The organism is Streptomyces colonosanans (genome assembly GCF_001866645.1).
In the GTDB taxonomy this organism is placed as follows: domain Bacteria; phylum Actinomycetota; class Actinomycetes; order Streptomycetales; family Streptomycetaceae; genus Streptomyces; species Streptomyces colonosanans.
The window spans coordinates 1-55,154 of the sequence record NZ_MLYP01000092.1 but is presented as its reverse complement, the minus strand read 5'-3'; the positions used below and the strand labels follow the sequence as shown (position 1 = coordinate 55,154).

Genomic DNA, 55,154 nt, shown 5'->3' with positions numbered 1-55,154 from the left:
GGCGATGAACAACGTCTTCTACCGCACGCGCCACCTGCTGTCGGACCACGAGTACGGCACCCTGCGCGCGGGTCTGCGGATGAACGTCATCGGCAACCCCGGCGTCGAGAAGGTCGACTTCGAGCTGTGGTCGTTCGCGGTGTCGGCGATCAACGGCTGCGGCATGTGCCTGGACTCGCACGAGCAGGTGCTGGTCAAGGCGGGCATGTCCCGTGAGACCGTCCAGGAGGCCTTCAAGATCGCTTCGGTGATCCAGGCCGTCGGCGTGACGCTGGACGCGGAGGCGGTCCTCGCGGAGTAGTCCGCGACCGCAACCCATCGGCCCCCGTCCACCTCAGGGTGGACGGGGGCCGATGCCGTTCCGGGGCGAGGATTCGCTACGCCGGGCTGTTGGACGACGCAGCAGCCGCGGGCTCGGGCGCCGCGGGTTCCGGGGCCGCCGCCTGGGGTGCCTGGACGGCTGGCACCACGGGCGAGTACGTGCGCAGGTAGCCCACCACGGTGTTCGCCACCGCCACCAGGGGCACCGCGACCACCGCGCCGCCGATGCCCGCGACCATGCCTCCGGCCGCCACCGACAGGACCACCGCCAGCGGATGCACCCGCACCGCCCGGCCCAGGATGAACGGCTGCAGGACGTGCCCCTCGATCTGCTGGACGGCGAGGACCACGACCAGGGTCATGACGCCGGTGAAGACGCCCTGGGTGACCAGCGCCACCACCACCGCCAGCGCGCCCGACGCGACCGCGCCCACCAGCGGGATGAAGGAGAACAGGAAGATGAAGACGGCGAGCGGCACGGCCATCGGGACGTCCAGGAAGTAGATCCCCAGACCGATGAAGATCGCGTCGATCATGGCCACGATCACCGTGCCGCGGACGTAGGCCGTCAGCGTGCGCCACGCCCGCGGGCCCGCGCCGGCCACGCCCGGGCGCGCCGCCGCCGGCACCAGCTTCAGCGTCCACTCCCAGATGCGCCGGCCGTCGTACAGCAGGAAGAGGGTGGAGAACATCGTCAGGAGGATGGTCGTCATCGACTCCACGACGACCGTGACGCCCTCCAGACCCGCCGACGTGATCTGGTCGGTGTTCGCGCCGACCGCGTTCCGCAGGTTCTTCGCGATCTCGTTGATCTGCTTGTCGGTGACATGGAAGGGGCCGTTCAGCGCCCACTTGCGCAGCTCGTCGATGCCGTTCTGGATCTGGCTGGACAGCGAGTCGATGTTCTCCATCACCTGCCAGGTCACGAACCACCCGATCAGGCCCATGACGACGAAGCCGAGGACCGCGGTCATCGCCGTCGCCAGCCCCCGCGGGACTCCGTAGCGGGTCAGTCGCGCCACGGCCGGCTGCAGCAGCGCCGTGATGAGCAGCGCGGCCACGAAAGCCAGCACCACCAGCCGTACGGAGCTGATGACCCGCATCAGCATCCAGACCGTGCCCGCGAGGACCAGGAGCCGCCAGCCCGCCTCGGCCGCCACCCTTACGCCCCAGGGCACCGCCTCGACGGGGTGCGGGCGCGCCTGCGGCGGTACATCGGGGGCGTATGCCGGGGGTGGCGGGACATGGTCCACCACCGGGGGTGGGTCGCCTTCGGTGTGCTCCTTCTCGACCTCGGCGCGGCGTTCGTCCAGCCGCTCACCCATCTGGGTAAGACCGGTGCCGATCCGCCCGAGCCACCCTGGCACTTGTGACATGAACCGTCCTCTTCCCCCGTGTACCCGGGTGCTTCTCACCACTCCCCCCTGGAGTCGTCCGTTCCGACGGTACATGGAGAGGGCCTACGAGCGTGAACAACCGAAGCCCCTCACCGTTAGACGGTGAGGGGCTTCGTGAGGTTGAGCGACCGCGCGCGGGCGGGGGGCTCCCGGCTCAGTACCAGTGGTTGGCCTGCCAGAACGACCAGGCCTGGCAGGGGCTGCCGTAACGGCCGTTCATGTAGTTGAGGCCCCACTTGATCTGCGTGGCGGGGTTGGTCTGCCAGTCGGCACCGGCGGAGACGTACTTGCCGGCCGGGAGCGCCTGGAAGAGACCGTACGCACCGGAGGAGGCGTTGACGGCGTGGTAGTTCCAGCTCGACTCGTGGTCCACGATGTTGCTGAAGCACTGGAACTGGCCGGCCGGCACCATCTGGCGCGCCATCGCCTGGATCTGCGCGACGGTGTACGAGCTCTGGACGGGGAAGCTGGAAGCGCTGGCACTGGCGCTGGCGGTGGTGGCCTCGGCCTTGGCGCGCGCGGCGGCGCGGCTGGCCTTCTCCGCCGCCTCCTTGCGTGCCTTGGCGTCCTCCTCGGCCTTCTTGGCGGCCTGCTGCTTCGCGATCGCGTCGGCAGCCGCCTGCTTGCGGGCCGTCGCCTCGGCGTCCTTCTTGGCGCTCGCGTCCGCGGCGATGGCTTGGACGTCGGCCTGCTGCGTCAGGGACGCGGTCTGTACCTGGGCCTGCTCTCCGGCGGGGATGTCCGCGAGGAGGAGCGTCGAGTCGTTTGCCGTCGCCTCGGCGTCGTTGGGCTGGGCCATGCTGCCCGAGGCGACTCCGACGACGCTTCCGACAGCGGTGACCGCCGTGGCCGAGACCACTGCGAATCCCCGGACCGAAATGCGGCTCACACGGTTTCCTTCCAGCATCGCCCGCTTCGGTGACCCTGGCGGACGCAATCGTGCCCTTGACACTGGCCTCCCAACAGCGGGGTCACGGGAGGCACGGGCCCGGTGGGCAACTCCCCTCAAGGAAGCGCAGCGTGAAGCTCGGGCGGCATACGACGGCTCTATGGAGTTGGTGCTTTGGTTGCGCGCTACCGCTGGGGGTACCGCTGTGCCGTATGCGGGGCCTGACAGGAACGAGACTCTGCCGCAACCCGACACCGGGTGGCAATTCCGCGTTGCGTGTGAAAGCTCACATCCCCTTGGTCCGGGGGATTCCCGGAATCCGCCACACGCGAAGGCGCCGCCCGGCTAGGCTTTCCATTTTTGCCGAACGGCGCCAACTGGCAAGTAGCTACCACGTATTGGGTGATCAGGTCACATCGGTACGTCTTCCAGCATTTCGGTCACAAGCGCGGCAATCCTGGACCTCTCGGACCGGGTGAGGGTGACATGCGCGAAGAGCGGATGCCCCTTCAACTTCTCCACGACGGCGACGACTCCGTCGTACCGGCCGACCCGCAGGTTGTCCCGCTGGGCCACGTCATGGGTCAGAACGACCCGTGAGTTCGGTCCGATCCGGGACAGAACGGTCAGCAGGACGTTCCGTTCGAGCGACTGGGCCTCGTCCACGATCACGAAGGCGTCGTGGAGCGAGCGGCCGCGGATGTGGGTGAGCGGAAGGACCTCCAGCATGCCGCGGGCGGTGACCTCTTCGATGACCTCGCGGCTGGTGACCGCGGACAGCGTGTCGAAGACCGCCTGTGCCCAGGGGCTCATCTTCTCGGCCTCGGTGCCCGGCAGATAGCCGAGTTCCTGCCCGCCCACCGCGTACAGCGGCCGGAAGACCATCACCTTCCGGTGCTGCCTGCGCTCCAGCACCGCCTCCAGGCCCGCGCACAGCGCCAGCGCCGACTTGCCGGTGCCGGCCCGGCCGCCCATCGACACGATCCCGACGTCCGGGTCGAGCAGCAGGTCGAGGGCGATCCGCTGCTCGGCGCTGCGGCCCTTGATGCCGAACACCTCCCGGTCCCCGCGCACCAGGCGGACCATGCCCTCGGGCGTCACCCGCCCCAGCGCCTTCCCCCGCTCCGACCGGATCCGCAGGCCGGTGTGCACGGGGAGGCCGGCGGCCTCGGGGACGTGCACGTGCCCTTCCTCGAAGAGGATGTCGACCTGCTCACCGGGCAGCGTCAGCTCGGACATCCCGGTCCAGCCGGAGGAGTCCGTGATGGCCAGCTCCGCCCGGTACTCCTCGGCGATGAGGCCGACGGAGGACGCCTTGATCCTGAGCGGGAGGTCCTTCGACACGACGGTGACGTCGAACCCCTCGGCCTGCAGGTTGCGGGCGACCGCGAGGATGCGGGAGTCGTTGTCCCCCAGGCGGTAGCCGGTGGGCAGGACACCGGGGTCCGAATGGTTGAGCTCGACCCGGAGGGTCCCGCCGAGGTCACCGATCGGGATGGGGGCGTCGAGGCGGCCGTGACTCACGCGGTAGTCGTCCAGCAGGCGCAGGGCCTGCCGGGCGAAGTAGCCGAGTTCGGGATGGTGCCGCTTGGCCTCCAGCTCCGTGACCACGACGATCGGGAGCACGACCTCGTGCTCCTCGAAGCGGCTCATGGCGTTCGGGTCGGCCAGCAGGACGCTGGTGTCGAGAACATAGGTGCGCCGGTCTGGCTTGGGGCGCTTTGCGCTGGTCACCACGGAAGGACGTACCCCCTCGGATGAGGTCGGGGAGCGACGAGTAGGACCTGGACCGGTTGCCGGCCGCGATGCGCGGGCCGGGAACCGGCCCTCCGCCGCTTCCTCCGTGCGGTGACCACACGGTCGGGCTGGGTGCAAAGGGCCTCCCGGGTGGACGGCCCTGTGCCGTCCACTGAGATACGACACCCGTGGTTCGGGTGTCGACCTGCTTCCCTTATGCCCTCGAACATGCGCCGCCATGCCACGGCGTGCGCTGGCGCCTCGGTGAACTCATCGGGGACGTCTGCCCCCTGAACGGGTGAAGAACGTTCCGGAGTGTGCGGGGTGCCCGGCCGCGGTGACGGGAATGCCCGGACCGCCCTGACTCGTGCCCGGCCCGCCCTGACTCGTGCCCGGACCGCCGTGGCGAGGGGTGCCCGGCGGGCCGTGGCGGGGAGTGATCAGCCGCCGAAGCGGCGGTGTCGCGCAGCGTAGTCACGCAGCGCGCGCAGGAAGTCGACCTTGCGGAAGGCCGGCCAGTAGACCTCGCAGAAGTAGTACTCCGAGTGGGCGGTCTGCCAGAGCATGAAGCCGGACAGGCGCTGCTCGCCACTGGTACGGATCACCAGCTCGGGGTCGGGCTGGTCGCTGGTGTAGAGGTGCTTGCCGATCATGTCGATGTCGACGGACTCGGCGAGGTCCTCCATCGAGGTGCCCTTGTCCTTGGCGTCGAGCATCATGGAGCGCACGGCGTCGGCGATCTCCTGGCGTCCGCCGTAGGCGATGGCGACGTTGACGAGTATCCCGTCGACGTGGGCGGTGGACTCCTCGGCTTCCTTGAGGGCGTTCTGCATCGGCGAGGGGAGCAGGTCGCGCGCGCCCACGTGGTGCACGCGCCAGCGGCCGTCGGCGGCGAGGGAGCGGACGACGTCCTCGATGATGCCGAGGAGCGGGCCCAGTTCCTCGGCAGGCCTGTCGAAGTTGTCCGTCGACAGCAGCCACAGCGTGACCACCTCGACGTCCGTCTCGGCACACCAGCCGAGGAACTCCTCGATCTTGTCGGCCCCGGCCCGGTGGCCCTGCGCGGTGGTCGAGCCCGCCGCCTTCGCCCAGCGACGGTTGCCGTCCATGATGACGCCGATGTGCTTGGGCACCTGAGCGTGGTCCAGGTGGCCTTCCACCCGGCGTGCGTACAGCCTGACCAGCAGACCGCGCAGCTTGTCGCGCAGGTTCACGTGATTGTCAGCCCCTCCGTGCAGATCAGATCAGGTACGGGCGTGCGCGATCCCCGTCAGATGGCGGTCCCCGTCGGATGGCGGTCCCCGGAGCCGAAGCCTACCTCCGGAGAACGCGGGCCTCTCGCCAAAGGCGTCGGGGGTCCGTCCTGATTTCGCAGGCGGAAACGGCGGTTTCCCGTCCGGTTCCGGACGGGGATACGGGGAACCTTCGTCCGGGAGTGAGGGTGCCGGACGTGGTGTGGCGGGCGGCCGGGCGGGCCGTACGGAGGACGCGCGAAGGGCGGTCTGGCGGGCCAGAGGGAGGGGCGCGCGAGGGGGGCGCGAATGAGGGGAAAGAAAACGGGCCGGTCCGTGGGGGGGAGACGGACCGGCCCGAGGGGGGGTTCCCACCATAACCCTTCGTGAGTGATGCTGCGTCCATCGGCGCGCCACAACTACTCTCCGAAATCGTGCGGCGACGTGGCGGTGGCCACGGAGGCGCTCGTTCAGCGCGTCATCTTGGCCGATTCACAGCGCATGCCCGGGTGATCCGGCCGGATCCCGAGGTGTTCGCGTGGCTTCCGCGTGCCGGTGAGACAGTCGTCACCTTGTCGCCCCATACCCCGGGTGGGTGACCCGCGGCAGGAACGCGCGCTTGACCCCGCCGCGGTGCGGTACCGCCCGCGTGGTTTTGCTCACGCGCATCAGCGCTTGCGGGCCTCGATCAGGAAGCGGGTGCTGTGGGCGACGAAGGGCCCCTCGGTCTCGATCCGCTCGTGCAGGGACCGGAGCCGGGGCTCGTACTGCTCCACGGTGAATCCCGGGACCATCCAGATCACCTTGCGCAGGAAGTGGACGACGGCGCCGATGTCGTGGAACTCCATGCGCAGCCGTGCCTCTTGGAGGTCGGTCACCTCGAGGCCCGCCGCCTCGGCCTCGGCCTGCGCGCGCCGCGGGTCGCGGCCGGTGCGGACCTCCTCGGGCTGCGGCCCCAGGAAGTACTCGACGACCTCGAAGGCGCTGGCCGGGCCGATCTGCTGGGAGAAGTACGTGCCGCCCGGGCACAGGACGCGGGCGATCTCGTGCCAGTACGTGCGGACCGGGTGCCGGCTGGTGACGAGGTCGAAGGCGGCGTCCGCGAACGGCAGCGGCGCGTCCTCCGGTGAGGCCACGACCACGGCGCCGCGCGGGTGCAGCAGGGCGGTCGCCCTGGCGACGTTCGGCGGCCAGCCCTCGGTGGCGACGGTGAGCGGCGGCAGCGTCGGGGCGCAGGAGAGGACCTCTCCTCCCCCGGTCTGGATGTCGAGCGCGGCGGACGCGTGCGCGAGCCGGTCCGCCATCGACCGCGCGTACCCCCATGGGGGCCGCTCCTCCGTGGCCCGGCCCTCGAACCAGGAGAAGTCCCAGCCGTCGACGGAGGCGTCGACGGCTTCGCGCACGAGGTCTTCGAAGGTACGGCCGGAGGTCATGCCGCGATCCTTCCAGGGGGTCGGGAGGAGCCGCGACGGATTTTCCGCGGTACCGGCCCCGACCCGGCGGGTGTGGCGACGCTCGGGTGTCTACCGGGTGGTGACCGTCGCGGCGTGCTCGTAGTGAAGGAGCACGACGCCGTTGCCGAACCGGTGGGAGTGCATCAGCCGCAGGGATGTCAGGGTGTGGGCGTCGGCTTCGGGGAAGAGTCGTTTGCCGCGGCCGACGAGGACGGGGTGGACGTAGATCCGGAACTCGTCGATGAGGTCGTTCCGCAGGAACTCGGCGGCGAGGTCGGCGCCGCCGAGTGCGAGGTCGCCGCCGTCCTGCTCCTTGAGCACGCGGATGTCCTCGGCGACGACGTCCCGCACGATGGTGGTGTGCCAGTCGGCGTGCTGGAGGGTCCGGGAGAACACGACCTTCGGCATGTTCCGCCAGATCCGGGCGTATTCGACCACGGGTGCGGATGCGGCCGGGTCGCGGTCGGCGCCCGGCCAGTAGTCGGCCATGAGCTGGTAGGTGACGCGTCCGTTGAGGAAGGCGCCCATGTTCTTCAGGACGTCGTTGAAGTGCTGGTGCAGTTCGTCGTCGACCACGTGCCAGTCGATCTCACGGTCCGGACCTTCGATGTACCCGTCCAGGGACATGGACATCATCAGGATGATCTTTCTCATCGCACACCTCGCCGACCTCGGTCCCGGGCTCGGGGCCCACGGTACTCAGAGGGGGCGGCGCGGGGCCTGGTTGCCACGCGCTTCGGTACGGAAGGCTGCCGCCGCCTCGCCGCTCGATCCGCTCCGGCTACGCCGCGTGCGTACCGAAGGTGACCTGAGTACGAGTACTGATGTGCCGCCCCGCCTGCTTCCGGTTGGGTGGGGCGCATGTTGGACAACACACCGAGGAACCGGGTGCAGGGTGCGTGGGTCGCTCCCCTGGTCGGGACCGTTCTCACGCTCCCTGTCGGCCTCATCGCTCTCGCCGTAGGCGGGCTCAGCCCCATGGCCTGCGACTCCTGCAATGACGCGGACGCCAAGCGGTTCGACATGAGCTTCGACACCGCCTTCACGGTGCTTCAGGTGGGCCTTGCCGCTTCTCTGGCCCTGCTGATCGTCAGCTGGTGTCTGGTCAGTGACGAGAGGGCCGAACGCCGCTGGCTCTTCGCCCTTCTGCCGATCGGCACCGTGCTGATCTCCCTGATCCTCTTCCTGTCACTGGTGGACTGGCCGAGCTGACCCAGGAGGGGGATGTTCAGGCTGCCAGGGCCCCGAGAAGCAGGCCTGCCGTGGCGCCGCAGATCATGAACGGGCCGAACGGGATCGCGCTCTTGCGGCCCGCCCGGCGCAGGACCAGGAGGCCGAGTCCGTACACGGCGCCGAGCAGGAAGCCGGCGAAGGCACCGAGGAACAGCACTTCCCACCCGTACCAGCCGAGTGCGACCCCGAGCGGCACGGCCAGTTTGACGTCGCCGAAGCCGAGGCCGTTGGGGTTGATCAGGAACAGTACGAGGTAGGCGCAGCCCAGGGTGAGTCCGCCGAGCAGCGCGATCGGCCAGGAGCCGCCGTGCCCGGGCAGCAGGGCCATGATGCCGAGCAGCAGCGGTGTGATGACAGCGAGCGGGAGCGTCAGCTGGTCGGGGAGCCGGTGGACCCGTATGTCCACGGTCGCCAGCAGCACCAGCAGCGGCGCCAGCAGCAGCCACACGGCGAGTTCCGGCCGTACGCCCGCCGCCCAGGCGAGCGCCGTGCAGCCGAGGCCGGTGACGAGCGGGGCGGTCCAGACGCGGCCGGGCGCCGGTACGCAGGAGGCGCAGTGGGCGGGGCCGAGCCATCCGCGCGGTCCCGGTCCGAAGGCGTGGCCCGAGGGGCAGTCCTGGCGCCATGGCTCTTCCGGCTCGACGGACAGCCGGTGGGCGGCCCGCAGGACGAGCAGTCCGGTGGCGGCTCCCCACAGGGCGGCGGTGATCAGCAGGGCGTACACCTGGCAGACCTTATGGGGCGTGAGCCCGGCGGTCATGGGCCCGTGGGCCCAACGCGGCGCCCGGCGGGCCCAGAACCGGCCCTCACCCGTACGCCCTAGAGTGCGGGCCATGACAACACGGCAGAAGTGGCGGAACGGTACGGGGACCCTCACCACGCCCCAGACGCCAAAGGTCCCGTTGGAGATCGCCGCCAGCTACGCGAAGCGTGCTCGCGGGCTCCTCGGCCGGGACGGCGTCAAGGGGGCGCTGCTCATCACTCCGTGCGCGAGCGTGCACACCTTCAGGATGCGGTTCACCATCGATGTGGCCTACGTCGACCGGGACTTGAACGTGCTGGCGGTGCGCACGATGAAGCCCGGCCGGCTCGGCCTGCCCCGGCTGCGCGCCCGTTCGGTGCTGGAGGCGGAGGCGGGGGCGATGGAGCGGTGGGGCGTACGCCCCGGGGTGCGGCTGTCGGTAGATTCCTGACGTACCGTCAACACTGGGGCGTGGCGGGTCAGCCGGTCTCCTCCTCCAGTTCTTCGATCTCCCGGTCGCTCACGACGGCCATCAGGACCAGCGGGGCGTCGCCGTCGCAGTGGCCGACCGAGATCCCCACCCAGCGGTCCGCCCCGTCCGGCCCCGCCGGCACGGGGCCCCACACGGTCAGGTCACCGTAGTTGTCCGCGTCGCACAGGGCCTGGTGCACCGGCGGCATGGGCTCGTCCGCCTGGTCGCGGAACATCGCCACGTGCATCGGCACCTTCCGGGGCGTTCCCCACCGGCCCGTCAGTTCCGCCGCGACGTCCAGGGCCTTCAGCTCGGCGCCTGCCACCTGCTCGCCCCACTCCTCGCCGTAGACGCCGAGGAGATCCCTGCTCTCCCAGAGGGGGGCCAGTACGAAGCCCTCGCCGATGTCCTGACCCCATTCCTCGGTGGACGGGTCGTCCTCTCTTAGCGTCGGACCCGTTGTCGGCAGGGGTGTCGCGAGCAGCGCCTCGATGCCGGCCACGGCCCGGCCGCGGTCGAAGGCGTCACCGTACTGACGGGTCACAGCAGTGCCTCCGCAGCCTCTCGTGCGGGTCAGAGCGTGCTTCGGTCCATCGGGGTGGGCAACGGTTCAAGGGCTCCGGCGTCACGCAGTCGTACGTTCGCCCGGACCACCGCGCCGACACCGTCGGACGGCGAGGCCACGTCGAGCAGGACGCCCCCGCCGGGCAGCTCCTTGCGGGCGACGGCCAGGTCGTCCGGTACGAGCGCCGCCCGGTTCGGGGACAGGTAGCCGAGCCGGCCGACGGACGGTTCACCCATACCGATGTCGGTTTCGTCCTCGAGGGCGTCGAGTACGTCGTCGTCGGTCACGTCGCCGACGTCGGGGGCCCATGTCTCCGCGAGGAGTGCGAGCAGCTCCGCGGACGGGAGCTGGGTACCGTCCGGCGCGCTGATCTCGATGCCCAGGCTCTGGTACACGAACTCGGAGGTTCCTCCGGCGCTGCCCATGATCTCGATCTTCCAGTCCGGCTTGCGCTCGATCACGAGCGTGAGGCCGACACCCGTACGGTCGGACCAGCCGTCCGCGGCCTGCTGCGCGCGCAGGGCCGCCAGGACCGACGCTTCGTCCGCACGCAGATCGGTGGTCGGTCCGGACTCGCGGAACCACCGCCACGTCCACGACTCACCCGTGTCGGGGCCGACGGCCGGGAGCAGGGTGGACAGTCCGCCCAAGGTCCGCATCCAGTGGCCCGTCAGCGCCTCGGGCGACTCCTCACGAGGGCCCCAGAGCACCCGTACCGTTTGCCTCATGCTGTGCCTCCGCGGCCTCTCGCTCTCCGGTCCTGCCCGGTCACTTCCGCTTCCGCCACGCTAGTCGAACTGGGCGGGGTTCCTGGGACCCGCTTCCTTCGCCTTGGTGTACACGACCTTGATGCTGCCCAGGCCAGGCGTCTTGCGGAACGCCGCACGGGTGGCCTTGGCCACCTTCTCGTCCGAGAAGTGCCATTCGATGGGGCGTCCGCCGGCCGCGTCCACCTGCCGTTTCGCCTCCGCGACGAACTTGTTCTTCTGACTGGTCTTCAACTCACCGTCCTTGGTGAGCTGTTTCGAGTAGCCCTTCTTGGCCTCCAGGAACGTCCCCTTCGGCCCCCGGCTGGAGTCCCAGCCGTCGAACTCCACGTCCGGAACCTTGTCGTTGGAGTGCGGAACGACATACTCCTTGCCGCGTTTCACACCGGTGACCTGCTCCTGGTAGCGGATCCAGCCCTCGTTCTTCCAGTTGGGCGGAGGGTTGCGGTAGCGGCTGGCCCAGAAGCCCTCGGCCTTGTCGGCGTCCCCGAGCTTGGGGTCGTTCAGCTTCTTGGCCCAGTCCGGGGGCAGGTAGTTGCGCGGGTCGGAAGTGTCGTTGCGCTTGGGGTCCGGATACGGCTTCCGCTTCGCGATGGCTTCCTTCGCCCGCTGCGGCTCCTCGGCGCGCTTCTTCGCGAGGTACGCCTCGCGCTCCTTCTCGCGGGCCTCCTTCGCCTTGGCCTTGGCCTCCTCGTCACAGCCGTCGGAGGCGAGGATCACCCGGGCGGGGGCGCCGCCCGCGAGGACGACCGTGCCGGAGCCGGCACCGCCGGTGAGACCCGGGGGCGCGGGGGTGCGTGTCGGGGGCCCGAGCGCGATGGAGCAGCCGGTCTTGCGTGCCTGCTCCTCGGCCGCGTCCGCCGCCTCGTCGGCCTCCTTCGCCGCCTTGCGGGCCTCCTTGACGTCGCCGACCTCGGCGGCCTTGCGGGCCCGCTTCGCGGCGTCCTTGGCCTTGTCGGCGGCCTCCGCGACCTTCTCGGCGACCTTGCCCAGCTTGCCGAGTTTGCCGACCTTCCCGACGACCTTCGCGACGTCGTACCCGGGGATGAAGAGGGACCCGACGTTCCAGACGACATCGGTGACGGCGCGGGTCTTCTGGCCGTGGTTCCAGCGCTCGCGGACCTCGTCGCCGACGAACATGTCGTCGCCGACCTTGACGACGGTGTTGACCGACGCTCCGCCCCAGTCCCAGACCGCGCCCAGGTAGTCGCCCTTGGACCACTTGTCCCGGGCGCTCTTGGAGTCGTCCATCCACTGGGAGCCGAGCTGCTTGCCGTAGTCGGCCATGCCGGACCAGGTGTCGCCGTCGAAGAGTGCGCCGATGCCCTTGAGGTCGCCCCACACTCCGTCGACGCCGAGGCCCTTGCCGACCTGGCTGATCTTGTCCCAGCTGCAGCCCAAGAAGCCGCTGCAGTCGTTGTTGTCTCCCCCGCCGTCGCTGTCGTCCCCGGAGTCCCCGGAGTCGGCGTCGGACACCGGGGTGTCGTATGTCTCTTCGGGCTCGTCGTGGGTCTCGGGGTAGGTGTCCTTGGAGCCGTCGGATCCGCCGTCCGGCCGGTCTGTGGTGCCGCCGGAGTCGGACGTACCGCCGGGACCCCCCGTACCTCCGTCGCCGCCCGAGCCGCCCGAGCCACCTGAACCGCCGGAACTGCCGGAGTCAGTGCCGCCGCTGCCGCCGGATCCGCCCGACGAACCCGAACCGCCCGACGCGCCTGTGGTGTCCGAACCGCCGGATTCCCCCGATCCGTTCGGCGACGTCCCGTCCTGCCGCTTACCGGCCTCGGTCTGCGTACCGTCACCACCGCCGCCGCAGTCGCCGTCACTGACGACCCGGCACACCTGCCGGGTCATCGTGGACGCGATGTCGCTGCTGACGCCGGTGGCGACGAGGCCGATGATGATCGCGGCGACCAGGACGATCAGCCCGACGTACTCGAGGGTCGACTGGCCCCGGTCGCGGCGCCAGGTCATCATGTGCGGCAGCGAGAACGGCGGCTTGTCCTCCCGGTCCCGTTCGGCGAGCCGGAACCAGTCGCGGCTCTCCCTGCGGGTGAGGAACCAGATCACCAGTACCGGCAGGAACAGTTGGGTGAACCCGCGCGGCGACCCGTCGCCGATGTTGCCGAGGCCGCCGAGGATGAACCACCCCTGTGTGGCGATCAGCCCCAGCCACAGCTTCGTTCCGCCGGTCCAGGACCGCCGCGAGAGCAGCCACGCCACCACGCCCGGCGCGGCCGCGTACAGGACGATGCCGAACAGTCGGGCGCCCGCCGCGTCCGCCGCGAGCGCCGAGCCGAGCAGCCCGAGGCCACCCAACACCGAGGCGGCGAAGAGGACATGGATCAGCACCCGGGCCAGGCGCACCGCACGTGGCAGTGGTTGCCCTCCCCGGTCGGGGATCACCCCGATGCCACCGAAACCGGATACACCACCGTACGAAGACACTCCGCCTCCCCCAACGACGGTCGCACTCACGCAAGTTGATCATCCGTAAGGCTAGTGGCGTCACACGCGTCACGTCGTGGGTCCCTGGGCCCAACGATGGGCCCAAATCGAAGCAAAACCGTCAACCGTCGGGAAGGCGGACAAGCGGACAAGAGGGCGACCGCCGGACGTCGGCGATCGCCCTCTCATCTGCCGCCTGAAGGCGTCGGGTCGTTCAGTTCTGCGCGCCACTCTCGCCGCTGACTTCGGCACCGTCTACCACTACAGCGCCACCCATGACCTGACCGCCGCCCGCACCCACGGCATCATCGATGCCCTGGCCGAGGCCGACCTGGCCTGCTGGGCAGACGAGTGCTACCAAGGCGCCGGCGGCACCAAGCTGCAACACCGCGGCAAACACCGCAATCCGCGAAGCAACTGGTATTACTGGTGCATGCAGGAAGAGACCGCGCGGTCCGCGATCGACACGTTCATCTCCGCATTCAACGCCTCGGACGACAGCTATGTGACTGCGCTGCTCTCCCAGGCCCTGACATCGGACGTGGTCTTCTGGGGCCCGTTGGGCCGCAGTGAAGGGATCGAGGCGGTCGAGCGGTTCGTGCTGGACATCCGGCGCCACCCGGCGGGGACCGGCACGATGGTGCGCTGCTCGGCAGTGGACATGCCTGACGAGTGGGCCCGGTACCAGTGGGTCTTCACCACGCCGGATGGAGGCCCCCGCCTGGCGGGAACGGACGTCGTCCATCTGCGGCGGAGCCTCATCGACCAGGTCATCGTCTTCGCGGGGGAGATCGAGTCCACCTCCTGAGTCATCCTTCTCGGGCGCCGCCCTTCTCCGGAACCGGCCCGCTTCGACGCTCCGGGGCTGCCCAGCCGTATGTCCCCGGGCACCCACCGCGCGTGTCACCTACGCCTCGTCGACCCGCCATCCGGCGCCGTGACACGGCCGGTTTCCTCACACCGCGAGTTCTTCACATGCCGGTTCTTCTGCGGTCCTCCTCGGTCGGGCTGTTCGTGCGCGGTAACTGCTCGGTGCGGCCTTGGGTTTCGGAGGTGGTCGACGGGTCGTTCCGGGCTCCGGCGATCACCTCACGCTCGCGGCAGCGGGGGCAGCGGCAGGGCGGCCACCACAGGGTTTTCGGCACGGCGGCCGGGGCGGCGCCGGCGTGGACGCGGACCCGGTCCGGGCCGACGCGCCGCCCGTCCCGGTCCACGCGGTAGGTACGCAACTCGATGCGGGAGGCGCCCGGTTCGGGCGGCGTTCCGGCGTTCACGACTCACCCTCCCCTGACGGGCGATGGCAGTCGCAGCCGCAACGGCGCACCAGCAGCAGGCGGGTGCTGTGCGGCAGCGGCACGTCCCGCAGTTGACGGCACGCGCCGTGCAGGTCCTCGTACCCGGCCCGCTGCGCCACGGTGCACTCGGCCGACAGCGTCCTCGCCGTCGCCGTGCCGCGCGCGCTCATGCTTCACCGCCGGGGTGGATGGGCACGTCCGGCGGCGGGAAGTGCGGGGCGCACGCCGGGCAGGCGTACACGGTGAGGCCGGGGCCCGAGTTCTGGTGCACCGTGCCCACCACGACGGGGTTCTCGGTGGTCGTGTGGCAGCGCACGCACATGGGGGCTTGATCGCCGGGCGGCCGTCCGGGCCGGTTGCTCCGCGTCCCCATCACGCCGCCGCTCGGCGGGCGGGGAACGGTACGGCGGGGGGCGGGCCCGCCCGGTGGGTGCCGGTACCGGGTACGAAGACGTCCAGGACCCAGCGGGCCATCGCGTGGATAATGCTCACTGTCTTCAACCTCCACAGGGTTGGTGACCATGCCCCCGGACGGCCTCCACCGTCGCGGGGGTCTTTTGTTGGCACCGACTGTACGCCAACTTGGTACGTCCTGGTATTCCTTCGTACGTACTAGGCCGTTCTACCGTGCGCTGAGCTGACCTTTTACGCTCCGAGGCATGATAGAGATCGACCGGGAGAGCATCATCCCGATGTACGTGCAACTGGCATCCGTCTTGCGTGAGCGGATCCGGCGCGGCGAGATCCCGGTCGGCCGACGCATTCCCTCTCAACATGAACTGGAACAGGAGACGGGCGGAACGGTCAGTCGCCGGACCATCAAGTCCGCCATCGAGCTACTCCAGGCAGAGGGAACCGTCCGAGGAGTCCAAGGCAAGGGTGTGTTCGTCATCGCCATGCCCGCCGACGAGTCCGAGGGTGACCGGGCCGACGGCTGACGGTCCGCATACGACGACCGGGGCCCGCCCCTCGCCTCTGACGGCGTGGGACGGGCCCCGATGGGTTCCCGTGTAGCTGGCACCGCCACTGTGGCGACACTTCGGGACGGTGGCGGAGCTGGTGCACGAGCGTGGGGAACAGGTAGCGCACCGACTGGCACCGCCTGAAAGGCCCCGTGGCTGTGGGAGCCACCGACCCCGGCCGCGAGGGCCCGTTCGGGCGCTGGGACAACAACAGCTGGCTGGCCGAGGACGCCGCGGTCGATGAGCCGGTGACGTAAGTGCCCCGGAGCCGGCGTAGAGCCGGTAGGTTCCCCGTCCGGCTCCGGGACAGCAGTTAGAGCTCGACGGCGAGGCCGGTGGTCGCGACGGCCACCGGCCCGTCGTATGCCTTCCCCGCCACCCCGGTCGCGGCGTCGGCGTCGGTGCCGGGCCACAGATGGGTGAGCAGCAGCCGTCCGGCGGCGGCCGCGGCGGCGTACTGTCCGGCGCCGCGCGCGGTGAGCAGGTACGGGGCATCGCCCGGGCCGGGCACTTCGTACAGATACGTGGCCTCGGACAGGAAGAGGTCGGCGCCGCGGGCGAGCCGGACGATCTCGGGGCTCGGCCCGGTGTCGCCGGTGTACGCGAGGGTGGTGCCGTCGACGGTCAGCCGCAGGCCCGCGTTGGGCACGAAGTGCGGCAGCTCCCAGGTATCGACGGCGAACGGGCCAATCCCGAACTTCTCCCCCGGCCAGAACGGGCACAGTGTGTATGCGGCGGCCAGCATGCTCGGCTTGTCCAACGCCAGCACGGCGTCGAGCGCCCCGTGCGGGGCATGCAGCGGCAGCGCGGGCGGCGGAGTGTCGCTCAGGCCACGGGCCCGCAGCAGCGGGTTGAGGTCGGCGCAGTGGTCGGGGTGGCCATGGCTGACGAGCACGGCGTCGACCCCGTCAGGGGTGACGTAGTCGAGGAGCCGGGGGAAGGTCGCGTACCCCGGGTCGATCAGTAGCCGGAAGCCGTCGTGGTCAAGGAGATAGCCGCTGCAGGCCTGTTGTGCGGTCGGCCAGGCTCCGCAGCCGCCGAGGACGGTGAGTCGCATACGGCGACCTTACTTAACTGCCCCTGAATCATGGGTGGTTGAGTTTCTCGGTCAGGCGGATTCCCGGCACTCCGGGGCCCAGCCGTCGAGGTTCTTCGCGATGTCCCGCGGCGTACGAGCGGGCGCAGCGGTTGTGGCAGCGAATTCCCCCACCGCACACCCCCAGCCACACATCAACTTCCTATGTGCAGCCAAGGTGCCAGCGCAGAGAACGCGGGTGGGACGGATCACTGTTCTCGCCACCCGAATAGGTGACGCCCCGACCTGCGAGTCTCACGGCGGCGGCATAAGTGCCGCCGCCGTGCAATTCTCGCTGAGATTGTGCAGCGAGTTTTGAGACCCTACAACGTGTCGTACAGACCAGGTCAGTTGCCGCTCCCGGGGCGTGCGAAGGAGACCTCCACGCGCCGGTTCTTCTTGCGGCCTTCCTCGGTCGAGTTGCTGGCGATCGGGAACTGCTCGGCGTAGCCCCGGATCTCGAACTCGATCGACGAGTCGTTCAACTGCCCTTCGAGCACCTTCTGTACGGCTTCGGCGCGCTGCTTGGACAGCACCATGCCGTGAGAGTGGCTCCCGAGGTTGTCGGTGAAGCCGAAGACGCGGACCTGCTTCGAGTTCTGCTTCTTGATCTCGTTGGCGATCTCCGTGATACGGGACTTCGCCGAGCCGTTGAGCTTCGCACTGTCCTTGCCGAAGAGGACCTCGGCCTGGAGCGCGAACTTCACGTCCGCGTTGGTGTCCTCCCGGCGCTCCTCACCCCCGAGGTCCTCGACGACGGACTTGATGTCCAGCACCTTGGGCGGGGCGAGCGTGGCGCCCGCGGGGAGCTTGAGGCCGGGGGCCTGCGGGTCCACCTTGACCGGCGGCTGGGCCGACGCCGACGGGTAGGGGTTGTCGGCCGCGAGGGCGTGCGGGGCGACCGAAAGACCAAGAGCGATTGCTCCCGCAAGTACGGCCGCCGCCGAACGCGCGCGTGCCCGCGGGGTACGGGATGCGGTGGCGCCGCTCATCAGGAGATCTCAATCGGGGCGTTGGGGAAGCCGGGGAACTGGAGGTCGACCTTGGTCGTGCCCTCCGGAGGGGCGGGGAACTGGGCGAAGAAGGGCAGCGACTCATCGGCCTGGAGGCTGGAGTCGTACTTGCTTGTGGTCAGCGGCCGATCATCCGTGTCCCGCAGCACGTAGTAGCGCTTCTTCTCCTTGGAGTCCACCAGCGTCATCGCCGCGAACGACCGGCCCGCACCCGCGACAGCCTGCTCCTGGCCGCTCCACTGAATCGGAGTGGTGTAGCGCTTGCCAGACGCGTTCTTGATCTCGCCGCTCACCGTCACGAAGCCGCCCTCGTCACGGGTCACCGAGTGCAGCACCATCTCGATGCCGGCGTCGCTGCCCTTGAGGGTGGCGATGACCTTGCTGGTGTCCGGCAGGGTCTTGCCGCCGTCGCCCTTGTCGTTGTTCCCGGCAGGGCTCTCGGACGCGGCCTTCGCCGGCTTCTTGGCGTCGCTGTCGCTGTTGCAGGCGGTCACCGAGACGGCCAGTGCGGCGGCCAGAACGGCTGCCGCCCCGGCCCGGCGCAGCTTCCCTACGTGCCGAATCATCATGAGTCGCTTGTCCTTCGTGTTCGCTCGCGGTCAGTGCTCGGCCAGCCGGACGCGGAAGAGGTCCGACAGGTCTGGCAGGAGGTCCTGGTGCTCGGGATCGATGATCCACTTCTTGCCGCCATCGCACTGGATCGTGCCGGGGGACGGCTTCTTGTCTCCCTCGCCGGACCCTTCGCCGCCGCCCTGAGGAGCCTCCACGTCCTCGTTGGGCTTCAAGCCGCAGAGGGGTTCGACGATGGCCGTGGCGTGGGCCTTGGCACGCTTGTTCTCCGTACCGGGAAGCGCGCTCTTGCCCACCGTCTTCTGGGACTGCAATTCGACGGTGAAGCCCCAGCGGCCGTCGACGAGTTTGACGCAGGAGAAGGTGTCATCGGTCAGCGCGTTGTTCCGCGCGGCGAAGCGGCGGGCTTCGTCGCAACCGTTCGCCGTCCTCACCGGATCGCCCTTGAGGAGGTCGTTTAGGTAGTCAGCGTCGAGGATGTGGTCCAGGAAGTCGCCCTTGAGTGCGTCCCTGGACTCCATCGCCGCCGCCAGTGCCGCGGAGTCGGCTGCCGTCTGGGCCTCGTTGCGCCGGATGTCGGCCTTGCCGAACACGAAGTAGAGCAACGCAAGGAAGAGCAGACCGACCACCGCTGTGATGTACAGCGGTGCGGCCTGCCCTTCCTCCCCGCGAGCCGATCGACTCACTTGTCGAGGACCTCGTTGATCTTGTCGGTGAACTTGTTGGCGATGGTCTCGCCCATGTCCGTGTTCAGCAGCGCCACGATGATCGCCACGACCAGGATCGTGATGCCGACGTACTCGATCGCGCCCTGACCCTGGTCCCGGCGCGCCTTCATCTTCTCGACGCGGGTGTTGGCCCAGGTGCCGATGTAGACCTTGGTGTTGGTGGCGGCCTTGAGAGCGGCGTTCTTCATCATGGTGTTCCCCTCCAGGTTCGGCCGACCGTGTGCCGGCCGACTCTGTCACGTACGAAGTCTGTGTGTCGCTCGCGCTTCCGGCTTCCTCCTGGCCGGTCTCGCTGGCGACACCAGAAACGTACGTCGGGGAACCTCCCTCCCACATGGGCCCCAGGACCCAACGCCGGGCCCAACCTCGGAGTTGGGCCTCGGCGTCGCCCCGGTGGGACCGCGGGCCCAGAGATGCACCCGGGCCTCGAGACGTGTGGTCAGCCATGGCCGTGACCCCCTCGCTTCGCTCCGTTCCAGACGGCGATGGCCTCACCACGGCTCTGGGCGTTCAGCTTGGCGAAGATGCGGTTGATGTGGTTCTTCACGGTCTTCTGGCTGATGAAGCAGGTGGCGGCGATCTGCTGGTTGGTCATGCCCGACGCGATCAGATCCATCACCTCCACCTCCCGCTGACTCAGCTCTCCGAGCACTCCTCCGGCCCCGGCGGATGCCATGGGACCCGGAGAAGAATGTGCCACATCCGCTTGCTCATGCGACGGCATGGCGGCAAATTGGCGCGCCCTCAACTCTGACGCCACAGCCCCCGTTGGAGTGCTCTGCGCCTGCTCCGGCCCTGGACCATATGCGGTCGCAGACGTCGGCATGGGCGGATAGGGCGCCGTGTGGCCCGTGGCCTGAACCGTCGGTTGCGGCGCGGGGGCCGCCTGATAGCCGGGGCCGGTGAAGGCCGTACCCAGCCCTTCGGGGAGCGGTCTGCCTCCGCCGGGGGCGCCACCGCGCAGGCTGTCGAGCAGGGCGCTGGAGGCCGTGGGCGTGAAGTGGGCCCGTCCCGACTTGATGTCCCGTACCGCCGCGACCAGTTGGTCGGCGGTGAACTCGCCGTGCACCAGATAGCCGCCCGCTCCGAGGCGCAGGGCCTCGCGCACGATCTCGGCCTCCCTGCTGTAGGTCATCATCAGCACGGGCGCGATACGCACGAGATGCGGCAGGGCGGAGATGCCGTCCACGCCGGGCATGCGCACATCCAGCAGGACGACGTCCGGGCGGTGCCGGGCCGCGAATTCGTACGCCTGGCGGCCGTCGGCGGCCTCGGCCACGACCTCCAGGTCCTGGCGGCCGGAGAGCAGCGCGGTCAGTCCGGCGCGGACGACCGGGTTGTCGTCGGCGACGACCACCCGTAGCGGCGGGGCGGGCGGCGCCTCGGTGAAAACCGGGAACGCGGGGATGTCCTGGGCCGGTGCGCCGGAGGGCCCGGCTGGTGCCGCCGCCGGCGGGGGAAGCGGCCAGGGATCGGGGAACGTGTCGTCCGGCATGTGCGGCCTCCTCTCAGAAAGGTCACTTGGGTGGGAGTGATGCGTTGCCCCGGTCCGAGCGGCGGAACGGGGCCGGGATGGCCGGGAGTGGGCCGTGTGGCTGCGGTGGTGGGTCCTGGGGCTGGTCGGTCGGTGACACGGCCGGTGGCTGGGTGCCCAGGGCGGCGAGGGGCAGGTCCACCCGGACTTCGGTGCCCCGGGCCGCCCTGCCGCGCCCGATGCGGATACGGGCGCCGATGCCCGCCGCCCGCTCGACCATGCCGACCAGTCCGAAGTGACCGGCCTTCCTCAGGTCGTCCAGGGTGGTGCCCGCCGGAAGGCCGTCGCCGTCGTCATAGACGCTGACGCGCAGCAGGTCCCCGACGACCCCGGCGGAGACCTCCACATGGGTCGGCCGGGCATGCCGGTGGGCGTTCTCCATCGCCTCCGAGGCGACAAAGAGCAACTGGCGTGCGGCGGCGTGCGGCACCGGGGGCAGCGGGGTGTCGCCCAGGGGGCGGTATGTGGCCCGAAGGCCCTTGCGGCGTTCGAAGTCGGCGGTGCGCGCGGCAAGTTCGGAGGTGATGTCCACGCCGCCTTCGAGGCCGGACTCGCGGCGCAGGTCGGCGAGGAGTTCGCGGGACTCGGCGGCTGCCCGGCGGGCCGAGCGGGCGACCAGCTCGGCCTGCTGCTTGACGGTTTCGGGGTCCACCTTGTCGGCCGAGTGGGCCAGACCGTCGGCCGCGAGCGCGACACCGTGCAGGGTCTTGGCGACCGAGTCGTGCATCTCCCGGGCGAGGCGGGCCCGTTCACTCTCCACGGCCTCGTTGACGGCGAGGCGGGCCCGGGTCTCGGTCAGGGCGTGGGTGGCCGCGCCAAAGCCGAGGAGAAGGCCGCGCAGGCTGCTGCCGACCGCGCCGGCCAGCACGCACAGCCCGACGACGAGCAGCGCCGTCGGGTCCTGGTGCACCCGGTTGTCCACCGCGTACGCGAGACCGACCAGCAGCGACTGGAGCGGCGCGAACACGGCGGCACCCCGCCAGCCGTACACCAGCCCCGCCAACAGCGGGGTGCAGATGGTGACGTAGGCGAGGGTGGAGGTGGGCGTGGCGCTGAACAGCAGCAGCGCGCCGAACAGCATGTCGGCGCCGAGCAGCGACGGGTGGCGCAGCAGCACGGGCCCGAACCGCTCCCAGTCGCGCAGCAGCGCGTACGACACCATGACGGTGACAAGGACGGCGGAACCGATGAGCCAGCCCGAAAGGTCGCCGTGCACGCGGTGCAGCGCGAACGGTGTGGCCAGAGCGGTCATCGCCAGGCGCAGGCCGTACAGCTGGCGGCAGAGCGCCGAGAGGGCGTTGACCTGGATGGGCAGCGCCGGTGCTGCCGCGCCCTGGCCGGGGACAGCGGACAGGTCGGTGTCCGCGCCGCCGATCAATGAACGGAAGTTTCGCCCCCGTGGCATCAGTCCGTTCACCTCCCCGTCGTCGTCCGTGTCCGTCGTCGTGCCGTGAGCCGCATGTCAGCTCCCGAGCATGTCGTTGAAGTTGATGCCGGAGGCGTAGTAGAAGCCGACGCCGATGAGGATCATCGTGCCCGGCAGCATGAAGCTGGTGACGATCAACGTGGACTTGGGAACGGCCTTGGCGGCCCTGCGGCGGGCGTTCTGCGCGTCGGTGCGCCGCATGTCGTTGGCGATCTGGATGAGCGTGTCCACAATGGGCGCGCCGAGCTCCTCGCCCTGCTGGAGGGCGGAGACGAACATCGAGACCTGCTCCGAGTCGTTGCGCTTGCGGAGCTGGTCGAACGCCTCCCGGCGGCTGACACCCATGTCCATCTGGCGGAGCGTGATGCGCAGTTCGTCTGCCCAGGGGCCCTCGTACTTCTCGGCGACGCGTTCGAGGGCCTGGCGGAAGCCGAGGCCCGCGGAGACGACGACGGCGAGGACGTCCAGGAAGTCCGGGAGGGTGCGGTCGATGTCGTCCTTGCGGCGGCTCACGGCGGACCTGATGGTGACGTCCGTCCAGAAGATGCCGTACACGAAGAACAGGATCGCCAGCATCAACTGACCGTTCATCAGCATGGCGAGGGCGGTGAGGGTGCCGAGGCCGCCGTACACGGCGAGGCGGGCGGCGTAACGGTCGACCGTCATACCGTTGGGGTTACCGGCCATATTGAGCTTGCGGCGCACCTTGTCGACGCGCTTGGGGCCCATGAGGCGCAGCACGCGCGGCGCGTACTTCATGCCGAGCCGGTCGATGGCGGAGCCGGTGGCCGAGGTGCGGCTGGAGCCGACCTCCAGGGCGACGGCGAGGTCATCGGGCAGCTTGGCCTCGCCCCGGTAGAGGCGGATGCCGTGGAAGACACCGTAGACGGCGAGACCGATGATGGCGGCGAGCAGCAGATCCATGCGTGTTCTCCTCCTTTCGTGGGGGCGAGGGCGGCGTCAGATACGGACGCGGGTGAGCCGGTTGATGAGGAAGAAGCCGAGGCCGTAGAGACCGGAGGCGATGATGACGGCGATCTTGCCCGCGGTGGCGCCCGTCATGTCGTCGAGCGACCCGCTGCGCATGCTGTTGAGGATCAGCAGGAAGCCGAAGCCGAGCAGGGGGACGGCGACGGCCGTCACCTTCACCTGGGACAGCAGCGTGCCGACCTCGCGGCGGGTCTCCTTGCGTTCCTCCAGGGTCTGGGTGAGGTTGCGCAGAGAGGACACGATGGTGCCACCAGCCCGGTTGGACAGGACCAGCGTGGAGATGAGCACCTTCAGCTCGCGGGACGGCAGGCGCTCGCCGAGTTCGGCCAGGGCGTGTTCCAGAGAGTGTCCGACGGCGAGCTGGTCGGCGACCCTCCGGAACTCCTCGCTCGCCGGGTCGTCGAGCTCGTCGGCGGCCATGGCGATGGCGGTGCGCAGCGCGAGGCCGGCCTGAGTGGCGTTGGCGAGGACACGGGTCAGCTCGGGGAGCTGGTTGATGAAGGCCTCGGTGCGCCTGGTGATCTGGTAGTTGAGGAAGAAGTTGCCGCCCCACAGGCCGAGCAGCGCGGCGAGCAGTCCGAAGAACGAGGCGAAGAGCGAGCCGATCACGAAGTAGATACCGAGGACACCGGCGACGACGTAGATGGCGTACTCACCGGGGGTGACGTCCAGGCCGGTGGTGTTGAGCTTGCGCTCGATGCGCTTGCCGAGCTTGGTGCGGCGCAGCCGCCGGTCCACTCCCCTGAACCGCCGCCGCCGGCCGACGGAGGGCATCTCACCGGTCTGCGCCATCCGCTCGTACAGCAGGTGCTGCTGTGCCTTGCCTGAGGAATACGTGTGCACACCGATGACGGCGATCACACAGGCGAGCAGTGTGACGCCGGTGGCCAGAAAAGGGAGGTTGTCCATGGCGGGCGGGCCTTCTCGGGAAGCGTTGGGCGGGGAGCGAGCGGTCGGGCGGCGGTGGGGGCGCGCGGGAGGCAGTGGGTCAGCCGGCGGCCTTCCGGGTGGCCAGCTGGTCGTCCGACTGGGCGACGCCGAAGGCCTGGGGGATGGGCTCGCCCCGCATGTAGAGCCGTTCGGCGACCCTGCGGGGCAGGGGGTAGTACTCGAACCGGCCGTGCACCATGCCGTCGGACGACATCGGCTGCGCCGCGAACCGGCCCACCGAGACGATCTTGTAGTCCTCACGGCCGTGCGAGTCGACGACGGCGATCTCGGTGATCCGGCGGGAGCCGTCGGCGTGCCGGGTGAGCTGCACGATGATGTCGACGGCGCTGTTGATCTGGTCTTTGATCGCGACGAACGGAATCTCGACCTCCGACATCGACGCCAGCGTCTGCAGACGCATCAGCGCGTCCTCGGCGGAGTTGGCGTGGACGGTGGCGAGCGAGCCGTCGTGACCGGTGGACATGGCCTGGAGCATGTCGAGGGTCTCACCGCCACGGACCTCACCGACGATGATGCGGTCGGGACGCATACGCAGCGAGTTGCGGACCAGGTCGCGAATGGTGATCTGGCCCTTGCCCTCGACGTTGGAGGGCCTGCTCTCCAGCGTGATGACGTGGGACTGCTGGAGCCGGAGTTCGGCGGAGTCCTCGATGGTGACGATGCGCTCGCCCTCGGGGATGAGCCCGGACAGCGCGTTGAGCAGCGTGGTCTTTCCGGTGCCGGTGGCGCCGGAGACGATGACGTTGAACTTGGCGCGCACCAGGCCCGCCAGCAGCAGGGTCATCTGCTCGTCCAGGGAGCCGAGGCCGATCAGCTCCTGGAGGGTGTACGCCCGGGGGAAGCGCCGGATGGTGAGGATCGGCCCGGTCAGGGAGAGCGGCGGGATGATGACGTTGACACGCTCACCGGACGGCAGACGGGCGTCGACCATCGGATTCGCCTCGTCCACACGGCGGTTGACGGTCGACACGATGCGCTCGATGGTCTGCATCAGCTGCTCGGAGGAGGCGAACCGCATGGGCAGCAGCTCCAGTCGGCCGCCGCGCTCCACGAAGACCTGGTCGGGACCGTTGACCATGATCTCGCTGACGGAGGCGTCCTCGAGGAGCGGTTCGAGGATGCCGAGACCCAGGGCCTCGTCGACGACCCGGCGGATCAGCTGGGCGCGTTCGGCCGTGGACAGGACCGGGCCTTCGCGGCTGATGATGTGGCCGAGGACCCGCTCAAGACGGATACGGCGTTCGGACGCCTGGAGCGAGGACATCTCCGCGAGGTCGATCTCCTCGAGGAGTTTGGCACGGTAGACGGAGACGAGACGGCTTTCCTCCGTCAGCCCTTTCGCGGGCTGCTCGGAACCGTTGAGGCGCGCCCGCAGACTCATGTCGTCAACTCCCTGTGCTGCTGGTGTAGGTGGTGCGGTGCCGGGCGGGGGACGGTGACGCCCCGGCCGTCATCAGCGGTCGATGCGGTCGATCGGCATGGTGGCCCTGCGTTTGGCCTCGAATCCGTCCAGCAGGCCGGGGATCAGCGAAGGGATCGGGACCTTGGCGGTGACCGTGACCTCGTCGCTTCCGCGTTGGCAATCGAAACTGGCGCGGCCGGACAGCGAGGAACTCAGGGCGTCATGGCCGGCCTGCTGGCAGGTGCGGTCCGGGTTGTCGTACGAGGCCATGCGCGCGGCGGCGCGGGAGGCCGTACCGGCCTGCTGGACGGCGAAGGCGGCGAGGCCGAGCTGGACGACGAGGAGGCCGATGACGATCAGCATCGGCACGACGCCGACGTACTCGAGGACGGTCTGGCCCCGGTCGTCGGACTTCTTGCACTTCTCGCGGCTTCTGTGGGTGGCGGGCATGGTCAGCTCTCCTTCGCGGCGGCGGACTTGCTCGTGATCCGCAGCGGGAAGTCCACTCCGCCCGGGAACAGCACCGGCACATAGACGCTGACAGTGGCCTTCACCATGTCGCCTTCGGCATGGCAGCTGATGTCCGCGTTCCAGCCGCCCGGCAGGTCCTCCCGCCCGGCCCGGTCGCACGCCTGGCCACGGTCCTTCCAGGGGTCGACGGTCGCGCCCGCCCGTACCGCCTTGTCGGCGGCGTTGCCGGACAGCACGAGCGCGTAGCCGGTCAGCGCGGCCTGCCAGAGCAGGACGAGCGTCGCCAGGATGATGGGAGCCATGGTGGTGAACTCGATCGTCATCTGACCTTGGTCGCCCATGCGCCCGCGCCGCCGTATGGCGTCAGCCGGGGGTGCGCCGCCCGTACGGCGGCGGCGGTCCCTCACCCGGAGTCTCATGATGCACATCGCCCCCTGTCCGTGTCCGTGGTCTACGTGTTGGTGCCCGGCTGCCGGCCGGCCTGCTCGTCGCCGCGTGGTCGGCGGCGCAGTCCGATCGAGCCACGGTCCGAGCCCTTCTTGCGCCGGGTCTTGCCCAGGGCCTCGGCCGTCACCAGGCCCAGCTCCCCGGCCAGACCCCACAGCGCCTGCTTCACCGTGGACTTGGCGTCCAGTTCGTGCAGCCGGCCGGCGTCGACGCTGGCCTGCAGCTCCTTGAAGGCGGCCGGTACGGCGGTGCCCGCGACCCGGGTGCCGGTGATCTTCTGGACCAGCGGCGGCTGGATCTCGGTGTTGCGGGTGTGGCGGTTGACGACCGTGATGGTCTCCTCCGCCTTGCGGATCTGGAGCCTGGTCCACATCCGCACCAGCCGCTTGGCGGCCCGGACGGAGACCACGTCCGGTGTGGTGAGCAGCAGCGCGAGATCGGCCATCTCGATGGCCGCCGCGTTCCCGGCGTTCATCTGCGAGCCGCAGTCGATGACGACGACGGCGTTGCGGATGCGCAGGGAGCTGATCACCTGCCGTACGGACCGGTCGGTGACCTCCTCGCCCCGCTCGCCGTCCTTGGGCGCGAGCAGCAGCGACATGCCGGACTCATGGTCGAAGACGGCGTCCTGCAGCACGCGCGGCGTGACGTCCTGGATGCCCGCGAGATCCACGATCGAGCGGCGGAACTGCACATCGAGGTACGAGCCGATGTCGCCGGTCTGCAGGTCCAGGTCGACCAGCGCGACGCTCTGCCCCGACGCGTGGGCGGCCAGCGCGAGTTGGATCGCGGCCACGGTGGTGCCGACGCCGCCCTTGGCGCCGGAGACGGTGACCACGGTGCCGCCCGGACCCATCATGGCCTCGCCGCCGGTGCCGAGGTGACGGCGGACCCCGACGGCCCACTGGGCGGCGGACTGGACCCGGCTGGCGAGCTCCTCATAGCTGAGGGGCAGCGCCACCAGGCCGCGGGCGCCCGAGTCCATGGCGGCGGAGAACAGCCCGGGGCTGGCATCCGTGGTGATGAGGACGACCCCGACCGCCGGGAAGCGCAGTGCGACCTCCCGGATCAGTTCGAGTGCGGGCACCGGACCGATCCGCTCATGGACGAGCACCACTTCGGGCAGCTCTTCGACGGACTCGCCCGCGAGACGGGCCAGCGTGTCGATCAGCTGGGTGGAGTCGGTCACCGGGGCGGCCGGCTCCGCGTCGGGGAGCTGGCTGAGCAGGGTGGTGACAGCCCGGGCCGCGTCGGTGTCACCGACGGCGGGGAGAATCCTCGTGGTCATCCAGTCTCACTTGTCCTTGGAGAGCTCATAGGTGCGCTCCCCGTTGCGGAGAGAGGCATCACTGCCGGGAGCGATCAGGGCGAGGCGCACGTGCTGGGCGAAGGACTCGGCGTAGGCGACGCGCTGGGCGTCCATCGTGTTGAGCGCGAAGGTGATGGGCACCGCCTGGCTCATGGTCGACCGGCTGTTGCTGTTGTCGCCCTTGCCCTCCAGCGGGGTCAGCTGACCGACGTCGATGACCTTGGCGTTGGAGACGATGATCTTCGACTGCGGGGCGGAGTTGCGGTCGTCACCGGCGAAGGTGGCGAAGATGTTGACCTTGGCGCCGGGCTTGATCTTGCCGGCCACACCGGTGACGGCGTCGATCATGATGGCGATCTCCTGCTCGCCCGCCTCCAGCGCCGGCCGCTTGACGATCATGTCGCTCTGCAGCAGCGAGCCGTGGCGGAGGTTGGTGACCGCGATCTTCCCGTTGATCTCCGAGAGATCGGTGATCGCGTTCTCCGACAGCCAGCGCTTGGGCATCTTGACCTTCTCGAACTGCGCCTCGCTGAGCTGGGTGTAAGGGGCGATGTCGTCCTTCACCTGGTAGGCGGAGACCTCCGGTCCGACCTTGGACTTCGCGTCACTGATCACGGAGAGCACAGCGGCGAAGGCGACGAAGGCGAGAAAGACGGAGAGGAGCAGCAGTATCACGCCGCGGCGCTGGCGGGAATTCATGGGCCGGACAACCTCATCAGGGGGACGTGGTAGCGGAAGGGGCGGACGGGACACCTGCGCGCTCGGGCCTGACGCCGGGCCGCGCGGGCTGACTGATGCTCAAGACACCAGGGGATGACCTGCGGTTCCCCGGCAAAGACGGCCGGGACGGGCTGAACGCACCGCCCCCGTCGATGGGTTACCTCCGCGGGCGCGGAAGGCCGAGGGGACCAGGGGGTGGAGTACGGGACGTATGCGGCCTGCTCGATGTCCCACCGATGGGGTGAACCGACGGACGACGTGGCCGTGTTGACGGCTGAATACGTTCGAGTGGCCGCCAAAGGCCGGGCGAACCCGCCGCACGGGAGCCACCCCTTGGGCAGACGGCGGCTCAGCCGAGGACGTCGACTGGTTCCTCGGCGGCAGAGCCCGGTTCGCGCTGGTCACCGCGATCACTATCGGCACTTCGAGATCCCCGTTCACTCTCCGGCCCGCTCCTCCCCCGGGCGGACCGCAGATCGTCAACTGCTCAGCTCAGCTGCATCAGCACCTTATCCGTGTCATACAAGACAGAGAACAGCAACCGTGCAGCAGCTAGGCAAACCAAAGATGACAACTGGTATCAGACCAGGGCAAGTTGATCGGTGTCAGCAGTCAACTTACGACTAGGTACTGACCAGTTCGTCACAGCTTTTTCACACTTCTCAATACGAACTGATGAAACCCAAGTGCAGGGCCATGCCGTACAGCATCACGAACGAGATCATCCCCAGAGGGACGCAGAACAGGATCCGCGTATACACCGGTCCCCAGGTGTCCGGCCCCGCGATCGTGGCTCGCTTGTGCGGGCGCGCCGGGTCGTAGCAGACGCGAACCGGCGCCCCCTCCTCGTACCCGAAGGCGCCCGGCCGGTCCTTGAACTCGACGGTCTCGCCTTCCGGGGTGCGGAAGGCGAAGGTGAACTCGGTGCGAGAGCTGTGGCCGACACTCGTGGACGAGACCAGCCGGCGTTTCGCGCACCACCCCTGGGTACGCTCGCCGCGCAGCACCAGCCAGATCACGAGGACCACCCGGTACAGGAACAGGACAACGCCGGTGGCGCAGGCCAGGCCAGCGCCCAGGGCACCGATCTCGAACGTCGACACGCCGCCGCCTATTTCTTCGTCTTCTTCAGCGCGACGCTGTCGACGATATCCGAGACGTCCCGGTTGGACAGGGTGCCCTCCTTGGAGTTCACCGTGATCAGGTACGGGCGCTGCTCGGTGTCCACACCGGTCACCATCATGCCGTCCAGCTTGGTGCCCTTGGGAGGAGTGCCCTCCTTGCCCCTCGAGGTGAAGCTGTAGGTGATCTTCCTGGCCTCTTGGGACCCGTCGGGGCCGGCCACCTGGATCTCCGTGGTCTTCGCCGGGGTGGCGCCGAGCTGAATCCGGGTCTCGGCTCCGATGACCGCGGTGTCGGCGGTGTGCATACCGGTACCGAAGTCGAACTCGACGCTCATGGACGCGACCATGACGCCGCCCTCGGTGAGGGTCGCCCGGGCCACCTCGTACGGGTTGCCCTTGCCGACCGGAGCTTCCTTGAAGCCCTTGGGGTAGGCAACGGAGAGCCGCTTGGTGTCCAGGGTGCCCCAGCCGTCCGGGGTGGTGGCCGCCGACTTACCGCCGCCACCGCAGCCGGTGAGCAGCAGTCCGGCGACGCCTGCCGCCATCGCCGCGCGCAGGCCGTGCTTCGACTTCCCGTTCATCCCTGATTTCCCTCGCTCTTTCCGAACGGCTCTTCCGTTGCCGTCTCTACGTCCATGCGCACCCGTACGCGTACCCCGCCGCTACTTCGCGCAATAGCTGTACGGAACGTAGTCGCGCTTCCCGTTCCGGGGGGCACCCAGGAACTCGGCATTCTTGAGCGTCTCGGACTTCTTCTCCAAAGAGATGGAGGCACCGATGGAAAGGCCCAGATTCAGCTCGAATCCGTACTCGTGCGCATCGGCGTCGCCATCGTACGCGGTCTTGCTGGACTTGCCCTTGTCGAAGAGCAGCTGGCCAAAGGGGTTGTCGGCACCCGGGCGGCTGGTGGGCGCGTTGTTGTTCAGCATGTACGAGAAGACCTCGCTGCCGCCGTTGCCGTTTCCGTCCAGCCACTTCTGGGCGATGGCGCGGTCGGCGTCGCCTTCCTGACCCTTCGGGAACGACAGGGTGTTGGTGTACACCTTGATGTCGCTGCCTCCGGAGTTGTCGACATCGCCGGCGCTGCCGCTCTTGCCGTCCTTGCCTTCCTTGCCATTGCCGCCGCCGACACCGTTGGAGACGCCACTGGCGGTCTCCGTGGTCTGGGTGAAGTCGATCCGGACGAGCTCGCCGGTCTTCTGGTCACGGGTGACGGTGATCGTCGCCGTGCGGTCGGCCGTCTGGTGCTCGCCGTGCTCGAAACCGCCGGCGCTGGCCTTGCTGCCCCACACGCCGCTGCCCTTCACCGAGTAGGTGAACGACTTGGTGCCGCGGAAGTCGTCCTTCGTCCAGATCACGTCACCGTTGATCGAGGCGTTTCCGCCGATTCCGGCGGAGACGACCCGGTCGTCGCCCGCGTCGACCGACAGCCCACCGTCCACGTTGCCGTAGACACCGACGGAGCCGTAACTGATGTGGCGGTCCTTGAGCTTCCCCTCGATCCGCTTGCGGAGCTTGTCCTCCTCCACGAGCGGACCCTTGCCGAAGAGGGCGAGGAAGCCGTCACCCATGCTGGCCTCGCCGCCGCCGGGTCCGGTGCGGCGCATCTCGTACATCTTCAGCTTCTCGAGGTCGTCACGGAACGCCGCGGCCTCTTCCTTGCTCTTGAAGACCCAGGTGTCGCCGTTGTTCACCTTGATGCCGCCGCCGAGCTCGACCTCGCCCTTGCCCAGCTTGCCGATCTTGCCGCCGAATCCGCCGGTGGCGCCGATCGACTGGGAGTCGGTGAAGGTGGTGTAGATGAGCTGGTCGCTGCTGTCGACCTTGCCGTCACCGTTGACGTCGTAATTGGCCTGGTGGGTCTGCTCCTTGAAGCCGTACTCGCTGCCCCACTTGAACCAGCCCAGCTTGAACTCGCTGCCCGCCTTGTCGCTGACGGTGGAGATGGTGCACAGCGGCGGCTCGAAGTCGGCATTGGTCGCCTGGGTGTCGGAGCCGTCACCACCGGACGAGCAGCCGCCTCCGCCCCACAGCGAGGAGATGGAGCAGCGGAACCGTTCGCCGATCGAGCCGGACACGCCGGTCGCGATGAGCGCCAGCACGATGGACACGGCGACGATCACGGCTCCGACGTATTCCAGGGCGGTGGCGCCGCGGTCGGAGCGGGCCGTCGTCGTCCGGTCGAGCCACCACCCTCTGGCTATTCCGCGCACCTGACGTCTCCTCATCGGTCCCCCTCCTGCAACCGGTCCACTCCGTAACCGGCGACGGCCCCGACCACCGCGACGACGCAGGACATCAGGAGGCCCTCCGTAGAGGCGTGGCCCCAGTGCATGACGATGTTCACGATCTGTGCGAAGAGCGGAACCGCGAAGAGCGCGGCGAGATGCTGCGGCATCGACTCACGGAACGGCTCCCGGTGCATACGCCCGGCGACCCAGGTGGCCAGCGCGATGCACACCGCGTTCGGCAGATCGACGCAGAGCAGCCGGCCACCGAACGACTCCAGGCGCTCCGGGGTGGCGACGTTCTCGTAGAAGTACGTGACCTGGAGGTACTCGCTGATGAACAGCGTGATGAGCCCGGCCGCCCAGGCAAGGATGAGCGGGAAGAATCCCCCACCCTCCGCCGGCCCCGCCGTCACACCGCTGCGTGATGGCCCACCTGTCCCACGCATGCCTGACACCCCTCCGGTCGATCCCCTGATGAAGTCGCCACACCGTAGGCATTCGGGGACTTGGAGCTCATAGGCCCGTGGGCCCACGCCCGGACCCAAATCCGGCTTAGGGCCCTGTTCAGGGGCGCTCCACAACTCTGAGAGGCGATAGCCGTGCTGAGTGATGTTCAGCTAAGAGCGGTGTCTGGGACGCTGCGTCCGTACCGGGATCAGGACACCTCGGCGCGGTCCTGCTTCGCGTAGCCCGGTGCGGTGACCGAGCAGAACACGCAGCGGTCACCGATGAGTTCGAGACCGCACCAGTGACAGTGGTCCCGGCGCACGGACGTCACGAGCTGGTACAGGACCGGCAGCTCCGGAAGGAAGGTGGCGAACTCGACCAGCTTGCCGGTCCCCCACCAGCGCGCCGACTCCGAGGGCAGGGGCGCCTCCAGCAGCCCCTGGACCGACCACGCGTTCGCCAGGTTCGAGCTCACCCAGTCGGTCTGGAGCTGCCCCTTGGCGACGAGGAGCCAGGTGCCGAACTCCGGCCCGGCCAGCCGTGCCTCGGGGCCGATCTCCACCAGTTGCGGCGTGGGGTTGGTCACCACTCCGAACTGCCTGCCGGGCATCCAGGACTTGGCGTGCGACTTGAGACTCACCGGGACCCGGTCGAGCTTGGCGACGGAGTTGAGGACCGCGCCGGCGTGGATGTAGTGCCGGAGCAGACGCCCGGCGGAAGCCACGACACCGGCACTGAGGTCGGTGACCGACAGCTGGCGCAGCTGACGGATCAACACCGCGAGTCCCAGCGGTGGCAGATCCGACTTGAGCAGGGCGATGCGGTCGCTCTCCAGGATCGAGCGTACGGAATGCAGCCGCTGCTCCATCGCCGCCGGTATCGCGGACGAGTAGACGACCACCACATGGCCGTGCTGCTCCAGCAGGACCTGCATCTCCACCAGCGCCTGCTCGAGCGACTGTTCGCCCGGACTCCTCAACGGGACGGCGGGCGGGGTCTGTTGATCGGTCGACGGCAGCACCATGTCCGTACTGGTGACAGCAATCGCGGTCGACACCTCGAGCCCCCCGTTCCTCAGGTACAGCAGCCCCGCGACCCAGGTCGTTTCGGTCCGCACAGCTACCTCGGCACTCTATCCGTGCCATACCGGTCGGAGAACACCGCTTCTTTACTTGCGAGATGACCCATGGCCCGTCAAGTGGCAACAGAAACGGATAAGTCACACATCGGGCCGCACGCGCGGGTGCTCGGAGATCGCGATCGAGGCGACCTGTGTCCTCGGCCCGTCGTCCGGCGAGGCGTCACCGCAAAAGTCAGGTGAAACATTTCCGCGGGTCCAGCCCATCAATGAGGTGAGGGCGGTACGGAACGACACGAACGGAGCACGCATGCGGCAGGGGCGTAACGAGGAATACCAGGAGTTCGCCTCCGCGCGTGCGGGGCACCTGTACCGGTCCGCCTGCCTGCTCACCGGCGGCGACACCCACCTCGCGGAGGACCTCGTCCAGGAGACCCTGGGCCGGGTCTACGTCCGCTGGGGCCGGATCTCCCGCGCCGACAATCCCGCCGGGTACGCCCAGACCGTCCTCACCCGTACCTTCCTCACCCACCAGCGACGCCACAGCAGTCGCAAGGAGCGCGCCGCCGACGCGCTCCCCGACCTCCCGGACCCGGCCACGGCCGGCGACACGGCCCTGCGGCTCACCCTCGTCGAGGCGCTCGGGCGGCTGTCCGCCAAGGACCGGGCCGTGGTCGTCCTGCGCTACTGGGAGGACCGCAGCATCGAGGAGACGGCCGCCGCGATGAACACCACCTCGGCCGCCGTACGCACCCGCTGCGTCCGCGCCCTGGGCCGGCTGCGCGCCCTCCTCGGCGACACCCTCGGCGAGTACGCGAGAACCTGACCGCCCCTCAGTCCACCACCAGACGCTTCTTCCCGCAGAAACGGCGGTTCGCCATGCCCGTAGAAGAGCACGACCCCTTCGAGGACAAGTTCACCAAGGCCCTGCATGACGCGGGGAACACGTTCGAGACCCGCCGCCCGGACCTGGTCGCCCGCGGCGAAGCACGCGGCCGGCGGTCCACGTCACGGCGCCGGATCGCCATCGCCGGAAGCGTCACCGCGGTCGCGCTCACCGGCGCGCTGGTCCTGCCCGGCAGCCACGGCGACGGCGTACGGCAGCAGTCCGCGGCCGCCGGCATGGCGAAGCCGGCGGTGCCACCCGCCCCGCACACCACCGTGACCCGCGACGAGCTGATCGACACCCTCAAGAAGCTGCTGCCGAAGGGGAAGTTCAGTCAGGAGGAAGGTCGCGGTACGGACGATCGGCTGACGCCCTACGCCCAGGTCGTGTACGACGACGGCAACGGCAAGGCGGCCATCGGTGTCTCCCTCCAGCGCCTCCTGCCCGGCGACCGGATGGGCCGCGAGGCCACCGAATGCCCCGACAAGGTGTTCGTCGCCTACGACACCTGCAGCAGCGTCACCCTGTCCGACGGCTCCGCGCTGATGGTCCTGCAGGGGTACGAGTACCCGAACCGGCGCTCCGGCACCAAGCTGTGGAGCGCGGATCTCGTCACGCCGACGGGGCAGCACGTCTCCGTGCAGGAGTGGAACTCCCCCGCCGAGAAGGGCGAGCCCGTCAGCCGGGAGCAGCCTCCGCTCTCCACGACCCAGTTGAAGGCGCTCGTGAGTGCGCGTGCGTGGCGGGACGCCGTGAACGCCATGGCGGTGCCTCGCGGGAAAGCCGAGCCGCGCCCGGAGCAGGGCGTCACCGGCCGCCCGGTGTCCTCGACTCTTGCCTCGCTGCTGCCCAAGGGACTCAAGGTCGTCGCCAGGAGCGGCAAGAACGAAGGGTTCGGGTACGTCGTCCTGGACGACGGCAAGGGCGAGAGCTTCGTCCAGGCCAACGTCCAGTTCATCAAGGACACCGATCCGGACCAGCGGATCATCAAGGACCAGCTCTTCGGAGCGGACGCCAGGACCCTGCCGGACGGCACCAAGGTGGTCTGGCACCAGGGACCCGGCGACAAGAACGTCAAGGGGGGCGTCATGTGGACCGTCGACACCATCAGGCCCGACGGGCGGCGCGTGGTGATCAGCGCCTTCAACTCCGGCACCCAGAACACCCCGCCGACCCGGAAGGCGCCCGCGCTCACCATGAAGCAGATGGAGACCATCGCGACGAGCACGAAATGGCGGCAGCCGCTCGGCTGACACCGGGCGGAGCAACGGGCACACCCAGCCCCTGACGGATCACGGCGACGGCCCCGCCGCGCGGCCACCGCGCGGCGGGGTCGTACCGGCAGGCGGTCGCCCGGTCAGTCCTCGGCCTTCTCGAGGGCAACCTTCTCGGCGGCGTCCTTCCCGGGGGCGTCCTTCTCGGGGGCGACCTTCTCGGCGGCGTCCTTCCCGGGGGCGTCCTTCCCGGGGGCGACCTTCTCGGCGGCGACCTTCTCGGGGGCGGCGGGTTCCTCCTCGCCGTCCTCGAAGTACGTGTCCAGCACGTCGTCGAGCCGGGCCTCCCACTCCTGGAAGCGGGCGCGGGAGTCGGCCTCGATCTCGATGGGGTACCACCGGCGTTCGGGCGTGTGCACGGTCACCGTGAACCGCTTCCCGAACCGCGCGGTCTCCGTCTCCACGGCGCCGATCTCGTCCCAGCGGAACTCGCACGCCTGGTCGTCCAGGCGGAGTCGTACACCGCGGTGATCAGCGACGATCTCCGCGCGACGGTCGGACGCCTCGAAGACGGGCCCATCAGGGGCGGACTCCTCCTCAGGCTCTTCCTCAGGCTCTTCCTCAGGCTGTTCCTCAGGCTGTTCCTCAGGCTGTTCCTCGGACTTCTCCTCAGGATCACCCTCGGGCTTCGCATCAAGGATGCGCTCACGCTTGTCGTCGGCGTCCTCCACCGCGGTGGGGGCCGCCTCGGGCGCCGCGTCCTCGACCGCGCCGCTCTCGTCGGGCACGCTGTCGGCCGGCGTGGCGTCCTCCGGCTCGGCCGCGGACACCGGTGAGGTGAGTCCGGGGATGAAGGCCGGATCGATCCCGGCACCGTTCAGGGGCTTGCTGCTCGAACCAATGCGCTGCTCCACAGCGGGCAGTATGGTCGAAGATCCTGTGACGGACACAGCAGGTCCCTGCATCGTTATACGAATCTTCGCCGAATCCCCTGTACGACGCCCCGCGGGTTGGCGACGCACCGTGCCATGACGTCGTACAGGGCGCCGGGGATGCAGGGTGCGGGTAGGCGGCCGGTCGGCGCCGCGTCAGCCGAGTACGGCCAGCGCGTCGATCTCGATGAGGAGCCCGGCCGGGAGACCCACGTAGACGGTGGTCCGGGCGGCAGGCGGCTGAGTGAGGCCCTGCTCCCCGAAGTAGGCGTTGTAGATCTCGTTCATCTCGGCGAAGTGGTCCACGTCCGTCAGATAGACGCGGATCATCATCACGTCGTCCCAGCCGGCGCCGCCCTCCTCCAGGATCGCCTTGACGTTGGCGAGGGTCTGGAGGGTCTGCTCGCGCAGGGTCGGGCCCGCGGGTGTGGGCGGCTTGCCCTCCTCGGCGGGCAGGAAGCCGACCTGGCCGGCGACCTGGAGGATGTTCCCCTTCTTCACGCCGTGGGAGAACGCGGCGGGCGGGGTCGTGTGGGTCTTCGGAGTCAGGGCGATCTTGTCCGTCATGGGGCGTCCTTCGCGGGGGAGTTTCCGGAGTACTCCCGGCTGATGACGTCCGCGGTACGGCGCACCAGCGGGAGCAGGGTGAGGAGTTCGTCGGCGGAGACGACGACGTTGGGCGCGGAGACCGACATGGCTGCGACGAGCCGTCCGTCGGCGCCCCGGACGGGGGCGGCGACGCAGTTGATGGACTCCTCGTGGCCGCCGAGGTCGGTGGCCCAGCCCTGTTCGCGCACGAGCGCCAGTTCCGTCAGGAACGCGGCGGCGTTCGGCGTCGAGCGGGGGGTGTACCGGGGGTAGTCGAGCTTCTCCGCGAGGGCCCGGCGCTCGGGCTCGGGCAGATCGGCGAGAAGGAGCTTCGCGACCGCCGCGACGGTGAGGGCGACCGGCTTCCCGATCCGGGAGTACATCCGCACGGGGTAGCGGCTGTCCACCTTGTCGATGTAAAGGACCTCGTTCTCCTCGTACACCGCGAGGTGGACGGTGTGCCCGCACTCCTCGTTGAGCCGGACGAGGTGGGGGTGGGCGATGTCGCGGACGTCGAGGTTCTCGACAGCCTGCTGGGCGAGGGCGAAGAGGCGGGCGCCCAGGCGGTAGCGCTGGTCGGACTGGCGGTAGACGAGCCCGTGCTCGTGCAGGGTGCGCAGGAGGCGCAGCGCGGTGGACTTGTGCACACCGAGCCGCTCGGCGACCTGGCCGAGATCGGCGGGGCCCTCGGCGAGCAACGGCAGGATGCTCAGCGCCCGGTCGACGGTCTGGCTCATGGGGTAGGTACCTCCTCGTCGGCCCGCAGTGCGGCTTCCGTCCAGCCGGGGCCGAGTCGCAGTCTCTCCCACCCGGCGTCGTCGAGCGCGGCCAAGCGGTCTGTGTGGTCCAGCCACGAGGCGCGCCGCGACGGGGACCCCTCGGCGGCGGTGGCCGCAGGCAGGTCGGCGAGGTCACCGGGGACGGTGAGCGTGGCGGCGGCCATGAGGTGGCCGTGGCGGAGCCGGTCGCGGACGGGCAGGCCGCGCAGGGTGGCGGAGAGGAAACCGGCGGCGAAGGCGTCCCCGGCTCCGACGGCGGCCACCACGTCGACGCTCAGGGCGCGGACGAAGGTGGCGGTGCCCGAGGCGTCCTCGATTCCGTCACAGTCGCTGTCGAGCGCGACCGCCCCGCCCCTGCCCTGCTTGACGACCACGATCTCCGGTTCGGGCAGCGCGTCCCGGATGGCGCGGGCGCCGTGCAGCCCCCACGCCCGACGGGCCTCGTCGGCCCCCACGAAGACGATGTCGGCCCGGCGTGCCAGCTCCAGCAGCACCCGGGGCCCGTCGGGGTCGCGCCACAGCCCGGGGCGGTGGTTGACGTCGAAGGAGACGAGCGGGCGCCCGGCCCGGGGTGCGGTCAGCTCCCGTACGAGGCCGAGGCAGTCGTCCGACAGCGCGGCCGTGATCCCGGACAGGTGCAGGACGCGGCCGGCCCTTACCGCGCCCAGGTCCGTGTTCCCCACCGCCATCGCCGAGGCCGCCGACCCGGCCCGGTAGTACGCCACCTCGTGGCCGCGGCTCGCCCGGTCCTGCGCGGTGCGGAAGTAGATGCCCGTGGGCCGCTCCGGGTCCCGTTCGACGGCGCTCACGTCGACGCCGTACGCGCCGATCCGCTCGACGAGGTGGTCGCCGAACCCGTCGGCGCCGACCCGGCTGACCCAGCGCACCCGGTGGCCCGCGGCGGCGAGCATGCAGACGACGTTCGACTCGGCGCCGCCGATGCCCCGCTCGAAGGAGGGCACATCGGCCAGCCTCCCGGGCCGGGACGGCACGAACGTGACCATGGACTCGCCGAGCGCTACGACGTCCGGAGCGATGGACGGGCCATTGGCGGTCACGCTGGTGCTGGCTCCTCGTCGACGGGGGCTCCCCGGCTCGCGCGGAATGCGAGAGCGTGGGGGCAGGTCACGGCGGCTTCGTTGACCTCTCGTAGGCTGGGATGTTAGACAGCAATAAGCGATATACGCAATGACCGTTGCGCAGAGCGCAACGTGCTACGTCTGGGAGGCCCCATGGACGCCGCTACCGCCGCAGCACGCCTCACCGCCCTCATGGCGGAACGCGTCGACCACCGCTTCAAGGGCCTCCCGCCGGACGCCGAGGGCCGCACCCTCGCCGAACTGGCGGCCGAACGCCGCAACCTCTTCACCGGCGGCTTCACCACCCCGATCCTCGCCCTCTCCGCCGAGCGCCTGGAGCACAACCTCGGCCTGATGGAGACGTACGCGTCCCGTCACGGCCTCGCGTTCGCCCCGCACGGCAAGACATCGATGGCACCCCAGCTCTTCCACCGCCAGATCGCGCACGGCGCCGTGGGCATCACGCTTGCGGTCCCCCACCAGGTGCGCGTGGCACGGCACTTCGGCATCCAGCGGGTGTTCCTCGCGAACGAACTGGTCGACCCCGCGGCCCTGCGCGCCATCGCGGCCGACCTCGCCGCGGACCCGGACTACCGCTTCATCTGCTACGTCGACTCACTGCGCGGCGTCGCGCTGATGGACGCGGCCCTGACCGGAGCCGCGCGCCCGGTGGACGTGGTCATCGAACTGGCGGCCGGGGAGGGCGCGCGCACCGGCGTCCGTACGGAGGCGGAGTGCGCGGCGATCGCGGACGCCGTGGCGGCGACACGGACCCTGCGGCTGGTGGGCGTGGCCGGGTACGAGGCCGAGGTGCCGCAGGCGGACCCGGACCGGGTGCGGGCGTGGCTCGGCCGGCTGACCGCGCTGGCGGCGGACCTCGACAAGGCGGGCCGGTTCGCAGGTCTCAACGAGATCGTGGTGAGCGCGGGCGGCAGCGCCTGGTTCGACACGGTGGCGGACGTCTTCGCCCAGCTCCCCGAACTCTCCGCCCCCGTGCTGAAACTGCTGCGCTCGGGCGCGTACGTCTCCCACGACGACGGCCACTACCGCAAGCTGACCCCCTTCGCCCGGGTCCCCGAGGAGGGCGCGCTGGAACCGGCGTTCCGCCTGTGGGCCCAGGTGGTGTCCCGCCCCTCCCCCGACCAGGCGTTCGTCAACGCGGGCAAGCGGGACGCGGCGTACGACCTGGACCTGCCCTTCGCCCAGGTCGTACGGCGGGACGGCGAGGAGCACAAGGCCAACGGCGTCTCCGTGACCGCCCTCTCCGACCAGCACGCCTGGCTCCGTACGACCCCGGAGGCGGACATCAGGGTCGGCGACTGGCTGGGCCTCGGCCTGTCCCACCCGTGCACCTCCTTCGACAAGTGGCCGCTGATCCCGGTGGCCGAGGCGGACGGCACGGTCGTCGACTACATCCGAACCTTCTTCTAGCCAGTGCCCCTCCCGGCTACGGGAGCCGGCACGCCCGGTACGGGCCGGATACCGAAGGGCTCGGCGATGGAGACCGTCATCCGGCGTCCACCGTCGAGCCCTGTCGTGTGCGCCGCTTCCCCGTCCCCACGGGGCGGCACCCTCAGGAGCCGCCTCCGCTCGGGGCGGGCCCCCGCTTGTCACGCGACCCCCGGATGAACCCCGGGGGTCGCGTGCCGGTCAGACGGTCGGGGCAGGCTGGGGCTCCAGCACCTTGATCGGGGTTCGGTGCAGGCCCCTGCGGTCGTAGAAGCGGGTCATGCCGAAGCCGAACAGCAGCGCTACCACGAAGCCCACGCCGATCATGGTCCAGCCACGGCCCAGCCCGGCATCGACCTGTGCGCCGAAGTAAAGGATGGACCTGACACCGTCGACCACCTGTCGGAAGGGCTCGAACTCGGCGAGGAAACGGTAGAAGTCCGGAAGGGCCTCCAACGGGATCGTGGCGCCCGCCGACGGAATGGCGAAGCCGACCAGCACCAGCATGGACACCAGCTGGCCGGGCATCCCGAAGACCGCGAGCAGAGCCAGCGCGGTGATGCCCATCGCGGTGGTGGCGCAGGCCCCGTAGATCCACAGGAGCGTCAGGTGCGAGGCGTCGATGCCGACGATACTCACGGCCGCCACCAGTGCCAGGGCGGACGTCACCAGCGACAGGCCGGCCATGAGCCCGCACCCGATGGCGAAGTGACGCGTACGGCTGATGCGCTCCGCGGGCTTGACACGGCGGAAGGGGCCGTAGTCGCTGGCCGCGTACCCCAGCATGGCGTCCAGCTGGGTGTGGATCACATTGGCGCCCAGCATGCCGCCCAGGACGAGCACCAGGGTGTAGAAGAACGCGCTCAGCCCGAGTCCGCTGTGGGTGCCGATCTCATGGCCCTCCTGGACCGTCACCGTGATCGGGTCGGCGATCAGCAGCCGCTCGGCCGTGCTCGGCTGCTCGGCCTTCACCGCATGGTCCGCCTCCGGCTTCGCGTGCCCGCTCGCCTCGGCCTTCGCCGCACGGGCTGCCTGCAGCTTCGCCTGCTGGCCCAGCTGCTTGCCCAGCTCGATGGAGGTGGTGTGAGCCACCTCCCGGTTGATCTCGGAGGCCATGGAGGAGCCGAAGCTTCCGGAGGCGGGGTTGGTCAACACCTGCAGGGTGGGGCGCTTCGGGTCCTGCTGCTGGGGGACGGCCAGCGCGGCCACGGATGCCGAGAAGTTCTCGGGGATCACCAGGGCGCCGTACGCCTTGTCCTTCCCCAGCATCTCCTCGGCCTCGCTCCGGCTGACCTGCTTCCAGGCGACCTTGCCCTTCAGCTCCGGGGAGTGGGCGACCTTCGAGTTGATCTGATCACCCAGGTTGATCTGCTTCCCGCCCATGTCCATGCCCTTGTCGGCGTTCACCAGCGCGATCGGCAGATCGTGCATGTAGCCGGTCGGGTTGTTGTTCGCACCCATGTACAGGAGCGAGAGCACGAAGGACAGCAGGCCGAGGATCAGCGCAGACGGGATCCACAGGCTCCGCCGGCGCAGCACCTTTCGTCCGGGCGCTCGATGAGGATGCACCGGCTCAGACATGGTGCCTCCCCTCGGAAAGGGGCGCCATGGAGGAACTTTCATGACAAATGACTCTTATGTGACATGAGACCGGCAACTCTGCTCCAGATGCGATGTCGCGCCGCGGTGCGGTGCGCGTAAGACGTGCGACAGAAGACCAGCCCTCGGGTCGACGGGCCCAGGCTGGAAACCTCCACTATCCAAAGCCTAGATACTCACACTATCCAGTCCTGGCTGTCGAACTGAGCGGCAGCGATACTGGTCACAGCACGGAAATCGAGGGAGCGCATGAGGATCTCGGAACTGAGCCGACAGTCGGGGGTGCCGGTCGCGAGCATCAAGTACTACCTGCGGAAGGGGCTGATGCCCGCGGGCCGCGCGATGGGAGCCACCCTGGCGGAATACGGCGAGGAGCATGTTCAGCGCCTGCGGCTGATCCGGGCGCTGACAACCCTGGGAGGGTTGTCCATCGCCGCTGCCCGTGATGTGCTCGCCGAGATCGACCAGCCGCATGATGATCCGCGCGGCATGCTCGGCGTCATCCACTACGCCCTGCGTACCCCGGCCGATGCCGGAGCGACCGGCGCCGAGGAGCTGACGGAGCGCGTCGACAGCCTCGTGGAGGCAATGGACTGGGACGTATCGGAAGCCTCGCCCCACCGCCTCGCGCTGGCCGCGAGCCTGCGAGAGCTCAGCCGCCTCGGGATGGACTTCGGCGTGGACGACCTCCTCCCGTACGCCACGCTGGCCGCCGCCGTGGCGCGGCTGGACCTCGACCAGATCGACGGCATCGAGGACCGGATGGCGCTCGCCGAACGTGCCGCGATCATCACCCTGCTCCTCGAACCGGTCCTCGCCCTGCTCCGGCGGCTCGCCCAGGAGGGCGAGGCACGTCGCCGCACAGCGGAGGCCGCCGCACCCCACACCGCGTAGCCTGAGCCCTCCCGGCGCGGGCCTGACCTCGCCTCGGTGCCCCGGCAGGACCAGTAGGAGCGCCCATGCCCCCCGTGGATCTCGCCGACCTCGCCCTCCGGGACGCGGACGTCGTCGACGGCAGCGGCGCCCCCTCCTACCGCGCGGACGTGGCGGTCAAGGACGGCAGGATCGTCTCGATCGTCAAGGAGGCCGCGGCGGCGGGCTGCCAACGCCCCAGGGCCGTGCGGGAACTCGATGCCGAGGGCCTCGTCCTCTCCCCCGGCTTCATCGACATGCACGCCCACAGCGACCTCGCGCTCCTGCGCGACCCGGACCACAGCGCCAAGGCCGCGCAGGGCGTGACGCTCGAGGTCATCGGGCAGGACGGGCTGTCGTACGCGCCGGTCGACGACCGCACGCTCGCCGAGGTGCGCCGCGCGATCACCGGCTGGAACGGACACGGCGACGACATCGACTTCACCTGGCGTTCCGTGGGCGAGTACCTGGACCGCCTGGACGAGGGCATCGCGGTCAACGCGGCCTATCTGATCCCGCAGGGCACGGTCCGCATGCTCGCCGTCGGCTGGGAGGACCGCGAGGCGATGCCCCAGGAGCTGGACCGGATGCGGCAGTTGGTCGCCGAAGGGATGGAACAGGGCGCGGTCGGCATGTCGTCCGGGCTGACCTACACCCCCGGCATGTACGCCACGGACGCCGAACTCACCGACCTGTGCCGGGTGGTGGCCGCGTACGGCGGCTACTACTGCCCGCACCACCGGTCGTACGGGGCCGGAGCCCTGGAGGCGTACGAGGAGATGGTCACGCTGACCCATGAGTCCGGCTGCCCGCTCCACCTGACGCACGCCACCATGAACTTCGGCGTCAACAAGGGCCGGGCCGGTGAACTGCTGTCCCTGCTCGATGCTGCGCTGGCATCGGGTGCGGACATCACGCTGGACACCTACCCCTACACCCCGGGCTGTACGACGCTGGCGGCGATGCTGCCGAGCTGGGCGGGCGAGGGCGGGCCCGAGGAGATCCTCGCGCGGCTCGCCGACGACCGCACCGCCGAGCGGATCCGGCACGGGATGGAGGTCGTGGGCTCCGACGGCTGCCAGGGTGTGCCCATCGAGTGGGACACCATCGAGATCTCGGGGGTCAGTGATCCGGGGCTCGCGGCGTACGTCGGCAGGACCGTGCAGGAGTCCGCGGACCTGCGCGGCGAGACGCCGTGGGCGATCGCCCGCCGTCTCCTCGTCGAGGACCGGCTGGGCCCGACGATCCTCCAGCACGTGGGCCACGAGGAGAACGTCCGGGCGATCATGCGCCACCGCGTCCACACCGGCGGCTCCGACGGCATCCTCCAGGGCGCGAAACCGCACCCGCGCGCCTACGGCACCTTCCCGCACTACCTAGGCCGGTACGTCAGGGAGCTGGGGGTGCTGTCGCTGGAGGAGTGCGTCGCCCATCTCACCGGCCGCCCGGCGGCCCGGCTGCGACTGCCGGACCGCGGCCTGGTCCGCGAGGGCCACCGGGCCGACCTGGTCCTGTTCGACCCGGCCACGGTCGCGGCGGGCGCCACCTTCGACCAGCCGCGCACACCGCCGACGGGCATCCCGTACGTCCTGATCGACGGCCGTTTCGTGATCGAGGACGGGCGGCGCACCGACGTACTGGCCGGACGGGCGGTCCGCCGGACTCCGGCATGACCGCCCGCCCGCGGGTCGCCTACGGCTTGGGCAGGGTGCAGCCGCTCGCACTCAGGTCGAGCTTGTTGCCGGCCCCGAAGCACGCGGGGATCTGGTAGATCTCCTCGGCGTAGTTGATGCCCTGGCGGACGGTCACGTTCCCGCTCTCGTCGACCTCGCAGGGGTTGTTCAGGGTGCAGGTCGCGCCGTCCTCGTTGCCGGTGTTGTTGACGGCGACGACCTTGCCGGTGGTGGTGTCGACGACCGGCGACCCCGAGGTGCCGCCGATGGTGTTGCAGGCGGAGGTGTAACGGACCGAGTCCTTCCAGGTCCAGCCGCCCTCCTTCAGGCGGTACACGAACCCGTCGATGTTGCAGCTGTAGATCCGCTTCCAGTAGCCGGAGACGACCTTGATGGAGGTACCGGCGACCGGGTGGGTGTCGGCGACGGTGAGCGCGTTGATCCCGTAGGTGTTCCGGATCTGCGCATAGGTGCTGGTGAGCTGATAGATCGTGACGTCCGTGTCGGTCATCGTGGAGTATGCGACCTTGCTCGCGCGCAGCGTCGCGACCTTGCTTCCCGAGGAGTTGAGCAGGCCGAAGGTGCGGCTGGAGGACTGGCCGACGATGACCTGGCCGGGCGAGGGGAAGCCGGTCTCCAGACAGTGGCCGTTGGAGAGCACGAGCGCCGGGTCGTTGTCCGCGGAGTTCGGGAAGCGGATGACGGAACCGGAGCAGTTGCTGAGCGAGACGGTGCCGGCGAAGTCGACGGCCTGGACCGTCGCCTTCTTGGCGGGCGCGGCTGTGGTCCCGGACGCCGCGATCGCCGGTGCCGTACCGGCTCCGGCGATCACCAGGGCGAAGAGGGGGGCAGCGAGTGGCTTGCGCATGTGGGGGGTTCCCTCCCGATCAGAGCGGTGACGTGGACGGCCGGAGGATTTCCGCTCGATCCACGCATTGTCATGCGCATTGTTATTTCAGCCGACCAAAGGGACAAGGACAGGTTTTCGGCCACACGGGAGCGGCGACCGTCGCGCGCCACACGTTCGACAGAGCCACCCACGTGGCGCAAAACACGCGGCGCGGGGCGTTACTCGGCCGTAAGCTCGCGGATATGCAGGTGATCCAGTCCACGAAGCTCGCCAACGTCTGCTACGAGATCCGTGGCCCGGTCCTCGAGGAGGCGATGCGACTGGAAGCGGCGGGCCACCGCATCCTCAAGCTCAACACCGGCAATCCGGCCGCCTTCGGCTTCGAGTGCCCGCCCGAAATCCTGGAGGACGTCCTCCGCAACGTCTCCACGGCACACGGCTACGGCGACGCCAAGGGCCTGCTCGCCGCGCGCCGGGCGGTCGTGATGCACAACCAGACTCTCGGCATCGAGACGGACGTCGAGCACGTCTTCATCGGCAACGGCGTCTCCGAGCTGATCGTGATGGCGATGCAGGCTCTGCTGGACGACGGCGACGAGGTGCTCGTACCGTCGCCGGACTACCCCCTGTGGACGGCGGCGGTGTCCCTGTCGGGCGGCACGCCCGTCCACTACCGCTGCGACGAGCAGTCGGACTGGATGCCGGACCTCGCGGACGTGGAGCGGAAGGTCACCGACCGCACCAAGGCGATCGTCATCATCAACCCGAACAACCCGACGGGCGCGGTGTACGACGAGACACTGCTCCAGGGCCTGACGGACATCGCGCGCCGGCACAACCTCCTCGTGTGCTCGGACGAGATCTACGACAAGATCCTCTACGACGGCACCACGCACACCCCGACGGCGGCGGTGGCCCCGGACCTGATGACCCTGACCTTCAACGGCATGTCGAAGGCGTACCGGGTGGCGGGGTACCGGGTGGGCTGGATGTCGATCTCGGGCCCCCGGGCGCACGCGGAGTCGTACATCGAGGGACTGACGATCCTCGCGAACATGCGGCTGTGCGCGAACATGCCGGGGCAGCACGGCGTGGTGGCGGCGCTGAGTGGCCGCCAGTCCATCACGGACCTGGTACTGCCGGGCGGGCGGCTGAAGGAGCAGCGGGACACGGCGCACGAGCTGCTGACCCAGATCCCGGGCGTGACCTGCGTGAAGCCGAAGGGCGCGCTGTATCTGTTCCCGCGCCTCGACCCGAAGGTCTTCAAGATCAAGGACGACCGGCAGATGGTCCTGGACCTGCTGCGGCGCGAGAAGATCATGGTCGTGCACGGAACCGGCTTCAACTGGACGGAACCCGACCACTTCCGGGTGGTGACCCTGCCGACGGTGGGAGATCTGACGGCGGCGATCACGCGGATAGGGAACTTCCTGGACGGCTACAGCCAGCGCTGACGCTCACCACGGGCGAGCCCACCGGGCGAGCGACTCACTCCGTTGCGTGACTCGACTCAACTTTAGACGAAATCCAAGCTAGGATGGCTTCCTGTCGCAGCACAGGAGGCCGGCCCATGTACGAACCGATCCGCACCAAGTCGGTCCACACGACGGCCCGCACCACCCCCGACTTCCCGCACCGTTCGCGCGAGGAGGAGCTGGACATCCAGCTCGCGGGCCATCTGGCGGCGTTGCTCACCGTGACGGACGAACTGCGCGAGCTGGAGCCCTCCGTGGAACTGGACGCGGCCGCCGAGCGGCTCGTCGAGCAGGTGGCGCGGCTGCGCGGCGAGGTGCCGCCGGTCCGTGTGACGACGCCCGCTCGCGGCCGTGAACCGCGGCTCACGGCACTCCATCGACGCGCCCACGCGCTGGCGGGCCGCGCCCTGGTGGTGGCGGCGTCCCGTGCGGACACGGCGGCGGCGATCCTGTCGGCGCAGCGCATGGACGCGCACACCGCCGCGCTGGCCGAGCCGCGGGAGCCCCTCACCGCCGGCTGACCCTTCCTCACGGCTCCCCTCGACGGCCCCGGTCCGCGCGCACCCGCAGCGACGCGCGGACCGGGTGCCATGACACTGCGTTCGCTTGAGCCGGGATCTCCTGCGGCCGCCGGTACCCGTCGCGACGGCGAGCATCCCGGACGCGGTCCGACGACGCCGAACCCACCCAGCCGGCGCATCTGCTTGCGGTTGGCCGGCACCGCCGGAATCGGCCATCGTGGCTGATCATCGTCACGACGGGGCGTTCAGGCTCTTACGAGCTCCTTCGAGCCCAGCTCGCCTTGTGCGCACTCAAGGTTCCGGGCCACACGCTCGCGATGTTCGGCGGGCAGCTTGCCGTCATTGAGCAGGCGTTCACAGCAGCTCTTCGACTCCTCGTACTCTCCGACCCAATAGGCGGACACCGCGAGTTCGTCGAGTACTTGCCAGTCGTACCAGCCGAACTCGACGAAAATGATGTCGTCGCTTGGATACGGGATCCGCGCCGCCTGCCGCGCAAACATGTAGGCGAGCGGCCAGCGCTGGCCGTTGACGCGACACAGGCGCGCGAGCTCGCCGAGGGCTTCGGCGCGCGAGGGGCGGCTCTCGTACGCACGCAGGTAGCGGCCCATCACCTCGGTCGGCGGCCGCTCGAGCGCTTCCGCGAGCCGTGCGGCCCGGAGGTGTGCGCAGAAGCCCTCCTGAGCACAACCCTCCATGGCGGCCCGGCGGTCATAGGCTTCCAGAGACTTCTCCAGCTCACCGACATTGCCCCAGCTCTGAGCGAGGTAGAAGACGTAACGGGCGTTGTCGGGTTCCTTGAGCAAACCTTGCTGGAGGGTCTCCACATCGCGCAGATACTTCTCCCTCGCGTCGCCCTGCCTGTCGCGTGCCCCGCCTCCCACGATGAGGATGTTGGCACCTTCGAGAGCCCCGACGGTGTACGGGGAGTCGACGTCGAGGTACTCGTGCAGGACGCCGACGTACCGCCATGGCAGCCGGGTTGAGACCAGGGCGCGGCGCCGATGGATGATCGGCCCGCTGTGCACTGCGACCCTGTAGGCGTCGAGAGTCAGCTCCGGCATGCGGAAGTTGGGCTTCACCTCCATCACGTCGTCGGCGTCCATGAAGAGCAGGTAGTCCGCGCCGGTGCGGGCGAGTTCGATCGCTTCGGTACGACTCCCGTCAAATCCCTTCCAGGGCCGTTCGTACAGTTCACCGGGCAGATCACTGTAGACGTCGCGGATGACGTCCTGGGTACCATCGGTCGAACCCGTGTCCAGGATGACCCATGTATCGATCAAGGGCCGTACGGACTCGAGACAACGACGAATCACCGGGGCTTCGTTCTTGACGATCATGTTCAGGCAGATCGTTGGCTTCACGGTACCGTCCAACTCCACGGCGACAAAAGACCGATGTGCGACAGTATCCAGCCTTTCGAGGTCACACAACGAAGCCGGACCGAAGCCGCCGTTTTTCTCGTCCTGAACGACCGACCGCGGCAGCGTACTTATCAGAGGAAGAACTGCACGAAAAACCACCCAATGACCTGACGAGAACGCCGGGTTCACGAGATCGCTTTCGCGAAGCAACCCCTTGATTGCGTACATTCGGGTGGTCCGCTACTCCCAAGTGCCTGCCGAACGGCGGCATCACCGGGGCCGCCTCGTAACGTCTGTGGAAATGAGGGTGGTTCGAACTTCAGCATCTCCGGCACCAACACGGACCTTTCGGTGTCGGCGATCTGAGATCGTCCTCACCCATCCGTCCTCACCATTCCACGAGATGTGAGCAAGTGAAACGTAGGAAATTGTGGGCAGGGTTCGCCGGACTGGCGGCGGCATTCACCGGGGTGACCACCTGGGCGATTCAATCCCAGTCGGCCTCGACTCCTCCGGATTCCAGGGCGCCGTCAGCGGCCCGGGTGGCACAGGACCCCGACGTGCTTCTGCAGACGGCCATGCTACAGCTTCAGAAGTTCAACGACTCCCAAGGGGCCGCCCGTACCTATAGGCGCATTCTGAAGCTGGACCCCGGCAACAAGATCGCCTGGTACAACCTGGGAGTCCTCGCGCAACAGGCCGACAAGAAGGCCGATGCCCGTGAGGCCTACGACAAAGCCCTGAAGATCGACCCGAATTACGAGTCGGCTCTCTTCAACGAGGCGCTTCTGCTGAGGCCGAGCGAGCCCGACCGCGCCATCGGACTCCTGAAGCGCGTCGTTGCTTTCGACCCGAAGGCGGGCACGGCCTATCTGCAAATGGGACACATCCTGGCGGAGAATCACCGGAACGACGAAGCCGAGAACGAGTTCCGCCGTGCCCTCGAGACCGACCCCTCGCTCCGTTCCGAAGTACCGGAGCGCTTCCGGGATTCCATCAGCCCCTCCCCGGCTTCGGGCCAAGAAGGGAGCACGAGATGACGTCGACCGCGACCCCGAGATTCTCCGTCTTCACCCCCAGCCACCGACCTCGCTTTCTCGATGAGTGCCTGGCATCCCTGCAGGCGCAGACCTGTTCGGACTGGGAGTGGATCGTCCTGCTCAACAACGGCGCCCGGTGGCGGCCGGAGCGACCCGACGACAGGATCCGCCTGGAGATCGCGGACGACGTCCACGGCGTCGGAGCGGCGAAGCGCAGGGCCTGCGAACTGGCACGGGGCGAGATCCTCGTGGAACTCGACCACGACGACCTCCTGGCGAAGTCATGCCTGGCGGAGCTCGGCAAGGCGTTCGACGCACACCCCGAGGCGGTCTTCGTCTACAGCAACACCGCCCAGATCACCGAGGACGGGAAACGGGACGACAGCCGGTTCGACGAGACGTGTGGTTGGAAGTACGAGGAGGTGACCGTGGACGGCCGCAGACTCCAGCAGGTCATCTCCCTGGCACCGACGCCGCACAACGTCTCCTACATCTGGTACGCGCCCAACCACGTGCGGGCGTTCCGCAAGGAGAGCTACGAGAAGGTCGGCGGGTACGACGCCACGCGTTCGGTCCTGGACGACCAGGACCTGATGTGCCGTCTCTTCCACGCCGGCGACTTCCATCTCATCAACCGCTGCCTCTACCTCCAGCGGGTGCACTCCGACAACACCCAGCGCGACCCGGAGATCAACGCACACATCCAGCGCGAGACGGTGACGCTGTACGACAAGTACATCGAGGCCAACGCCCTCGCCTGGACCCAGCGACGCGGACTGCTCGCGCTGAACCTCGGCGCGGGCAGCCGGAAGCCGCCCGGCTACCTGGCTGTGGACCAGCACCCAGGAGAGGGCGTCGACATCGTCGCGCCCCTGCCCGGGAAGCTGGACCTGGCCGACGGCTCGGTCGGCCTGATCCGGGCGGTGGAGTTCCTGGAGCGCGTGCCGGCGAAGGTGCCGCTGATCAACGAGTTGTACCGGTTGCTCGCGCCCGGCGGCATGCTCCTCACCACAACACCCAGCTCCGACGGCCGTGGCGCATACCAGAACCCGACGCACGTCGCCTACTACAACGAGAACTCGTTCTGGTACTACACGGACAACCAGTACCGCGCCTTCGTGCCCGCCCTCGATGCCCGGTTCCAGTCGTCGCGGCTGGTCACCTACTTCCCGACCGACTGGCACTCCGACAACAACATCTCCTACGTGGTCGCCAACCTCATCGCGATGAAGGAGGGCGCTGCGAGGTGCGGAGGACCGCTGCTGGTATAGGCCGCAGGAGGCGCCCTGCAGGACCGCTGCGAGGTCCTGCAGGGCGCCTCCTGCGTGCGCCGGGTCCCGCGTGCCCGTCCTCCTCACAACCCCGGCTGAACCGCGCGCCGGTCGCGTGGGTCCGCCCCCAACCACCGCTACTTCCAGGGCAGCCAGGCGTGTCGCATGCCCTGCCCCGCCTCCGTAGGAGCACGTCACATGACCACGCTCATCAGCGACCCGGAGTCCCCGCAAGCCCACGGGAAGGAGGGGTGCGCGCCGGAGGTTCCGAAGGCGCCTGGCCGGATCCATCGGGTCCTCGCCCACGAGTGGACCCTTGCGGCCGTCGGCAGCGTGCTTCTGGCGGTCCTGATGACCTGGCCGACCGCCCGGCACCTCGCCACCACGATCCCGCAGGACGTCTATGACCCGCTGCTGCAGGCGTGGCAGATCGCGTGGGGAGGCCACGCACTGGCCACCGACCCGGCCGACATCTGGGACGCCAACGCCTTCTTCCCCGAGCGGCTGAGCCTGGCGTATTCGGACAGTCTCCTCGGCTACGCCCCCTTGGGCATGATCGGTTCCGGCGCTTCCGCCGCCGTCGCCCGCTACAACGTGATCTACGTCCTCGTGCACGCGCTGGCCTTCTTCGGCGCGTACGCCCTGACCCGGCAGCTGGGCTCGCGCATCCCCGGTGCACTGGTGGCCGGAATGGCGTTCGGTTACGCACCTTGGCGTCTGGCCCATGGCGGGCATTTGAACATCCTGTCCACAGGCGGGATCGCACTGGCCCTGGCCATGCTGGCGCGGGGGCACGGTTTCAGCCTCCGGGACGGCTACCGGGCGGGGCACCCCCGGCTCGGCTGGATCCTCGCCGGCTGGGCCGTCGCCGCCTGGCAGATCACCCTCGGTTTCGGACTCGGCATCTCCTTCGGGTATGTCCTTCTGGTCATCGGGTTCATCATGGCGATGGGCCGACTGCGGGGGCACCGGGCGGACGCGTCAGGTCGCGTGTTGATCGGCAACCTGTCGGGCGGTGCGCTGTTCACCGTGACCACGGCGCTGATGGCCCGGCCTTACCTGCACATCACGGAGATGTACCCGGACGCGCGGCGCACCGTGGCCGACCTCGCCCTCTATTCGCCCCCGCTCCGTGGCATGCTCACCGCCCCGGCCGAGTCCTGGCTCTGGGGCTCCTCCCACCAGGAAGTCCGGGCCACGTTGGCCGCCCCGGCGGAGATGACGTTGCTACCGGGTTTCGTCCTCATCGGTTTGGCGGTGATCGGCCTGGGCCTGTCCGCCTGGCACCCGCGTACCCGGCTGTGGCTGGGCGGAGCAACCGTGCTTGCCGGGTACCTGGCCCTGGGTACCCAGGCCTGGGGCGGGGGGAAGTACGGCTACTTGTTCCTCTTCCGGCACCTGCCCGGACTGGACGCGATCCGCACGCCCGGCCGACTGGTCGTCTGGGTGACCTTGTTGCTGGCCGTCCTCGCCGCTGGTGCGGTCAGTGCCCTCTGCGACCGGATGGACGCGATCGCCGGGGAAAAGCCCGACAGCGGTCGGAGAATCCTCGTGCGGCTGGCCATGCTCGCCCCGGTGCTGCTCATCGGCATCGAGTGCTTCAACGTCACCCCGCACCCACGCGCGCCGACCACTCCCGCCGCCCTGCTCGGTGAGCGAGGGCCGGTGCTGGTCCTGCCCAGTGACATGATGACCGACCCTGCGGTCATGCTGTGGTCGACAAACGGCTTCCCACGGATCGTCAACGGCAGCAGCGGTTTCTCCCCCGCGAGCCAGGAGCGGATTCGGACCGTCTCTGCGAGTTTCCCCAGCGCGGAAAGCATCGACTACTTGCGCACGATCGGAGTGAGGACCGTGATCGTGTTGCGTGACCGTGTCCCGGGCACCCGCTGGCAGGGGGCCGCCTACGGGTCGGTAGCCGAGTTCGGCGTCGACCGACGGGACGTCGGCACGGCCGTTGTCTTCAGCTGGTGAGCTCACCGGCCCGCGCCGCGGCAGCCAGCGCGGCGAAGGCAGGCGCCTTCAGGGCCGCGGTCAGCTGGTCGTCCCAGCTCGGCAGGGGCGCGACGCCGGCCCGCAGCCAGTTGCCGTGCCCGAGTACACCGAACGCCGGGCGGGTGGCCGGGCGCGGGAACTTCTCCGAACCGACCGGGCGGAGCCGCTCGGGATCGAGGCCGCTGAGACGGAAGGTCTCACGCGCCAGGCCGCACCACGTGGTGTGGCCGGCCGCCGTACCGTGGTAGATGCCCGCCGGTGCGCGCCCGGCCAGTGCGGCACGACCGAGGGCAGCCAGCTGCCGGGCGAGCGCGCGGGACCAGGTCGGCTGGCCGTGCTGGTCCGCCACCACGTCCAAAGTCTCGCGTCGAGCGGCGAGTTCGAGCATGGTCGTCACAAAGTTGGGCCCGTGTGCGCCGTACAGCCAGGCGGTGCGCACGATGTAGCCAGTGCGCGGCAGGAGTTCGGTGACTGCTCGCTCCCCTGCCAGTTTGCTCCGTCCGTACGCGTTGACCGGCCCGGTCGGAGCGTCCTCGGGATACGGCGAGCGGGCGTCGCCCGGGAACACATAGTCGGTGGAGACGTGGAGCAGTAGGGCGCCATTGTCCGAGCAGGCACGCGCGAGGTGGCGGACGCCTGTGCCGTTCACGGCTGTGGCCGCCGCCTCGGACCGCTCGGCGCCGTCGACATCCGTCCAGGCGGCGCAGTTGACCACCACCCGGTGACCGGTGACGGCCACGCGCACGGCTGCCGGGTCGGTGATGTCGAGCTGGTCCCGGCTCAGTCCCGTCACCGCGGCGTCCGGATCGACGGCGAGTTCGGCCAGCACGTCCTGGCCAAGGAGCCCGCGTGCACCGGTCACCAGCCAACTCGTGGTCATCGCAGCGCGGTCCTCTCCTTGAGCGGTTCCCACCAGGAGCGGTGAACGCGATACCAGGCGACCGTGGTGGCCAGGCCCTCCGTGAAGGACACCTGGGGGGAGTAGCCGAGCTGTTCGCGAATCTTGCTGTCGTCCAGCGAGTAGCGCAGGTCGTGGCCCTTGCGGTCGGGCACGTGCTCGACGCGGTCCCAGTCCGCGCCGACCGCGTCCAGCAGCAGGCCCGTGAGTTTGTGGTTGCTCAGCTCGGTCCCGCCGCCGATGTTGTAGACCTCCCCGGCCCTGCCGCCGTGCAGGACCAGGTCGATACCCCGGCAGTGGTCAAAGACGTGCAGCCAGTCGCGGATGTTGCGGCCGTCCCCGTACAGGGGAACCGTCCTTCCCTCGAGCAGGTTGGTGATGAAGAGCGGGATGACCTTCTCGGGGAACTGGTACGGCCCATAGTTGTTGGAGCACCGGGTGACCACGACGTCCAAGCCGTGGGTGCGGTGGTAGGCAAGCGCCAGCAGGTCGGAGCCGGCCTTCGACGCGGAGTACGGGGAGTTCGGCGCAAGCGGCCACGCCTCGGTCCATGAGCCCTCACCGATCGAGCCGTACACCTCGTCGGTGGACACGTGGACAAAGCGACCGATGCCGTGTCGGTGAGCCGCGTCCAGGAGTACCTGCGTGCCCATCACATTGGTGCGGACGAAGGGACCGGCCCCGTGGATCGACCGGTCCACGTGCGACTCGGCGGCGAAGTGCACCACCGCGTCTTGGCCCGCCATCACCTGGTCGACCACGTCCGGGTCACAGATGTCGCCCTGGACGAAGGCGTATCCGGGATTTTCCGCCACAGGCGCCAGATTGGCCACGACCCCCGAATAGGTGAGTTTGTCGAGGACGGTGATCCGTTCTGCCGGATCCGATTTCAGCCGTCGGCGGACGTATTCAGAACCGATGAATCCAGCGCCGCCGGTCACAAGAATGCGCATAGGTCTCCGAGTCTCCCTGGTGCCCGGCGTTCAGCACCGGGGCCTGGTCAACCATTATCTGCACCGCTTACGCTACTCGGGGCTCCGGAATCTTCCTGGCAGGCGGGACCGATTCACGCTGATGGTGTCGATGATGAGCCGATACATTCCTCTGTCCGGAAGGCTCGGGTGGCATGCGGACGGTGCCCGCGAGGCCGAAGCCTCGGGGCACCGTCATTCATTCCCGGGTGAAGCGGACGACCCGCACGGTACCGCCGCTCGTATGGGAGTTACGTGAGTTTGGCGCAGACCACGAAAACGGTGACGGGATTGCCCGTGCCGCCAGCCTGTCCCTGCCACCCAGTGGGCGCCGTGGTCGCGGAACCCCCGAGCGGTCTGGTGATGTTGATTTCGTTCTGCTGGTTGTTCGAGGCCCCACCGCCGGTGGCGACGTCACCGGTGTTGCACGTGACAGACACCAGATTGTTCCCGGTGGCGGACTTGACGTAGAGGTTGACCGGGCCCGCGGCACCCTGAGCGCCTTGGTTGCCCTGGTTGCCCTGGTTGCCCTGGTTGCCCTGGTTGCCCTGGTTGCCCTGGTTCCCCTGCGGACCCTGCGGACCCTGCGGACCCTGCGGACCCTGCGCCCCCTGGTTGCCCTGGTTGCCCT

The 55,154-nt window shown here is 69.2% G+C and carries 55 protein-coding genes and 3 pseudogenes (1 of these 58 running past the window's edge); 17 read left to right on the top strand and 41 right to left on the bottom strand.

Features of this window, described 5'->3' with window-relative positions; translation table 11 throughout:
- A protein-coding gene (locus tag BIV24_RS28605) for an alkyl hydroperoxide reductase (protein WP_071369363.1) crosses the window boundary here: on the top strand, positions 1-301 show its 3' portion. The gene continues 233 nt to the left of window position 1, outside the view; 301 of the gene's 534 nt are visible here — the last part of the coding sequence; the start codon falls outside the window, past its left edge; its stop codon occupies positions 299-301.
- Between the two features lie 76 nt (positions 302-377).
- On the opposite strand, the gene BIV24_RS28600 is transcribed toward BIV24_RS28605, so the two are convergent.
- From BIV24_RS28600 to BIV24_RS28575, 6 genes are all read right to left on the bottom strand, one after another.
- On the bottom strand, positions 378-1,697 hold the full coding sequence (locus BIV24_RS28600) for an AI-2E family transporter (RefSeq protein ID WP_079168600.1): 1,320 nt from the start codon (positions 1,695-1,697) through the stop codon (positions 378-380).
- A 175-nt stretch (positions 1,698-1,872) separates the two neighbouring features.
- The gene (locus tag BIV24_RS28595) at positions 1,873-2,607 is read right to left on the bottom strand and encodes an aggregation-promoting factor C-terminal-like domain-containing protein (RefSeq protein ID WP_071369361.1); all 735 of its coding nucleotides are present in this window, start codon (positions 2,605-2,607) and stop codon (positions 1,873-1,875) included.
- A gap of 411 nt (positions 2,608-3,018) precedes the next feature.
- Complete coding sequence (phoH2, locus tag BIV24_RS28590; RefSeq protein WP_071369360.1) at positions 3,019-4,344, bottom strand: RNA 5'-3' helicase PhoH2; 1,326 nt, start codon at positions 4,342-4,344, stop codon at positions 3,019-3,021.
- Positions 4,345-4,784: 440 nt separating this feature from the next.
- Positions 4,785-5,558, bottom strand: a complete 774-nt coding sequence (locus BIV24_RS28585; protein WP_071369359.1) for an isoprenyl transferase — start codon at positions 5,556-5,558, stop codon at positions 4,785-4,787.
- A 686-nt stretch (positions 5,559-6,244) separates the two neighbouring features.
- The gene (locus tag BIV24_RS28580) at positions 6,245-7,009 is read right to left on the bottom strand and encodes a class I SAM-dependent methyltransferase (protein WP_071369358.1); all 765 of its coding nucleotides are present in this window, start codon (positions 7,007-7,009) and stop codon (positions 6,245-6,247) included.
- Between the two features lie 90 nt (positions 7,010-7,099).
- Complete coding sequence (locus BIV24_RS28575) at positions 7,100-7,684, bottom strand: dihydrofolate reductase family protein (RefSeq protein ID WP_071369357.1); 585 nt, start codon at positions 7,682-7,684, stop codon at positions 7,100-7,102.
- Between the two features lie 207 nt (positions 7,685-7,891).
- Between BIV24_RS28575 and BIV24_RS28570 the strand changes: the two genes are divergently transcribed.
- Positions 7,892-8,242, top strand: coding sequence for a hypothetical protein (locus BIV24_RS28570; protein WP_071369356.1), 351 nt, complete (start codon positions 7,892-7,894; stop codon positions 8,240-8,242).
- Positions 8,243-8,258: 16 nt separating this feature from the next.
- Here BIV24_RS28570 and BIV24_RS28565 read toward each other — a convergent pair whose 3' ends face one another.
- On the bottom strand, positions 8,259-9,023 hold the full coding sequence (locus tag BIV24_RS28565; protein WP_071369355.1) for a prepilin peptidase: 765 nt from the start codon (positions 9,021-9,023) through the stop codon (positions 8,259-8,261).
- 73 nt (positions 9,024-9,096) lie between these two features.
- Between BIV24_RS28565 and BIV24_RS28560 the strand changes: the two genes are divergently transcribed.
- A complete protein-coding gene (locus BIV24_RS28560) occupies positions 9,097-9,456 on the top strand; it encodes a DUF192 domain-containing protein (RefSeq protein ID WP_071369354.1) in 360 nt (119 codons plus the stop codon).
- A 28-nt stretch (positions 9,457-9,484) separates the two neighbouring features.
- Here the strand turns inward: BIV24_RS28560 and BIV24_RS28555 are convergent, their stop codons facing one another.
- From BIV24_RS28555 to BIV24_RS28545, 3 genes are read right to left on the bottom strand one after another with little or no spacing between them, the layout of a single operon-like run.
- Complete coding sequence (locus tag BIV24_RS28555) at positions 9,485-10,021, bottom strand: hypothetical protein (RefSeq protein WP_071369353.1); 537 nt, start codon at positions 10,019-10,021, stop codon at positions 9,485-9,487.
- A 29-nt stretch (positions 10,022-10,050) separates the two neighbouring features.
- Complete coding sequence (locus tag BIV24_RS28550; protein ID WP_071369352.1) at positions 10,051-10,770, bottom strand: hypothetical protein; 720 nt, start codon at positions 10,768-10,770, stop codon at positions 10,051-10,053.
- A gap of 60 nt (positions 10,771-10,830) precedes the next feature.
- On the bottom strand, positions 10,831-13,254 hold the full coding sequence (locus tag BIV24_RS28545; RefSeq protein ID WP_177198848.1) for a Tox-REase-5 domain-containing protein: 2,424 nt from the start codon (positions 13,252-13,254) through the stop codon (positions 10,831-10,833).
- 268 nt (positions 13,255-13,522) lie between these two features.
- On the opposite strand from BIV24_RS28545, the pseudogene BIV24_RS33680 reads away from it, so the two are divergent.
- Together BIV24_RS33680 and BIV24_RS28540 are read left to right on the top strand one after the other, a co-directional pair.
- Positions 13,523-13,651 (top strand): annotated as a pseudogene (locus tag BIV24_RS33680) (IS5/IS1182 family transposase); the annotation flags it as partial.
- A 36-nt stretch (positions 13,652-13,687) separates the two neighbouring features.
- Positions 13,688-14,062: a nuclear transport factor 2 family protein gene (locus tag BIV24_RS28540; protein ID WP_071369389.1), complete on the top strand. Its 375-nt coding sequence runs from the start codon at positions 13,688-13,690 to the stop codon at positions 14,060-14,062.
- A gap of 163 nt (positions 14,063-14,225) precedes the next feature.
- Here the strand turns inward: BIV24_RS28540 and BIV24_RS28535 are convergent, their stop codons facing one another.
- From BIV24_RS28535 to BIV24_RS33675, 3 genes are read right to left on the bottom strand one after another with little or no spacing between them, the layout of a single operon-like run.
- The gene (locus BIV24_RS28535; protein WP_071369351.1) at positions 14,226-14,528 is read right to left on the bottom strand and encodes a hypothetical protein; all 303 of its coding nucleotides are present in this window, start codon (positions 14,526-14,528) and stop codon (positions 14,226-14,228) included.
- On the bottom strand, positions 14,525-14,719 hold the full coding sequence (locus tag BIV24_RS28530) for a hypothetical protein (RefSeq protein WP_071369350.1): 195 nt from the start codon (positions 14,717-14,719) through the stop codon (positions 14,525-14,527). Before BIV24_RS28530 ends, BIV24_RS28535 begins: the two co-directional genes overlap by 4 nt.
- Complete coding sequence (locus tag BIV24_RS33675; protein ID WP_245766978.1) at positions 14,716-14,871, bottom strand: hypothetical protein; 156 nt, start codon at positions 14,869-14,871, stop codon at positions 14,716-14,718. The genes BIV24_RS28530 and BIV24_RS33675 overlap by 4 nt, the downstream gene beginning before the upstream one ends.
- 337 nt (positions 14,872-15,208) lie before the next feature.
- On the opposite strand from BIV24_RS33675, the gene BIV24_RS28525 reads away from it, so the two are divergent.
- Positions 15,209-15,487: a GntR family transcriptional regulator gene (locus BIV24_RS28525; RefSeq protein WP_071369349.1), complete on the top strand. Its 279-nt coding sequence runs from the start codon at positions 15,209-15,211 to the stop codon at positions 15,485-15,487.
- A 337-nt stretch (positions 15,488-15,824) separates the two neighbouring features.
- Here the strand turns inward: BIV24_RS28525 and BIV24_RS28520 are convergent, their stop codons facing one another.
- The 19 genes from BIV24_RS28520 to BIV24_RS28435 all read right to left on the bottom strand — a co-directional run bounded on the left by BIV24_RS28520 (position 15,825) and on the right by BIV24_RS28435 (position 32,973).
- Complete coding sequence (locus BIV24_RS28520; protein WP_071369348.1) at positions 15,825-16,568, bottom strand: MBL fold metallo-hydrolase; 744 nt, start codon at positions 16,566-16,568, stop codon at positions 15,825-15,827.
- 365 nt (positions 16,569-16,933) lie between these two features.
- Entirely contained in the window at positions 16,934-17,578 is a 645-nt protein-coding gene (locus BIV24_RS28515) for an OmpA family protein (RefSeq protein ID WP_071369347.1), read from the bottom strand.
- Positions 17,578-18,168 (bottom strand): hypothetical protein, encoded by a 591-nt coding sequence (locus BIV24_RS28510; RefSeq protein ID WP_071369346.1) that lies wholly within the window; start codon positions 18,166-18,168, stop codon positions 17,578-17,580. The genes BIV24_RS28515 and BIV24_RS28510 overlap by 1 nt, the downstream gene beginning before the upstream one ends.
- A gap of 30 nt (positions 18,169-18,198) precedes the next feature.
- A complete protein-coding gene (locus BIV24_RS28505) occupies positions 18,199-18,855 on the bottom strand; it encodes a pilus assembly protein TadG-related protein (RefSeq protein WP_071369345.1) in 657 nt (218 codons plus the stop codon).
- Complete coding sequence (locus BIV24_RS28500; RefSeq protein ID WP_425442600.1) at positions 18,852-19,088, bottom strand: hypothetical protein; 237 nt, start codon at positions 19,086-19,088, stop codon at positions 18,852-18,854. The genes BIV24_RS28505 and BIV24_RS28500 overlap by 4 nt, the downstream gene beginning before the upstream one ends.
- A gap of 248 nt (positions 19,089-19,336) precedes the next feature.
- Positions 19,337-20,392 carry a response regulator transcription factor gene (locus tag BIV24_RS28495; protein ID WP_071369344.1) on the bottom strand — a complete coding sequence of 352 codons (1,056 nt, stop codon included), beginning with the start codon at positions 20,390-20,392 and terminating at the stop codon, positions 19,337-19,339.
- A 22-nt stretch (positions 20,393-20,414) separates the two neighbouring features.
- A complete protein-coding gene (locus BIV24_RS28490) occupies positions 20,415-21,836 on the bottom strand; it encodes a sensor histidine kinase (protein WP_079168607.1) in 1,422 nt (473 codons plus the stop codon).
- A 57-nt stretch (positions 21,837-21,893) separates the two neighbouring features.
- Positions 21,894-22,781: a DUF5936 domain-containing protein gene (locus tag BIV24_RS28485; protein ID WP_071369343.1), complete on the bottom strand. Its 888-nt coding sequence runs from the start codon at positions 22,779-22,781 to the stop codon at positions 21,894-21,896.
- Between the two features lie 36 nt (positions 22,782-22,817).
- Entirely contained in the window at positions 22,818-23,756 is a 939-nt protein-coding gene (locus BIV24_RS28480) for a type II secretion system F family protein (RefSeq protein ID WP_071369342.1), read from the bottom strand.
- Positions 23,757-23,835: 79 nt separating this feature from the next.
- Complete coding sequence (locus tag BIV24_RS28475; RefSeq protein ID WP_071369341.1) at positions 23,836-25,179, bottom strand: TadA family conjugal transfer-associated ATPase; 1,344 nt, start codon at positions 25,177-25,179, stop codon at positions 23,836-23,838.
- Positions 25,180-25,251: 72 nt separating this feature from the next.
- Positions 25,252-25,650 (bottom strand): TadE/TadG family type IV pilus assembly protein, encoded by a 399-nt coding sequence (locus BIV24_RS28470; RefSeq protein ID WP_071369340.1) that lies wholly within the window; start codon positions 25,648-25,650, stop codon positions 25,252-25,254.
- A gap of 2 nt (positions 25,651-25,652) precedes the next feature.
- Positions 25,653-25,994, bottom strand: a complete 342-nt coding sequence (locus BIV24_RS28465) for a hypothetical protein (RefSeq protein ID WP_245766977.1) — start codon at positions 25,992-25,994, stop codon at positions 25,653-25,655.
- Positions 25,995-26,122: 128 nt separating this feature from the next.
- Entirely contained in the window at positions 26,123-27,406 is a 1,284-nt protein-coding gene (locus tag BIV24_RS28460; RefSeq protein ID WP_071369339.1) for a CpaE/TadZ family protein, read from the bottom strand.
- A 6-nt stretch (positions 27,407-27,412) separates the two neighbouring features.
- Positions 27,413-28,126: a Flp pilus assembly protein CpaB gene (gene cpaB / locus BIV24_RS28455; protein ID WP_071369338.1), complete on the bottom strand. Its 714-nt coding sequence runs from the start codon at positions 28,124-28,126 to the stop codon at positions 27,413-27,415.
- 683 nt (positions 28,127-28,809) lie between these two features.
- Entirely contained in the window at positions 28,810-29,250 is a 441-nt protein-coding gene (locus BIV24_RS34650) for a DUF3592 domain-containing protein (RefSeq protein WP_071369337.1), read from the bottom strand.
- A gap of 8 nt (positions 29,251-29,258) precedes the next feature.
- Positions 29,259-29,852 carry a hypothetical protein gene (locus BIV24_RS34645; RefSeq protein ID WP_071369336.1) on the bottom strand — a complete coding sequence of 198 codons (594 nt, stop codon included), beginning with the start codon at positions 29,850-29,852 and terminating at the stop codon, positions 29,259-29,261.
- 81 nt (positions 29,853-29,933) lie between these two features.
- Positions 29,934-31,484, bottom strand: coding sequence for a Flp family type IVb pilin (locus BIV24_RS28440; RefSeq protein WP_245766976.1), 1,551 nt, complete (start codon positions 31,482-31,484; stop codon positions 29,934-29,936).
- Positions 31,485-31,495: 11 nt separating this feature from the next.
- A complete protein-coding gene (locus BIV24_RS32680) occupies positions 31,496-31,915 on the bottom strand; it encodes a hypothetical protein (RefSeq protein WP_079168596.1) in 420 nt (139 codons plus the stop codon).
- Between the two features lie 242 nt (positions 31,916-32,157).
- Entirely contained in the window at positions 32,158-32,973 is an 816-nt protein-coding gene (locus BIV24_RS28435) for a hypothetical protein (RefSeq protein ID WP_245766980.1), read from the bottom strand.
- A 364-nt stretch (positions 32,974-33,337) separates the two neighbouring features.
- Between BIV24_RS28435 and BIV24_RS28430 the strand changes: the two genes are divergently transcribed.
- The 3 genes and pseudogenes from BIV24_RS28430 to BIV24_RS36590 all read left to right on the top strand — a co-directional run.
- Positions 33,338-33,853 (top strand): SigE family RNA polymerase sigma factor, encoded by a 516-nt coding sequence (locus tag BIV24_RS28430; protein ID WP_071369335.1) that lies wholly within the window; start codon positions 33,338-33,340, stop codon positions 33,851-33,853.
- Between the two features lie 53 nt (positions 33,854-33,906).
- Positions 33,907-35,166, top strand: coding sequence for a hypothetical protein (locus tag BIV24_RS28425; protein ID WP_071369334.1), 1,260 nt, complete (start codon positions 33,907-33,909; stop codon positions 35,164-35,166).
- Between the two features lie 168 nt (positions 35,167-35,334).
- Positions 35,335-35,658, top strand: a pseudogene (locus BIV24_RS36590) (pentapeptide repeat-containing protein); the annotation flags it as partial.
- A 557-nt stretch (positions 35,659-36,215) separates the two neighbouring features.
- Here the strand turns inward: BIV24_RS36590 and BIV24_RS28415 are convergent.
- The 3 genes from BIV24_RS28415 to BIV24_RS28405 are packed head-to-tail and all read right to left on the bottom strand — an operon-like array spanning position 36,216 to position 38,430.
- Positions 36,216-36,626 carry a RidA family protein gene (locus BIV24_RS28415; protein ID WP_071369332.1) on the bottom strand — a complete coding sequence of 137 codons (411 nt, stop codon included), beginning with the start codon at positions 36,624-36,626 and terminating at the stop codon, positions 36,216-36,218.
- The gene (locus BIV24_RS28410; protein WP_071369331.1) at positions 36,623-37,384 is read right to left on the bottom strand and encodes an IclR family transcriptional regulator; all 762 of its coding nucleotides are present in this window, start codon (positions 37,382-37,384) and stop codon (positions 36,623-36,625) included. The genes BIV24_RS28415 and BIV24_RS28410 overlap by 4 nt, the downstream gene beginning before the upstream one ends.
- The gene (locus BIV24_RS28405; protein ID WP_071369385.1) at positions 37,381-38,430 is read right to left on the bottom strand and encodes a sugar kinase; all 1,050 of its coding nucleotides are present in this window, start codon (positions 38,428-38,430) and stop codon (positions 37,381-37,383) included. The genes BIV24_RS28410 and BIV24_RS28405 overlap by 4 nt, the downstream gene beginning before the upstream one ends.
- Before the next feature lie 228 nt (positions 38,431-38,658).
- Between BIV24_RS28405 and BIV24_RS28400 the strand changes: the two genes are divergently transcribed.
- The gene (locus BIV24_RS28400; RefSeq protein WP_071369330.1) at positions 38,659-39,936 is read left to right on the top strand and encodes an amino acid deaminase; all 1,278 of its coding nucleotides are present in this window, start codon (positions 38,659-38,661) and stop codon (positions 39,934-39,936) included.
- 219 nt (positions 39,937-40,155) lie between these two features.
- Here BIV24_RS28400 and BIV24_RS28395 read toward each other — a convergent pair whose 3' ends face one another.
- Positions 40,156-41,535 carry a DUF3533 domain-containing protein gene (locus BIV24_RS28395; protein WP_071369329.1) on the bottom strand — a complete coding sequence of 460 codons (1,380 nt, stop codon included), beginning with the start codon at positions 41,533-41,535 and terminating at the stop codon, positions 40,156-40,158.
- 267 nt (positions 41,536-41,802) lie between these two features.
- Between BIV24_RS28395 and BIV24_RS28390 the strand changes: the two genes are divergently transcribed.
- Together BIV24_RS28390 and BIV24_RS28385 are read left to right on the top strand one after the other, a co-directional pair.
- Positions 41,803-42,447 carry a MerR family transcriptional regulator gene (locus tag BIV24_RS28390; RefSeq protein WP_071369328.1) on the top strand — a complete coding sequence of 215 codons (645 nt, stop codon included), beginning with the start codon at positions 41,803-41,805 and terminating at the stop codon, positions 42,445-42,447.
- Between the two features lie 65 nt (positions 42,448-42,512).
- Positions 42,513-44,138 (top strand): N-acyl-D-amino-acid deacylase family protein, encoded by a 1,626-nt coding sequence (locus tag BIV24_RS28385; RefSeq protein WP_071369327.1) that lies wholly within the window; start codon positions 42,513-42,515, stop codon positions 44,136-44,138.
- Between the two features lie 19 nt (positions 44,139-44,157).
- Here the strand turns inward: BIV24_RS28385 and BIV24_RS28380 are convergent, their stop codons facing one another.
- Positions 44,158-45,006 (bottom strand): trypsin-like serine peptidase, encoded by an 849-nt coding sequence (locus tag BIV24_RS28380; RefSeq protein WP_071369326.1) that lies wholly within the window; start codon positions 45,004-45,006, stop codon positions 44,158-44,160.
- Positions 45,007-45,230: 224 nt separating this feature from the next.
- On the opposite strand from BIV24_RS28380, the gene BIV24_RS28375 reads away from it, so the two are divergent.
- Together BIV24_RS28375 and BIV24_RS28370 are read left to right on the top strand one after the other, a co-directional pair.
- Positions 45,231-46,442, top strand: coding sequence for a pyridoxal phosphate-dependent aminotransferase (locus BIV24_RS28375; protein ID WP_071369325.1), 1,212 nt, complete (start codon positions 45,231-45,233; stop codon positions 46,440-46,442).
- Between the two features lie 116 nt (positions 46,443-46,558).
- On the top strand, positions 46,559-46,984 hold the full coding sequence (locus tag BIV24_RS28370; RefSeq protein WP_071369324.1) for an SCO4983 family protein: 426 nt from the start codon (positions 46,559-46,561) through the stop codon (positions 46,982-46,984).
- 245 nt (positions 46,985-47,229) lie between these two features.
- Here BIV24_RS28370 and BIV24_RS28365 read toward each other — a convergent pair whose 3' ends face one another.
- Complete coding sequence (locus BIV24_RS28365) at positions 47,230-48,576, bottom strand: glycosyltransferase (protein WP_218149345.1); 1,347 nt, start codon at positions 48,574-48,576, stop codon at positions 47,230-47,232.
- A 332-nt stretch (positions 48,577-48,908) separates the two neighbouring features.
- On the opposite strand from BIV24_RS28365, the gene BIV24_RS28360 reads away from it, so the two are divergent.
- From BIV24_RS28360 to BIV24_RS28350, 3 genes are all read left to right on the top strand, one after another.
- Complete coding sequence (locus tag BIV24_RS28360) at positions 48,909-49,388, top strand: tetratricopeptide repeat protein (protein WP_143064683.1); 480 nt, start codon at positions 48,909-48,911, stop codon at positions 49,386-49,388.
- Entirely contained in the window at positions 49,385-50,659 is a 1,275-nt protein-coding gene (locus BIV24_RS28355; RefSeq protein ID WP_071369322.1) for a glycosyltransferase, read from the top strand. Before BIV24_RS28360 ends, BIV24_RS28355 begins: the two co-directional genes overlap by 4 nt.
- Positions 50,660-50,857: 198 nt before the next feature.
- Positions 50,858-52,633 carry a DUF2339 domain-containing protein gene (locus BIV24_RS28350; RefSeq protein WP_071369321.1) on the top strand — a complete coding sequence of 592 codons (1,776 nt, stop codon included), beginning with the start codon at positions 50,858-50,860 and terminating at the stop codon, positions 52,631-52,633.
- Here the strand turns inward: BIV24_RS28350 and rfbD are convergent.
- The 3 genes and pseudogenes from rfbD to BIV24_RS34880 all read right to left on the bottom strand — a co-directional run.
- The gene (gene rfbD / locus BIV24_RS28345; protein ID WP_071369320.1) at positions 52,623-53,534 is read right to left on the bottom strand and encodes a dTDP-4-dehydrorhamnose reductase; all 912 of its coding nucleotides are present in this window, start codon (positions 53,532-53,534) and stop codon (positions 52,623-52,625) included. The genes BIV24_RS28350 and rfbD overlap by 11 nt on opposite strands.
- The gene (gene rfbB, locus BIV24_RS28340) at positions 53,531-54,505 is read right to left on the bottom strand and encodes a dTDP-glucose 4,6-dehydratase (RefSeq protein WP_071369319.1); all 975 of its coding nucleotides are present in this window, start codon (positions 54,503-54,505) and stop codon (positions 53,531-53,533) included. Before rfbB ends, rfbD begins: the two co-directional genes overlap by 4 nt.
- 269 nt (positions 54,506-54,774) lie before the next feature.
- Positions 54,775-55,154 (bottom strand): annotated as a pseudogene (locus BIV24_RS34880) (collagen-like protein); the annotation flags it as partial.

What these genes read in the sequence shown, in the direction of transcription:
- BIV24_RS33675 (WP_245766978.1), bottom strand. Translation starts at nt 14,871, where the DNA reads ATGTGCGTGCGCTGCCACACGACCACCGAGAACCCCGTCGTGGTGGGC.
- BIV24_RS28470 (WP_071369340.1), bottom strand. Translation starts at nt 25,650, where the DNA reads ATGCCCGCCACCCACAGAAGCCGCGAGAAGTGCAAGAAGTCCGACGAC.
- BIV24_RS28355 (WP_071369322.1), top strand. Translation starts at nt 49,385, where the DNA reads ATGACGTCGACCGCGACCCCGAGATTCTCCGTCTTCACCCCCAGCCAC.
- BIV24_RS28405 (WP_071369385.1), bottom strand. Translation starts at nt 38,430, where the DNA reads ATGGTCACGTTCGTGCCGTCCCGGCCCGGGAGGCTGGCCGATGTGCCC.
- BIV24_RS28410 (WP_071369331.1), bottom strand. Translation starts at nt 37,384, where the DNA reads ATGAGCCAGACCGTCGACCGGGCGCTGAGCATCCTGCCGTTGCTCGCC.
- BIV24_RS28515 (WP_071369347.1), bottom strand. Translation starts at nt 17,578, where the DNA reads ATGAGCGGCGCCACCGCATCCCGTACCCCGCGGGCACGCGCGCGTTCG.
- BIV24_RS28575 (WP_071369357.1), bottom strand. Translation starts at nt 7,684, where the DNA reads ATGAGAAAGATCATCCTGATGATGTCCATGTCCCTGGACGGGTACATC.
- BIV24_RS28465 (WP_245766977.1), bottom strand. Translation starts at nt 25,994, where the DNA reads ATGACGATCGAGTTCACCACCATGGCTCCCATCATCCTGGCGACGCTC.
- rfbD (WP_071369320.1), bottom strand. Translation starts at nt 53,534, where the DNA reads ATGACCACGAGTTGGCTGGTGACCGGTGCACGCGGGCTCCTTGGCCAG.
- BIV24_RS28570 (WP_071369356.1), top strand. Translation starts at nt 7,892, where the DNA reads ATGTTGGACAACACACCGAGGAACCGGGTGCAGGGTGCGTGGGTCGCT.
- BIV24_RS28565 (WP_071369355.1), bottom strand. Translation starts at nt 9,023, where the DNA reads ATGACCGCCGGGCTCACGCCCCATAAGGTCTGCCAGGTGTACGCCCTG.
- BIV24_RS28580 (WP_071369358.1), bottom strand. Translation starts at nt 7,009, where the DNA reads ATGACCTCCGGCCGTACCTTCGAAGACCTCGTGCGCGAAGCCGTCGAC.
- BIV24_RS28430 (WP_071369335.1), top strand. Translation starts at nt 33,338, where the DNA reads ATGCGGCAGGGGCGTAACGAGGAATACCAGGAGTTCGCCTCCGCGCGT.
- cpaB (WP_071369338.1), bottom strand. Translation starts at nt 28,126, where the DNA reads ATGAATTCCCGCCAGCGCCGCGGCGTGATACTGCTGCTCCTCTCCGTC.
- BIV24_RS28415 (WP_071369332.1), bottom strand. Translation starts at nt 36,626, where the DNA reads ATGACGGACAAGATCGCCCTGACTCCGAAGACCCACACGACCCCGCCC.
- rfbB (WP_071369319.1), bottom strand. Translation starts at nt 54,505, where the DNA reads ATGCGCATTCTTGTGACCGGCGGCGCTGGATTCATCGGTTCTGAATAC.
- BIV24_RS28495 (WP_071369344.1), bottom strand. Translation starts at nt 20,392, where the DNA reads ATGCCGGACGACACGTTCCCCGATCCCTGGCCGCTTCCCCCGCCGGCG.
- BIV24_RS28435 (WP_245766980.1), bottom strand. Translation starts at nt 32,973, where the DNA reads ATGGTGCTGCCGTCGACCGATCAACAGACCCCGCCCGCCGTCCCGTTG.
- BIV24_RS28380 (WP_071369326.1), bottom strand. Translation starts at nt 45,006, where the DNA reads ATGCGCAAGCCACTCGCTGCCCCCCTCTTCGCCCTGGTGATCGCCGGA.
- BIV24_RS28510 (WP_071369346.1), bottom strand. Translation starts at nt 18,168, where the DNA reads ATGATGATTCGGCACGTAGGGAAGCTGCGCCGGGCCGGGGCGGCAGCC.
- BIV24_RS28500 (WP_425442600.1), bottom strand. Translation starts at nt 19,088, where the DNA reads ATGATGAAGAACGCCGCTCTCAAGGCCGCCACCAACACCAAGGTCTAC.
- BIV24_RS28600 (WP_079168600.1), bottom strand. Translation starts at nt 1,697, where the DNA reads ATGTCACAAGTGCCAGGGTGGCTCGGGCGGATCGGCACCGGTCTTACC.
- BIV24_RS28400 (WP_071369330.1), top strand. Translation starts at nt 38,659, where the DNA reads ATGGACGCCGCTACCGCCGCAGCACGCCTCACCGCCCTCATGGCGGAA.
- BIV24_RS28520 (WP_071369348.1), bottom strand. Translation starts at nt 16,568, where the DNA reads ATGCGACTCACCGTCCTCGGCGGCTGCGGAGCCTGGCCGACCGCACAA.
- BIV24_RS28385 (WP_071369327.1), top strand. Translation starts at nt 42,513, where the DNA reads ATGCCCCCCGTGGATCTCGCCGACCTCGCCCTCCGGGACGCGGACGTC.
- BIV24_RS28460 (WP_071369339.1), bottom strand. Translation starts at nt 27,406, where the DNA reads ATGACCACGAGGATTCTCCCCGCCGTCGGTGACACCGACGCGGCCCGG.
- BIV24_RS28350 (WP_071369321.1), top strand. Translation starts at nt 50,858, where the DNA reads ATGACCACGCTCATCAGCGACCCGGAGTCCCCGCAAGCCCACGGGAAG.
- BIV24_RS28425 (WP_071369334.1), top strand. Translation starts at nt 33,907, where the DNA reads ATGCCCGTAGAAGAGCACGACCCCTTCGAGGACAAGTTCACCAAGGCC.
- BIV24_RS28550 (WP_071369352.1), bottom strand. Translation starts at nt 10,770, where the DNA reads ATGAGGCAAACGGTACGGGTGCTCTGGGGCCCTCGTGAGGAGTCGCCC.
- BIV24_RS28480 (WP_071369342.1), bottom strand. Translation starts at nt 23,756, where the DNA reads ATGGACAACCTCCCTTTTCTGGCCACCGGCGTCACACTGCTCGCCTGT.
- BIV24_RS28395 (WP_071369329.1), bottom strand. Translation starts at nt 41,535, where the DNA reads ATGTCTGAGCCGGTGCATCCTCATCGAGCGCCCGGACGAAAGGTGCTG.
- BIV24_RS28375 (WP_071369325.1), top strand. Translation starts at nt 45,231, where the DNA reads ATGCAGGTGATCCAGTCCACGAAGCTCGCCAACGTCTGCTACGAGATC.
- BIV24_RS28525 (WP_071369349.1), top strand. Translation starts at nt 15,209, where the DNA reads ATGATAGAGATCGACCGGGAGAGCATCATCCCGATGTACGTGCAACTG.
- BIV24_RS28560 (WP_071369354.1), top strand. Translation starts at nt 9,097, where the DNA reads ATGACAACACGGCAGAAGTGGCGGAACGGTACGGGGACCCTCACCACG.
- BIV24_RS28485 (WP_071369343.1), bottom strand. Translation starts at nt 22,781, where the DNA reads ATGGATCTGCTGCTCGCCGCCATCATCGGTCTCGCCGTCTACGGTGTC.
- BIV24_RS28365 (WP_218149345.1), bottom strand. Translation starts at nt 48,576, where the DNA reads ATGTACGCAATCAAGGGGTTGCTTCGCGAAAGCGATCTCGTGAACCCG.
- BIV24_RS28475 (WP_071369341.1), bottom strand. Translation starts at nt 25,179, where the DNA reads ATGAGTCTGCGGGCGCGCCTCAACGGTTCCGAGCAGCCCGCGAAAGGG.
- BIV24_RS28390 (WP_071369328.1), top strand. Translation starts at nt 41,803, where the DNA reads ATGAGGATCTCGGAACTGAGCCGACAGTCGGGGGTGCCGGTCGCGAGC.
- BIV24_RS34645 (WP_071369336.1), bottom strand. Translation starts at nt 29,852, where the DNA reads ATGAACGGGAAGTCGAAGCACGGCCTGCGCGCGGCGATGGCGGCAGGC.
- BIV24_RS28540 (WP_071369389.1), top strand. Translation starts at nt 13,688, where the DNA reads ATGCAGGAAGAGACCGCGCGGTCCGCGATCGACACGTTCATCTCCGCA.
- BIV24_RS28370 (WP_071369324.1), top strand. Translation starts at nt 46,559, where the DNA reads ATGTACGAACCGATCCGCACCAAGTCGGTCCACACGACGGCCCGCACC.
- BIV24_RS28490 (WP_079168607.1), bottom strand. Translation starts at nt 21,836, where the DNA reads ATGCCACGGGGGCGAAACTTCCGTTCATTGATCGGCGGCGCGGACACC.
- BIV24_RS28530 (WP_071369350.1), bottom strand. Translation starts at nt 14,719, where the DNA reads ATGAGCGCGCGCGGCACGGCGACGGCGAGGACGCTGTCGGCCGAGTGC.